The organism is Marinobacter sp. C1S70 (assembly GCF_000475355.1).
In the GTDB taxonomy this organism is placed as follows: domain Bacteria; phylum Pseudomonadota; class Gammaproteobacteria; order Pseudomonadales; family Oleiphilaceae; genus Marinobacter; species Marinobacter nauticus.
Genome location: NZ_AXBW01000084.1, coordinates 173,015 through 226,719 on the forward strand (window position 1 = coordinate 173,015; position 53,705 = coordinate 226,719).

Consider the following 53,705-nt stretch of genomic DNA (forward strand, 5'->3'; position numbering starts at 1 on the left):
CGGCAAACACCGCCGGCGGCATATCCGGGTGGCGGATCAGGTTATGGGGCTGGCCGATCAATTCATCCCGGTTGTAACCACTGATGGTGACAAAGTCATCATCGCAGTAGGTAATCACCCCTTTGAGAGTGGTCGAACTGATCAGCCGCATACCGTCAGGTATGTGGATCTCACGCTGGGTGACAGGCAGGTTCTTGCGCATGGGGGGAACTGTTTGTCCGTTGGTTCAAAAAAATTTCACGGCGACAGCTTAGTTATAGATATATATCAATGAAATAGCGAATAGGTTACGCCGTGTCCTATTCGTGTAACGGCAACAGGTCACGGCGCTTTAGAAAAAATGCAGATAACTCAGGATGATGCAACCAGCCTTGCCCTGGGATGATAGCGGGCATTCACCCACAAAGAGAACCCTATCACCACACCACCAACGGCCAGGCGCAGCAGATCGGCATCCCGGTTCCAGATCAACAGATTCACCAGCAGGCCGGCGGGCACAAGGGCATTGTTCATCACCGCCAGGGTGCCGGCATCTACCTTGCAGGCGCCGCGATTCCACAGGTACAGCCCCAGGCCCGATGCCGCCAGGCCCAGCCAGGCAAGAATGCCCCACTGCAAGGACGTTGAGGGCAACTTGTCCGGATTACCGAAAATCAGGAACGATGGCAGCGCGATAATCAAGGCCCCAAAGAAGAAATAACCGAAGGTGCGATACCCCGGCAACGCCAGAGGGTAGCGTTGCATTACGTGCTTGTAGCCCACCTGCCCGGCGGCGAAGGTGAAGTTGGCCACCTGCAACAACAGGAACCCGGTAATGAAATCCTCACTGAGGCCATCATATCGAATAATACCGGCCCCCAGTGTGGCAATGGCCGCGGCCAGCAAGGCCACCGGCGAAAACCGGCGGGCCAGTGCATCATCCACCAGGGTTACGTACAGGGGGGTAAAAATGGTGAACAGCAACACTTCCGGCACCGTCAGGTAACTGAACGAACGATACAGGCACAGATAGGTGATGCCGAACTGCAGCATACCGGTTACCAGTATGCCCAGCTTCATCCCGGAGGGAACGCCGCGCCAGCGGGTAAACGGCAGGAACACCAGGGCTGCCAGCAAGACCCGGCTCAATACCGCAAAGTCGCTGTCTACACGGCCAGCCAGGAATTCGCCGATCAGGCTGAACGAAAAGGCCCAGAGCACGGTAACCAGAACCAGTAAGACCATTGATTGCATCACCCCTGTTGTATGCCGGGCGCCTACTTTACTGCTTTACGGTGGTTTTTGCAGCGGTGGCAGGCGGGGAAACCCCTATCAGCGGGAGTCTGCCGGTTGAGGTACCATGGCCGGTCCTGCACGAGTGCCACGTTACTATCCCGGAAAGACCAGAGCGCCATGGACGAAACCCATCAGCCATTACCCGAAGCCCGCCAGCCGCTGATTCAGCGCACGCTCGCCGAGTGGAAAACCCTGGCCATTCTGGGCGGCCCGATTCTGATTGCCCAGGTGGCACAGATGGCCAATGGTGTGATCGATACCGTGATGGCTGGCCACGCCAGTGCCGAAGACCTCGCGGCCGTGGGTATCGGCAGCAGCCTGTGGATGCCGCTTTTCCTGTTTTTCATGGGCATGCTCGGCGCCTTGCAACCGATCATTTCCGGCTACAACGGCGCTCGGACAACCCATAAGATCATGCCCGCAACCTGGCAGGGCATCTACATTGCGGCGGGCGGCACCGTAGTGATGGCGCTGTTGCTGACCAATGTCCATCCCGTCCTGGCCCTGCTGAGACTCGACCCGCACACCGCCGGCATCACCCAGGGTTATCTCGACGCATTCGCCTGGGGCATTCCCGCGCTGCTGCTGATCAACGCCCTTCGGGGCCTGACCGATGGCCTGGGTCATACCCGGGTCATCATGGCGTTTTCCGTGCTCAGCACCCTGATTAATTTGCCCCTGAATTACATCTTCATTTACGGCAAACTCGGGCTTCCCGCCATGGGCGGCGTCGGCTGTGGCTGGGCCACATCCATCTCCAACGGTATCGCCGCCATCGCCATGCTGATCTACCTGAACCGCAGCGAGACCTTCCGCCAGTTTCATCTGATTGCCGATTGGGTGAAGCCCGACTGGGCCGGCATTCGCTACATCCTGCGCATTGGCGTGCCCATCGGCTTCACCATCTTCGTGGAAGCCAGCATGTTTGCAGTAATTGCACTGTTCCTGGCACCGCTGGGGCCAGTGGTGGTTGCCGGGCATCAGATTGCCCTGAATGTGGTATCGCTGCTGTTCATGCTGCCGCTGAGCGTCGGCATGGCGCTGACCCTGCGGGTGAGCTTTCTGGTAGGTGCGCGGGCCCCGGATTCCGCCCGGCTCATCTCCCGCAGCTCGCTGATTCTGGCCTCGGCCATCGCCCTGCTGTTTGCCACCCTGCTGTTCGTGTTCTCCGGCGCGATTGCCAGCCTGTATTCCGGCGATGCCGAGGTTCAGGCGGTCACCATTCGGCTGCTCACCTTCGCCGCCATGTTCCAGATTGCCGATGTTATCCAGGTAACCTGTATCAGCGCCCTGCGTGGCTACAAGGACACCCGCATTCCCATGTTCATCATGCTGTTTTCGTTCTGGGGGGTGGGCCTGCCGCTGGGGTATGTACTGACATTTACCGACTGGCTGTGGCCGGCGCTGGGCGCTGCAGGCTTCTGGGTAGGACTAACCGCCGGACTGACCTCCGCCAGCCTGTTACTCGGCTGGCGCCTGTTTCGTTTTCAGCCACCAACACCCGTTGATGAAGATACTCAGCCTGCAGCCGTGGGGACCGGCTCCGGCATGAGCTGACCGATCTCCTCAGCGTAGACAATCCGGTCGCGCCCGGTTTCCTTGGCGGTGTACAGGGCATTATCGGCCCGGGCCAGCCAGCTATCCACACTCTCGCCATGGCCCAGCAGGGCCACACCAAATGAGGCGGTTACCGGCCCACCGGGGTGTTTCATGTATTTGCGCAATACCTGCTGAAGATTGTTCATCACCGCACGCAGATTCACGCCATCAACACCTGGTAGCAGTAATACAAATTCCTCACCACCGTATCGGAACAGCTGATCGGAACGGCGGGTATTGCTCTCCAGCAGGGCCACCAGCTCGGTGAGCACATCGTCACCTACACCATGGCCATACTCATCGTTGATCTTCTTGAAGTGGTCGATATCCAGCAACACCAGAGCGTAGGGCAGGCCGGAACGCTCGGCATTCGCAGCGGCCACATCCAGCTCTTCATCCATGGAACGGCGGTTCTTTACGCCGGTCAGCGGGTCGATGGTGGCCAGTTGCTCCAGGCGCCGACGCTGGCTATGGTTGCGGTGGGCAAAAACATAGGCGCAGACACTGACCACCACTGCGGTAGAGGAGAATGACCACATCTGCTCCTGGCTGCTGAAGGCCAGCCCAACCACCATCATCGCCAGGATAGCGGACAGGTTAATACCCACCGCAATTCTCGGGCCGACCAAGAAGAAGGTGGTTACCAGGCAGGGATACAACCAGAACAACCCCGGGTCACCCACAATGCTGCCAACCACCACAGCACCGTAGGATGAAATAATCGCCATGACCAGGCCCGTCCTGCGGGTATCCCCCGTTAACCAGGCGTAAGCCATACTCGTCGCAATACCGCCCAGAATCGCGCTATCCACCACGCCCGCCAGCAGGTTGCCCTGCATAAACCGCAGCACCGCAAACGGCGTGATGCCCACCAGCCCGCTGATGCCCAGCAAGGTAATGATGGATAAACGAAAATCGTTTTTCGGACGGTGAAACATGCTGCCCTGGATCCGACAAAAGTATTATTTAGCATCCAAGAGTAGCCCAAGCTTTTCAAACGGTCGTTCCAGGGCAACGATTCTTAACAAATCTACCACCAAAGGCGACATAATGTGACCTGCATCACGCTTTGCTTTTCTCTAATATTCCAATGTAATCCACTTTATAATCGTCCAGGCAACGATCATTAGCTTCAAACCTATTGGCCAGTCATACTATCGCGCACCGGCTGCAGATTCAGGAACATTGTGTCTAACTCACTGATAAGAATAGCCCCCGGGGCACTCACCATAGGCAAGCCACTGCCCTGGGATGTTTTCGACTCAGAAGGCAATATTCTTCTGCGTCAGGGCTATGTGATTCAGACCAACAGCCAGCTCGAGCAGCTGTTTGAAAGAGGGCGCTTCAAGCCCCGAAAGATCGAGCGGCCGAAAGAGGAAGCGTTTGAAGACCTGCGCCAACGGAATCCGTTTGCGGAATACGGTGACCTGCTGACCACGCTGGAAACCACGCTCAAGGCCATTACCTCAGAAGACCCCACCGCCCAGAAGCGCCTGCTGGGCCTGTGCCGGATGCTGGATAAAACCTGCCAGGAAGCTCCCGACGCCAGCCTGGCGCTGGTGCACCTGTACTCCATCGGCCCCACCATCCATGAACAGATCCTGTTCTACGGCATCCTGTGCCATTTCATCGCCCGCCAGTTCGGGCTGGAGGAAAAGCGAGCCACCGTGTTGACCGCTGCCGCGCTCACCGCCAACCTTGCGCTGGTGCCAGTGGCCGACCAGCTCAACGCCTCCAACAAGGTGCTCACGGACGACCAGCGCGCGGTGATTCGCAAACACCCCCTGCGCAGTATCGACGCGCTGAAGTCTGCCGGCATCAGCAACAAGCTGCTACTCCGGATTATTGCCCAGCACCACGAGCAGGCGGATGGTTCAGGTTATCCGGAGGGCCTCAGTGGCGGGGAAATCCTGCCAGAAGCGGAAATTCTGGCGCTGTCTGAACGCTATGTGGCGATGATTACCAAACGGGCCTATCGCAACCGGATGAACATCACCGAGGCCCGCAAACTCATCGCCACCCTGGCAGATGGCAAGTTCCGGCCGGCCATTCCGCGTTCATTGCTGCTGGTACTGGGCGATCATCCCCCGGGCATGCTGGTCCGGCTGGTCAACAACGAGGTGGGGGTGGTTACACGCCGGGCGGATCGAACCCGGGGACCTTTCGTGAAGGCGATATTCGGCCCCCGAGGCAACCGCTACAGCGGCACCGTTGAGCGCGATACCAGCCTGCTGGAATACAACATTCGAGCGCCGGAAGAGCCCGAGATCATGCCATCCATGGATTTCAGCATGCTCTGGGGCTTCCGCTCCTGAATCAGATCAGCCCAAGTGCCCGGGCATGATGGTTCAGGTGATCGTCAATGAACGAGGCGATAAAGAAGTAGCTGTGGTCATAGCCCCGATGCATACGCAGGTTCAGGTGATGATGAAATTTCTCACACACATCGGCCAGGGCATCCGGATTCAGCTGGCTGTCCAGAAACTCATCGGCCGTACCCTGGTCCACCAGTAGCGGCAGCCGTTCCTTTGCCGTCGGAATCAACACAGTGGCATCCCAGGCTTCCCACGCCGACTGATCGTCACCCAGGTATCCGCTAAACGCCTTCTGGCCCCAGGGGCAGGCCATGGGGTTGGCAATTGGAGCAAAGGCCGATACCGACTTGTAATACCCCGGGTTCTTCAAAGCCGCAATCAGAGCCCCGTGCCCGCCCATCGAATGGCCACTGACCGAACGTTCGCCGTTCAGCGGCAACTCGTTTTCCACCAGCTGCGGCAGCTCCTTGACCACATAATCATACATCCGGTAATGCGGCGCCCAGGGCTGCTGGGTCGCGTTGACATAGAAACCGGCTCCGGAGCCAAAATCATAGCTGTCATCCTCGCCGGGCAGATTCACGCCTCGGGGGCTGGTATCCGGGCAGACAATGGCCAGGCCCAGCTTTGCAGCGAGTTTCTGGGCGCCGGCTTTCTGCATGAAATTCTGATCGGTGCAGGTGAGGCCCGACAACCAGTACAGCACCGGCACCTCTTTGGCCTGAGCACCCAGCGCCGCAGGAGGAAGAAACACCGCAAATTCCATGTCGCACTCCAGGGTAGCGGAGGTATGGCGATAGCGGCGGTGTTCTCCGTCGAAACAGACGTTGGTGGATAACAGGTCCATAGATCCCCCCCGGAGTTAAGGATGTGGTTAGCGATCAGTCTTCAGCCCCGGCATAGCTGGGTTTGTCGATACTGAAACCGGACTTGGCAAATTCCGCAAGAATGGCAGTACGCGTTACGATACCAACCAGCTTGCCATGATCAACCACCGGGTACACTTTTGGCTTACCGGCCCCAAGATTCTGGGCCAGATCCACCACCGACATGTCCGGCGATACCGTCATCGGCTGCCGGAACATCACGTCATCCACAATGGGATCACCTTCGTGGTGGTAGTTGCTGACCAGCAGCGAGTGTATACAGTCCTGTTCCGAGACAAAGCCCAGCACACGGCGATGATCATCCACCACCGGCAAACCGGTAACATGATTGGCCAGCAGGGCTTTCACCACCCTGGTGACCGGCGTACCACAGCGTATCGGTTCAATGTGGTTCCACATCACTTCAGATATTTTCAATGAGCGCATCGACAACTTCCTTTCAGACAGAATAACGGTGCCCGATTGAGCACTTCCATACCCTAAACATAGGCAAAGCACACAGAAATGAAAAACCGGCGTTATGAAAACGGTTTACATCGGATAATTGTCGACTAAACTCAATGGGTTATGCCCTTTCAGGGCTCAATAATCCTGATTCATCCGTGGTAAACAGTGGGAGAACCCATGGAAGCCATTTCCAATTTTGTAAGTGAAATCAACGGACTGGTATGGGGCCCTCCCATGCTGGTGATGATTCTGGGCGTCGGCCTGTTTCTGAGTATTGGCCTGAAATTGATGCCGATCATGAAACTGGGGGCCGGTTTCCGCCTGATGTGGAGCGGCCGGGCCCGCGGTGACGAGGACGACGGCGATATTCCCCCGTTCCAGGCCCTGATGACTGCACTGTCTGCCACCGTGGGTACCGGTAACATTGCCGGTGTTGCCACCGCAGTCTTCCTCGGCGGCCCCGGAGCGCTGTTCTGGATGTGGCTCACAGCCCTGGTAGGCATGGCCACCAAATATTCAGAAGCCGTTCTGGCGGTTCGCTTCCGGGAAGTGGACGAGCGCGGCAACCACGTGGGCGGCCCCATGTATTACATCCGTAACGGCCTTGGCAGCAAGTGGGCCTGGCTAGGCATCCTGTTTGCGGTGTTTGCCTCTGTGGCCGCCTTTGGCATCGGTAACACGGTTCAGGCCAACTCCGTCGCCGATGTGCTGGAAACCAATTTTGGCCTGCCCCACTGGGTAACCGGTGTGATCCTGATGGTACTGGTGGGCATGGTACTGATTGGCGGTATCAAGCGTATCGGCCAGGTAGCCAGTGCGCTGGTGCCGTTTATGGCTGTGTCCTATGTGCTGATTGGCCTGATCGTACTGGCCATCAACGCCAACCAGATTCCGGAAGCCATCAGCATGGTATTCAGCTATGCCTTCAGCCCGGCTGCAGCCGAGGGCGGGTTTGCCGGTGCTGCAGTCTGGGCAGCCATCCGCTTTGGTGTGGCCCGGGGCATCTTCTCTAACGAAGCAGGTCTGGGCTCTGCCCCCATCGCCCACGCGGCAGCACAAACCAAAAACCCGGTCAAGCAGGGCATGGTGGCCATGCTGGGCACCTTCATCGACACCATCATTGTCTGTTCCATCACTGGTCTGGTGATCATCACCTCCGGTGCCTGGACGTCCGGTGAAACCGGTGCCGCACTCACGTCCCTGGCCTTTGAAACCGGCCTGCCGGGCTTTGGTAACTACGTGGTGGCGATTGCCCTGGCGATCTTCGCGTTCACCACCATCATTGGCTGGTCTTTCTACGGCGAGCGCTGTATTGAATTCCTGTTCGGTGTGAAGGCCATTCTGCCTTACCGGGTACTGTGGATTGTGGCCATTCCGGTGGGCGCCACCATCAACCTGGGCTTTATCTGGCTGGTGGCCGACACCCTGAACGCCATGATGGCACTGCCCAACCTGATCGCCCTGCTGCTGTTGAGCCCGGTAGTGTTCCGACTGACCAGGGAGCACTTCGAGAAGCAGAAGGCTCTGGGCGTGGAGTAATACCCTGTCTATGCAAGACGCTCACAAGGATGTGAGCGATCCGTTGGATGCGCCAGATCAAGTCCCCCTTGTAACTGGCGCATCCATCACCACAGTTACTCGTATACACTGATCAGACAACAACGGCGGGCAACGCCGGCGCAATACACGAATTTGCCAACAACCGTGTCGAAGGAGATTAAGTATGAGTCTGCGTCTTGGAGATACTGCACCCGATTTTGAACAGGATTCCACCGAGGGCCGCATTCGCTTTCACGAGTGGCTAGGCAATAGCTGGGGCGTGCTGTTTTCCCACCCGGCCGACTTCACCCCGGTGTGCACCACCGAGCTGGGCCTGACTGCCAAGCTCAAAGACGAGTTTGCCAAGCGTAACGTCAAGGCCATTGCCTTGAGTGTCGACCCGGTCGATTCTCACCACGACTGGATCAAGGACATCAACGAAACTCAGGGCTGCACGGTCAACTTCCCGATCATTGCAGACCACGACCGCCAGGTGTCCGAGAAGTACGACATGATCCACCCGAACGCCAACGACAGCCTGACCGTGCGTTCGCTGTTTATCATCGACCCGAACAAGAAGGTTCGACTGATCATCACCTACCCGGCATCCACCGGTCGTAACTTCAATGAAGTGCTGCGGGTAATCGATTCCCTGCAACTGACCGACGAACACCGCGTGGCCACACCCGGCAACTGGGAGAGTGGCAGCGATGTGGTGATTGTGCCGTCCCTGCAGGATGAAGATGAGATCAAAAAACGCTTCCCGAAAGGCTACAAAGCCGTGAAGTCCTACCTGCGGATGACACCAGACCCACGTGCTAACTGGAGTGGTGACTGATCCACTCTGTTGCGTTGAAGTTATCGGAGGGCAGGTTCAAACCTGCCCTCTTCACCGGCACTTACCAATGTGCCGGTACCTGCCCTTCCCGGATCCTCTGAGGATGATCTCCGACATCGACCCGCGCCAATTCAGTCGCAGTATCGATATCAATCACTGACATCTGGTCGGTACCGCTCCAGGAGACGTAACAACGGTCGCCCGCTTCATTGGTCGTTACCCAATAAGGCTTCTCGCCGAGGCCAGTCAGTAACTGATAATCAAACGTTTCGCGGTCCACGATCGCCAGGTAATCACTCATCGTACCTGCCACACACAGAGCATCTCCGTCGCCATTCATGGCAATGCCGTGGTGAGCCGAATCATTGATGTAGAGTTCCCGGGGCAGGTCCGGCACAAGATTGGGTAACTCGGCCAATCGGGTGACCACGCCTTCTTCCATGTCGTACTCCACGAAGCCGTGCAGGAACGACAACTGAAAATAGAAGAAACGTTCATCCGGAGTATGAGCCATGGGCCGGATGGCCGGGCTCAGCTTGCCCAGGCCGGCCGCCTTCAACTTATCGGCAAAATCGAACTGTTCAATGATCTCCAGTGAGTTGGCATCCACCACCTGAAAGCGGCGCTCACCCTTGGTGAAATCCAGCAGATTCTTGTCCAGCGGTGTGAATACATGGCCAATGCTGGCGTGGTAGATCTTGCTGCCATCCCGGGAATAGACATTTTCATGGGGAGAATTCCCGGTAGGGAAGCGACCAATCTCGTTCCCGGTATTCACATCCAACACGTGAACCACATTGCCGGTAGAGGCCGAAACGGCGACCCGGGTGCCGTCTGGCGACAGAGCCATGTGATCGGAACGGTAACCCTCCACCTGAAAACGCCAGGCGATTTTCCCGGTCCCGGTTTCGATGGCAACCACATCGGCAAAACTCGGGCGGGAGACAATCAGCAGCCGGCCATCCGGAGAACTGTACATATCGTCCACATACTGATCGTTACCTTCGCCAATCAGGTAACGTACCGCTTTAAAGAACACGAGTCGTATCGGGTTGAAGAGAATTTCAGTCATACGTTGGCGCTTGTCGGGGATGCCATTGATGCGCCCCAGGCTGGTATAGGTCTCGGCATCAATCACATCGATCATGCCTTCCCAGTTGTTGCCAACAAAAATGACATCACGCGTGTTCTCCTGGGCCACTGCTGGTGTACCGGCCAGCGCAAGAGACGACGCAAGCAGCAATGCCTGAATACCGCGGCGGGCGCGAGGCTGCTTCATTCGTATCATGGTGAGCTCTCCGAACTATTGTTTTTGCTATTTATCAACTCGGCGAACACTTGTACCTTTTTTGATCAATCGCGCACATGACGCAAGCGACAGCAGCTGCGTCATTTCGGTCAATTCCAGGTATAAAAAAAGGACAGGTTTTACCCTGTCCTTTCGTGAGTGAGGCTTAACTGCCGGTATCAGAACGCCGGAACAACCGCACCTTCATACTTCTCCATAATGAAATCCTTCACCGCATCTGATTTCAACGCATTGGCCAGCTTCTGCATGGCTTCGCTGTCCTTGTTGTCCGGACGGGCGACCAGGATGTTCACGTACGGAGACTCGGAGCCTTCGATCACCAGAGCATCTTCAGACGGGTTCAGGCCCGCTTCCAGCGCGTAGTTGGTGTTGATCAGCGCCAGGTCCACCTGGTTCAGGATACGCGGCAGGGTCGCCGCTTCCAGTTCCTTGAAGTCCAGGTCTTTGGGGTTGTCGGCAATATCACGCGGGGTCGCAGTGATCTTGCTTTCGTCCTTCAGGGTAATCAGGCCCGCTTTCTGCAGCAGCAGCAGAGCACGTCCACCGTTGGTGGGGTCGTTGGGGATGGCTACAACCGCACCTTCTTTCAGCTCGTCCAGAGACTCGATCTTGCTGGAGTAGGCGCCGAACGGCTCCACGTGAACGCCGGTCACAGTCACCAGGTTGGTGCCACGGCCGTCGTTGAACTCATCCAGGTACGGCTGGTGCTGGAAGAAGTTGGCATCCATACGCTTCTGATCAACCTGGATGTTGGGCTGCACGTAGTCGGTGAACACCTTTACATCCAGCTCCACACCCTGTTCCGCCAAGGCCGGCTTCACGAATTCCAGCAGCTCGGCGTGGGGTACCGGAGTCGCGGCCACGGACAGTTGTTCTGCCGAAGCAGCGGTCGAGAAGGTTGCAACAGCGGCCAGGGCCACCAGAGTTTTCTTCAGGTTCATAACAAATCTCCTGCGTTAATTATTTACGGCTGAAATACAGAACCAGGCGATCGCCCGCCATCTGCAACACCTGCACAAAGATCACCAGCAGGGCCACAGTAATCACCATGACGTCGGTCTGGAACCGCTGGTAACCGAACCGGATTGCCAGGTCACCAAGGCCGCCGCCACCAATAACGCCAGACATGGCTGCGTAAGACACCAGAGTAATGGCCGTTACCGTAATGCCCGCGATAATGCCGGGAAGTGCCTCCGGCAGCAAGGCACCAAAGATGATCTGTCGGACATTCGCACCCATGGCCTGGGTTGCTTCAATAATGCCCCGGTCCACCTCCCGCAAGGAGGTTTCCACCAGGCGGGCAAAGAACGGAGCACCACCGGCCACCAACGGGGGAATCGCGCCGGCCACACCCAGGGAGGTGCCGATCAGCATTACCGTGAACGGGATCATCACAATCAGCAGGATGATGAAGGGCACAGAGCGCAGCACGTTCACAATAAACGACAGGATGGCGTAGGCCACCGGCTGTTCCAGCAACTGACGCTTGCCGGTCAGGAACAACAGCACACCTATGGGCAAGCCAATCAATACGCTGAACAACAGCGACATGCCCACCATCACCAGGGTATCCCAACTGGCCCAGCCAATTTCGGCCCAGTCCACGTTCCCCATAAGGCTTTCCATCAAGGCTTCCATCAGCGCACCACCTCCACATGAACTTCAGCGGCTTCCAGCGCTTTCATGGCGACCTCCAGATCGCCGCCCACCAACGACAGGGTCAACTGGCCGTAGGGCGTGTCCTTGATGTGATCAATCCTGCCCGAGAGAATACTGAAATCCACACCGGATTCCCGGGCAACACTACCAAGCAACGGTTTGTACGTGGATTCCCCCTTGAACGTCAGTCGCAGAATACGACCCTCGGCTTTCTGCAGATCTTCCTGCAACTCATCGCGATCGACGTTTTCGCTTTCGAACACAAAATCCCGGGTGGTCGGGTGCTGGGGGTGCAGAAAGACTTCACTGACCGGCCCCATTTCCACCACACGGCCGGCATCCATCACCGCCACCCGGTCACAGACACGGCGCACCACATCCATCTCGTGGGTAATCAGCACAATAGTCAGGCCCAGTTCCTTGTTGATGTCCGCCAGTAGCTTCAGTACCGACTGGGTGGTTTGTGGGTCCAGGGCGCTGGTGGCTTCATCGCACAGCAAAATAGTCGGTCTGCAGGCCAGAGCGCGGGCAATGCCTACCCGCTGTTTCTGCCCGCCAGACAACTGGGACGGATATTTGTTGGCATGATCGCTCAGGCTCACCCGTGCCAGCAGCTCATCCACCCGACTGCGAATTTCAGCCTTGGAATAAATGCCCGCCAGCTTCATCGGGAAGGCAATATTGTCAGCCACCGTCTTGGACGACAGCAGATTGAAATGCTGGAAAATCATGCCCACTTTGCGTCGGAAGGCCCGCAACTCTGCGGCGCTGTAGCGGGTGATGTCCTCGTCGTCGATCAGGATGCGACCGCCGGTGGAGGGTTCCAGTTTGTTGATCAGTCGGACAAGGGTCGATTTGCCCGCGCCGGAGTGGCCGACGATGCCGAACACCTCACCGGTCTCAATGGTCATACTGGTGGGATGCAGCGCGGGGATCGCCCGGCCAGCCACCTGGTACGACTTTTCTACCTGGTCAAATACAATCACGATCAGTGCCTGCAGATGCGTCGTTAAAAACCGGCGATTATAGCCTATTCAGCAGTCAAACCCGAATCCCGCCCGGTGGCCGGCAGGTGGGTAGTTGCCCTTACACCAAAAGGTACCTGACAGACCCGCACCCAGGTCAGCACGGTCAGCCGGGCCATCACGCTGATCGGCTTTGATGCCGTGAAGTCCATGGCGATTCATGCCGCGGTACAGGCCCGCTGTCTGATGCCCAAACGCACCGAGCACGCCCTTGAAGAAGTCTTTATCGGCGATTTGCTGATGAACATCGGCGAGACACCCGCCGCCATCCGTGACCAGCTCAAGGTGAATGCCCAGGAGGCCACCAAAGTGGCGGTTTCTCTCGGCATCCCGCAAGTGACGGCCCTGCTGCCGGGCAACCAGGAATCGGCCCCCGACGCCCAGGCCATGGACTCCGATCTGCAACTGCAGATTCTGCGGGAGCTGACCCAGACCCTGGCGGAAAAACCGGACATTAACGAGGTCTGCCAGCTGGTAATCGAGGGCATTCACCGGGCCATCGGCATGCAGCGCGTGGCCCTGCTGATGACTGACCGCTCCGGCGAATTGCTGGTACCGCGCAAGGTAGGTGGCCGCGGCACCGAAGAATGGCGCGAGCACTTCATCATCAAGAAAGACGGCACCGGCCCACTCGGGCCACTGCTACCCCATGGCCCCTGCGCCGTCTATGAGCCTCGAAAGCAGACCGAGGGCGTACCCTACGACCGCTGACTGGGGAAAGTTCCGGCGTTGACAGGCTCGCTGAAAGCCAAGGGCCGGCACCAAGAAAGGTTAGTGCAGTGAACGCATCTGCCTTGGGTATAACGCCGCACTGACTTCGGGCTCTTCCAGCAGATCCGCCAGTTCCCGATCCACGTCGGTTTCCTCGCCCTCATCCGGCAGTGGCTCGAACAATGTGCTCAGCCAGGAGGCCACGGACGGCGCGTTGTCCCGATCGTAGTCAGTAGACAGCGCCTTGATCCGGCGGAAGCCGATAATGCGTTGGTGGCGCGGGTCGCGGATCTGCTCGAAACCCCGCCAGTAGATGCGATCACGGGTATGAAGTTGGACGAACAGGGTGTCGATGGGGCCGTTATCGTCATCCTGGGCATCGTCATCAGCCGCCACCTGCTCCGGCTCGGGCTGGCCTTCGGCCGGTTTGCGGCGGATGGTGGTCCAGGCCGGGTAGAGTACCGCGACCGCGTCGGCCTCCACATGTTCCCTGGCTGCTCTCAGAATAAGCCCCCAGCGAGCCTTGTCGGCATCGGTCTCCAGTGAGTTGATGGGAAGGTCGTAGCTCTGATCACTGGACAGGACAATCGCCATCATCGGGGCGTCCAGTTCCCCCATGGCTTCAGCCTGCGCTACGGATACCAGATCGTCGATTGCCATCGATTGGTTCATAAGATGCTCGCCTCCTCGATGCCATCAGGGTGGTCAGGAACCGGTGTCCCTGACTTACAGCATAGCCTGTTCCACATGGAAAGATAAACGTGGAGTTGGCCACCGCGGATCACAACCCCCGGAGAAGGTTTTTTCTTCAACGTCAGAAAGCATCCTCAAGGCGCTCGTAGTTACTGAACCACGGATTGGCCTCTTCCAGCTGGGCTGCAACCTGCAGCAGGCGATCTTCACCACCATGGGCGGCCCCGAACTGCACACCCACCGGCAGCCCCTCACGGGTCCAGTGCATGGGTACTGACATCGCCGGCGTTCCCGTGAGGTTGGCCAGCTGGGTGAACGGTGTCCTGGCCAGGCTTTCCAGGGCCATCTGGTCTACCTGTCCACTTCTGTGCACCAACTTTCCGGCTTTCAGGCCCAGCATCAGCCGCGCCACCAGCTTCAGGTGAGCAGGTGTATCCATTTGTCCGATCCGGGCCGGTAACTGGCCAGTGGTGGGACACAGATAAAGATCAAAACGATCGAAATAGGCCCCGAGGGCCCGGGCGAAATCGTTCCACTGCTGGCGCAGGCGAACATAGTCCGGCAGCGGCATGGTGCGCCCGAGCATGCCCAGCAGCCGGGTTTCCAGCTCAAAATCCCGATCGGTGGCGCCGAATTCGGTTTTCGCGCGCTCCATGAGGGCAGACACCTCACCGAAATACAGCGCCAGGTAGCAACGGGCAAGGGCGAGTCCATCGAATTCCGGGCGCGCGTATTCTACGTCGTGGCCCAGGGATTCTAGCAGGCGAGCCGTTTCTTCGACTGCGGCGACGCATTCCGGCGCCACCTCAGTGTCATAGGGTGACGAGGTAAATACGCCGATTTTGAGGCGGCCCGGTGACTGCTGCATCAGGTCCGCCCATGGGGCCGATGGCTGTGGAATGGTAAACGGGTCGCCACTGGCCGGGCCGGAAAGCACATCCAGCATCGCGGCGCTGTCCCGGACCGTGCGGGAAACCACATGATCGGTAGAAGCGCCGGTCCAGGCCTCACCAGCGTATGGGCCAACCGAAATCCGGCCCCGGGACGGTTTGAGCCCGAACAAGCCATTGTAGGCGGCCGGAATACGAATGGAGCCGCCGCCATCGTTGGCACCCGCCATGGGCACAATGCCAGCCGCGACCGCAGCACCAGAACCGCCGCTGGAGCCACCCGGCGTGCGCTCGGTATCCCAGGGGTTACGGCTGGGGCCCCACAACGCCGATTCGGTCACGGCCTTGAGGCCGAATTCCGGGGTTGCCGTGCGGCCAAGAAAAACCAGCCCGGCCTCCCGGGCACGGCGCACAAACTGGGAATCCCGCGTGGCCACGTTCTTCAGCAGAGCCCGGCTGCCGTATGTACACGGATGCCCGGCCTGTTCCTGTGCCAGATCCTTGAGCAACAAGGGCACCCCGGCGAAGGGGCCCTGTGCAGGAAAATCCTGATCCATGGCCTCCGCAAACTGCGGGTGGCAGATGGCATTCAGGCGCGGGTTCACGGCGCTGGCACGGTCGATAGCGGCCTCGGTCACTTCCCGGGAGGTGACTTCACCCCGGCGAATCAGATCGGCCAGGGCCGTGGCATCGTAACGGAGATATTCGGACGGTTTCATTGGCAACCCTGCTTGTTGTTCTTCGGCGAAAGTCCCCTGGACATTCCCGTTATAAACCGGAAACTCAGGAGCTTACGCCAATACCAGAGTGAGTTCCATGAGCCTGATCGTGTTTCCGGAAGCCCTGAGCACCAGCGTGATGGTGTTCCTGCTGATGGCTTCAGCGGTTACCTCCATGATAACCGCCACCCTGGGCGCAGGCGGCGGTGTCCTGCTGCTGGTACTGATGGCATCCTGGCTGCCAACGGCGGCGATCATTCCTGTGCACGGCATGATCCAGCTCGGTTCCAACAGTGGCCGGGCCATACTGACCCGGCATCATATCGACTGGAAGGTGATCGCCGCCTTCGCCCCAGGCGTGCTGGCAGGGGCCGCACTGGGTGCCTGGTTACTGGTGGATCTACCGGCTCATCTGTGGCAACTGAGCATTGCCCTGTTCGTGCTTTACCTGTGCTGGGGCCCCGGGTTGCCCAAGGCCTCTTTTGGCCCGTTCGGCGTGTTTATCGCTTCTGCCATCACCAGTTTCGTGAGTCTGTTCGTGGGCGCTACCGGCCCCCTGGTGGCGGCGTTTATCAAGCAGATTCACACCGATCGCTTCCGCACTGTCGCCACCTTTGGCACCGCCATGACCCTGCAGCACGCCCCCAAGGCCCTGGTATTCGGCGTGGCCGGTTTTGTGTTTTCGGAGTGGCTGCTCTTTATTCTGGCCATGATCGCCTGCGGCTTTGCCGGCACCTGGCTTGGATTGCACCTGCTTAAATCCATCAATAACCGGTGGTTCCACACCGCCTTCAACCTGGTACTTACCCTGCTGGCGTTCCGCTTGCTCTGGCAGGCAGCGCGTTCTGCTGGCTGGCTTGGCTAAGGCCGGTCGCCTTCGTCCGGCAATGCAATCGATACTACGCAGTTCCGGCCCCGGGATTTGGCGATGTAGCAGCCTTCATCAGCCCGTGCCATCACCTCTTTCGGGCCGTTGTCGTGAGCTGAAACCGGCGTCAGGCCAATACAGACGGTGACGCCGAACTTGCGACCATCATGTGTGATTTTCAACGCCTGGACCTTTGTCCGGATACTTTCAGCCAGAGTTTCTGCCCGCGCCATACCACAGGCTGGCAACAAAACAGCGAACTCATCACCCCCGAGGCGGGCTACTGTATCCGACTGGCGCACGGCCTGTTTGAACACATCCGCCAGCCGTTTCAGCAGTTCATCGCCAACCAGGTGCCCCCCCTCATCATTGACGGGTTTGAAGTGGTCCAGGTCAATCATCATCAGCACCGCCGGAACCTCTCGCTGGGGTGCATCGGCCAAAGCTTTGAGCAATGAAGCGGTAAACGCCCGCCGGTTCAGCAACTGGGTCAGCGCATCGTGGGTGGCCTCCCAGGACAATCGCTCCTCTTCCCGCCGGCGTTCGCTGTCATCCCTGAGCACAAACACCAGCCGTTCCTGCCGCTCTCCTTTGCGCATATGCAGCATGGTCAGATCGATGTCGTAGATCCGGCCCTCCAGGTTTTCCAGGGTTACGTAGCGATTGTCGATTTCGTTTCCGGCCAGAAAGGTGTCGTAAACCAGTTCTTCATTATCGTGGCGGATGGTGACGGATTCGAAAAAGTTATGGCCAACACAGTCATCGTCCAGCGCCAGAAAACTGCAGCCAGCACCGTTGGCGTAGCGGATAGCGCCTTCGGTATCCACCATGAGCACCCCTTCCTGAAGCACATCAAGAATCGAATCCGCCCGCTGCTGTTCCTCGCGAATGGCCCGTTCAAAGCGCATTTCCTGAGTCACATCCCGGACGGCGGTAATGGTACCAATAGCCTGGTCCGGCAGGTCGATCACCGAGGTAATGACATCCACCCAGACATAACCGGGCAGACGATGGGTTAGCAACCGTAGCCGGCTCCTGAAAAAGCTGCGGCGTACCAGAACATTGCGCCACCCTTTCATGGCCTTGTCCCGATCCTCGCTGGCCACCGTTTCAATCAGATAGCGATGGCGGAGCCAGTCCTCGGGGCGCCCCACAATATCCAGAAACGCCGGGTTCACGAACTCTATACGGCCCAGGATATCCGTGTGTACGATGCCGATAGGTGCATTGCTGGTGAGGGACCGGAAGAAGGCCTCGCGTTCGGCCAGTGACCGGAAAATCTCATCCCGTTCCTGCCGCACCTGGTTGAAGACTTTGGCAACGTTGCGGATCTCCGACCCGCCCACCTCAGAAACAGGCTCCTCACGCTCACCAGTGTGCCGCTGATATATCTGAACCCCGAGATTGCGCAACGGCGCCAACAACCGGTAGAAGATCCAGAAAGCCAGGGGCGCCAGTATTGATACTACCGCCAGCAACGCCCAACTGAAGCCACCGGTCATCCTCAGTGCCGGAGCAAAGGCCTCACGCTCGGGCCAGACAGCGGCCACAAACCATGGCACCAGCGCCATTTGCGCATAGCCGGTTATGGTCCCGGTTTTCCGGCCTGGATGATCGTGGGATGTGCCCTCGAAACCGGACATCGCCTGCAGTAAAGAGGGGGATGATTTGCTTACGGGCACCATCACCTCTCCCGACAGACCATCAGCAAGTACGATGCCGTTTTGCGTTATCAGGCGCAAATAGCCGGTCTGGCCCACCCGGACACTGGCAAATTCACTCATGAAATTATCGCCCTGCAGCAGAATCAGCCCGCCAATCATGCCGATGAATCGCTGGTTTGCATCAAACAGGGGCGCAGCCACCATAACGCCGGGCTGCTCATCAATTACGGTGATGTAGGGAGCGCTGATAATGGGCGACATCCGGCTGACCAGATCGGTGAAGTAGGGGCGCTGCGAGGCATTAAAACCGGGTACGTAATACGACGCCGGGGAAGCTGCCAGTAACCGACCATCGGCATCGAGAATAAAGGTGGCATCGAAAAGCTGGAGCAGGGCATCCTGATTACGCAGCAAAACCCGGGCCCGATTTTCCAGCACGATCTCGGTAGAGCGGAAGCCTTCGGCCACCAATGTCAGTACATCCAGTCTTTCCGACAGCTTCAGATCCAGTTCCCTGGCGACCATTCCGGCAATGGTTTCTACTTGACCATACGCCATGTCCTCCAGCTCGGCCCGACTGAGCAGCCACCCGATGGCCGCAATGACAACCGCGGATGTCGCCACAAACACCACTACCAGGGCGACGGCTCGGTTGACCAGGCTGCCGAACCATTTTCTGACCAAATTAATCACTCCCGCTGCTCAGGCTCTCAGGCTCTGGGCGCCCATCACGAACACCAGATAGTTGCAAACGTCACCGAAAGTCTAACAAAGGCGGGCGGATACGTCAGATCGAGACTTGAAATTCTACTGATAATCGTTATTATTTAGGTCTATTTTCGTCTCGCCGGGAATATCTGTATGGATTCCATCACTGCCACTTCTGCATCGCTGTTCGACCAAGGGCCACTCGGCCAACTGGTCGAAATGGGCGGCCCAGTCATGATCGTACTGATCGCCATAGCTGCCATTGGCGTGATCACGTTCTTTTACCTGATGCTGTTCGGAGCCTTCTATGCCCCGCGATTTACCCGAAAGTTGCGCTACCTGGTTCAGCAATGGCAGGCATCCCCGGCCCAGACTTCCCCGGAAAAGATCAGAGCCGACGCCGGCTTGCTCGGGCGCACCAATCCGCTGATGCATCTGCTGGTCAACACCATGACCGCCAGCAAGAGCAATCCGAATATCAGTGCTGTAAGGGAAACCGCCGTAAGGGATGCGCAAGCGGCGCTGGAACCTTTCGAGGCACCGTTAAAAATCATCGAAGTGATTGCCGCCCTGGCCCCCTTGCTGGGCCTTCTGGGTACCGTAATGGGCATGATGGAAGCATTCAGCGCGATGGCGGCGACCGATGGTCGCGCCAACGCCAGCCAGCTGTCCGGTGGTATCTATGAAGCGTTGACCACGACGGCCGCAGGCCTGGTAGTGGCCATTCCTTTTGCGGCGCTGGCGGCCTGGATCGAGTTCCGTCTGCGCCGGATTCACAAAACCATCAACAGTGCCCTTGTCAGCGTCTTCAACGTGTTGCCTGGCGACGAAACGGCCACAGCGGCAGACGTGGCCACACCGGCAGCCGAGCCCCGCCCTGAGAGGGCAGCAGAGGCGGACCGGAGTTATTCGGTCGGCGATAATCAGCGGCTGGCACATGCAGCTGGTTGACCCCCGGCCAAACCGCCCGATCCCCATCCGGATAACACCACTGATCGATGTGGTGTTCATCCTGTTGGTGTTCTTTATGCTTACCACCCGGTTGTTACCGGTAGATTACCTGGAACTGGCGAACAATACCGGCCAGCAGAGCAGTGCCACAGGCGCCCCCCTGCCAGAGCTCAGGGTCAATGCCAATGGCACGGTACGCTGGAAGAAGAAAGACTTCGACCTGGCGCAGCTGCTGTCGACGCTGAACGCTGAAGGGGTAAGCGAAGCCAATCTCGCCACTACGCCCGATACCAGCCTGGCCCATTTCACCCGGACCCTCAGTGCGCTGGATAACGCCGGCATTGAACCTCACTGGAAGCGTACAAACACGCCTGACTCATGACAGACCTGGTTCCACCTCCATCAACCTCCGGCAAGGGCCTTCTGGAACGTGTTGAAGATGCGTTGCTGCCCTTGATCAATCTGGTGTTTCTGCTGCTGATGTTTTTCATTGTAGCGGGACAACTTACCAACGAACCGCTGCCAGAACTGCCTGGTACCGAGCAGAGTCCGGAACAGCAGGCACCCGAGGCCGACATGATGGTTCAGGCCGATGGCCAATGGCAGGTCGAAGGCAAGCACCAGACCCGCGAGAGTCTGCTTGCCGCGCTTCCGGCTCCGGATGAGAACGTACCCTTGAAGATTGCGGCGGATCAAAGCCTGACCATGACCGAGCTGGAGGACTTGCTCAGGATTCTGGAAGAGGGCGGTTATTCGGAAGTTCTGCTGCTCACGGAGCCTGCCACATGACAACAGCAGGTCGGCTACCCAAGGCCCTGTTCCTGATCATCGCCATGATCGCAACCGCCCTTGCAGCAATCCTGGCCACGCCCGAGGAAATCCTGGAGATGCCGGTTCTGGGCGACAGTGCCGTGAACACCGCCCCCGCAATCAAGATCAATCTCGCCGGCAGGAAATCGGTAGAGCCAAAGCCGGAGGTCGCGCCGGAGCCAGAACCGCAGCCCAAGCCAGAACCCAAACCAGAGCCCAAACCAGAGCCAAAGCCGGAACCGAAACCTGAACCCGTGCCAGAACCAGAACCTGAGCCAATACCAGAACCTGCCCCCACACCGCAGGAGCCAGAATCCAGTCCCACCGAGGCCGTGGCAGAAAGCCCAGAACAACCTCAGGGCGAAGAAGCGGACAGTAACACCAACCAAAGCGCGGTACCTTTACAGAATGCCGGTCAGTCATCACAGGTAGACAGCTACCTGAGCAAGCTCAGCCGGCACCTGGCGCGCTATTACGAGTATCCTCGCCGTGCCCGCCGGCTAGGCCAGGAGGGTACACCGGTGATTGTCTTCGAGTTCCGGCGCGATGGCTCGCTGGTGGAACACTCGCTGCGCGACAGTTCCGGGCACTCATTGCTGGACGATGCTGCTTTGGCCATGCTGGCGCAAGCTGCGCCACTGCCAGCCGTGCCGGACTCCATGCGCGGCAAGTCCTTCACTTACGCTCTGCCAGTCCGTTTTAATCTGCGCTGACTCACTCCCTGCCAGGCACCAAGGAAAGGCAGGGCGCACTCTGCCGGTGCGCCGACCAGCACGGCAGGCACGAAACCGCAACCGATACCCTCACTCAACCTGTTGATTCTTAAATCAAACCCTGAAAGCTCCCAACACTGGCACACTCTCTGCTCAGACATCCTCAGCAGATAGCCTGTTCATCTTCATTCAGGCTGCCCGCGCACATTCTGTTCAGACGACGGCGTCTACTCATTCCAGCCCCTACCGGGCAGGCAATGAGGGCGCCGTTTTTTGTTGGCTCCAGATAACCAGAAAGCGATCAGGGGAACACACTATGTCTTACATCATGCCTTCGGAGTTCGTCACCAAGATGGTGGACGCCGGTGAATCAAAAATATACATGGCCACCCGGGATGTCCTCATCCGGGCCTTTATGGCCGGGGCCATCCTGGCACTGGCGGCGGTATTCGCCATTACCGTCGGCGTACAGACCGGCAGTCCGCTGGTCGGCGCACTGCTGTTTCCGGTCGGGTTCTGCATGCTTTATCTGATGGGGTTCGACCTGCTCACCGGGGTGTTCATGCTGACCCCACTGGCCCTTCTCGACCGACGCCCCGGGGTGGATACCCGCGGCATCCTTCGAAACTGGGGCTGGGTGTTCCTGGGTAACTTCGGCGGCGCCCTGACGGTTGCCACCATCATGGCCTTTGTTTTCACCTACGGTTTCAACACCGAAGCCGGAGTGGTCGGGGACAAAATTGCCTCTATCGGCAAGGCCCGTACCCTGGGTTATGCCGAACATGGTGTGGCTGGCTGGTTCACCATCTTCCTGCGGGGTGTACTGTGTAACTGGATGGTATCCATGGGCGTGGTGGGCGCGATGATCTCCACCACGGTCCAGGGCAAGGTACTGGCCATGTGGATGCCGATCATGCTGTTCTTCTACATGGGCTTTGAGCACTCCATCGTCAACATGTTCCTGTTCCCGTTTGCACTGATGATGGGCGGCGAGTTCAGTATCATGGATTACTTCATCTGGAACGAGATCCCCACCGTTCTGGGCAACCTGGTAGGTGGCCTGTCCTTCACTGGGCTGACGCTTTACGCCACCCACGTCCGCACCGCACCCAAGCGCACCCTGGCAACAGACTACCGCGAACCCGTCAGCGCCCGCAGCGCCTGATTACCACCAAGGCCCTGCCGGTGCCGCACACACCGGCGGGCTTCAGTGGCTCATATTCATGTCCAACTGCGAACAGCTCACGATAGAAGCCGGACAATTCAGCAGCGCCGGCCGGAAACCCGCCAACCAGGATTTCCATGGCCTGCTGATACCCGACAATCACCAGCGCCACAGCAAGGGAATTGCGGCAGGGATTGCCGATGGCATCAGCTCCAGCAATGTCAGCCAGATCGCCAGTGAAGCGGCGGTGGCCGGTTTCCTGAGCGACTACTACTCAACCCCCGAGAGCTGGTCGGTGAAACAATCAGCCGAACGGGTGCTGAGGGCAAGCAATGCCTGGCTGCACGCCCAGACCCGACAAAGCCGATATCGCTATGACCAGGACCGGGGCTACGTCTGCACCTTCAGTGCCCTGGTTCTGAAATCCGCAACGGCGCACCTGTTTCATGTGGGAGACGCCCGTATCTACCGGCTTCAGGGCAACACGCTGGAACAACTCACAACCGACCACCGGGTCTGGCTTTCGGCCGAGGAAAGCTGCCTGAACCGGGCTCTTGGGCTGAGCCCGCAACTGGATATCGAGTATCGCTGTCTCGCCCTGCACCGGAACGACGTGTTTCTGATGATGACCGATGGCGTTTACGAACGGCTCTCGGCCGGTGATATCACCCTTTGCCTTGCCGACAACGGGGACAATCTGGATCACGCCGCCCGGTCGCTGGCCCAACTCGCCCTGGAAAGGGGAAGTGAGGATAACCTGACGGTCCAGGTATTGCGGGTAACCCGGTTACCCTCTCGGACACAGGACACCAGCGCCCAGGAGGCCTACCGGGAACTGCCCTTCGCACCCGAGCCCACACCCGGTGAGGTGCTGGATGGTTACCGAATCATCAGGGCCCTGCATATCAGCAGCCGAAGCCACGTTTACCTGGCCAGGGATGAGAGGTCCGGGAAGCAAGTCGCAATTAAGTTCCCGGCGATGGAGTTGCGGCAGTATCCGGATGAGCTGGAGCGATTTGTCACCGAACGCTGGATTGCCCAGCGCGTGCAGAGCCCCCATGTGGTTGCCATCTTTGCCCCGGAGCGCCCGCAAAGCTGCCTGTATCTGGCTACTGACTTTGTAGAAGGTTGTACCTTGCGGCAATGGATGCTTGATCATCCGCAGCCAGACCTGGAAACCGTGCGACAACTGGCCGAACAGATTGCCCGGGGACTCAGGGCCTTTCACCGGCTGGAAATGGTGCACCAGGATCTGAAACCGGAAAATGTCCTGATCACACCGGATGGCCGGGCCATGCTGGTCGATTTTGGAGCTACCCGGGTCGCCGGTCTGGAAGAAACGGGCAAGCCTGCCGCTTGCAATCCGGTTGGAGCCGCCCTCTACTCGGCGCCGGAGCTCTTTCTAGGCGAACCCGGCAGCTGGCAGTCGGACCAGTACGCCCTGGGCGTGATTATCTATCAACTATTAACCGGGCGCCTGCCCTACCATACCGATGTACCCCGCATCCGCACTCGCAAACAACTACAGGCTCTGACATACCGGCCCGCCAGGGCCTGGCGTGAAGACCTGCCGCCGTGGCTGGATGCCACCCTGGCCCGGGCCACCCATCCGGAGCCCCATCGCCGCTACCCGGCGCTGTCGGAACTGCTCTACGAACTCCGACACCCTGGACGGGACTGGCGTGCCCGACACCATCCACCTCTCATGGAGCGGCATCCGGTGCGTTTCTGGCAAGGCGTCTCGGCCCTGCTCCTGCTGGCGCTATTAACCTCCCTGGCCGGTGGCTCCTGGAACTGAGCCTTGGGCCATTTATTGCCCGGCCAGCAAAAGCTCGCCCGCCCGCCAAGCAACGCCTTGCCCGAAGACACTCAGATATCGCCCGCAGGCCACGTAACCACTTGTTATATCAATACATTCAATAACTGGCACGGCGATTGTTATCTGTTATGCCGTCCAGGGAACATCCTTGGGACACTCATTCACAACATTGTCATGGAGCAGACTATGCCAACTCCTTGTTATATCAGCATCGAAGGCCAAACCCAGGGTAACATCACCGCTGGCGCGTTCACTTCCGATTCCGTAGGCAACATCTACGTTGAAGGTCACGAAGACGAAGTGCTGGTCCAGGAATTCAGCCACGTTGTTACCGTTCCAACGGATCCCCAGTCCGGCCAGCCTTCCGGTCAGCGTGTTCACAAGCCGTTCAAGTTCACTGCGGCCCTGAACAAAGCCACTCCGCTGATGTACAACGCCCTGGCTTCCGGCGAAATGCTGCCGAAGGTAGAGCTGAAGTGGTACCGCACTTCCGTAGAAGGCAAACAGGAGCACTTCTTCTCCACCATCCTGGAAGATGCCACCATCATCAACATCGATTGCAACATGCCCCACTGCCAGGATCCGGCCAAGGCCGAGTTCACCCAGCTGGTAGAAGTATCCCTGGCCTACCGTAAGGTTACCTGGGAACACGCTGTTGCCGGCACTTCCGGTGCTGACGACTGGCGTTCCCCGGTCGAAGCCTGATCCCTCAGGTTCGATCGCAGGAAAACGGCTGGCCCTCGGGCCGGCCGTTTTTGTTTTCACCAGCAAATTACTGGAAAATAGCTGCCTGACATTCGAGATCAAGCGCCACCGGTACATTTTGTGACCCCCACTCAATCGCAAACAGCAAGGCAGATTGGCACCCTCATGTGCCAGACCACCCGGGACATTCTCTGGACGCCGGCTGAAGGCTGGGTTCAGCAGGCAAATCCGGGCGCCGGGCTGGCATTGCGGGTCGGCTCGGGCCAGGCCACCTACCACCGTTTTGATCCTCGAAAGAAACAGCACCTGATTACCTACGGAGCCCGGATGATCGCCGCCAAGCATCAACCTGCCACCGCCCAGGGCTGGCTATCAAGCCGGGAGATCCGTGGCCGGGGTTATTTTGGGGGCGAGGTAACTGTGCTGAACCTGCTGGCGCATACCTGCTGCCATGAGTTTGCCCATTTGCTGCAGCACAGTGCCGGGCAACGGCATTACGGCTCCGTTCACAACCAGCATTTCTATGAGGCCCTGGACGATCTGCATCATAGCGGTGCAGCCGACGCTACCCGACGGCACCTGTCCGGGCTGGCCAGCGACTGCGGGATAGAGCTAGCCAGTACACCCTTTGAATTTCCGAGTCCCGCTGCGGAGTACCGGCGCTGGCAGGTGGGGGATTCGGTGGTGTTCGGGGATGGCCGGCGCGAGAAGCGGGGCCATGTGGTGCGCGTTAACCGCAAGACCTGCACGGTGACCGTCAGCCAGCATGCCCGGATCCTTCGCTACCGGGTGCCGCTGTCGCTGCTTAGGCGGGCGGCCGCGGCCTGACTCAGGCGGGTTCCCGAGCCCCGGTACGGGCCAGCAGGTCCTGGATCTCCGGCAGGCAGGAGCCACAGTTGGTGCCACACTTCAGGTGCTTACCCAGTGCTTCGGGGCTGGCCATGCCCTGTTCAATGGCCTGGGCAATCTGGTGCTCACCCACGCCAAAACAACTGCAGATAATCGGCCCTGACGCTTCCCCTTCCACTGTGCCTGCCGCCAGTAACGAGCGGCGTTGTTCCGGCGCCAGCTCACCTTTGCCAAAGCAACTGTCCAGCCAGTCCAGATCCGGCATGGTCTGGACACAGGGCTCAACCAGCAACACGGCGTCCAGTCGATCGCCACTAAGCCAGGCGGCCCGGTAGCGCTGTCTCGCTCGGTCTTCCATAACCAGTTCCGGTTCCCGCGAAAAACACCGGTGCCCCCAGTCCCGCCAGTTCATCTCGTGGCCACCGGCGAACCACCAGCCGTGACTGTGCGGCAGGCGCTGGCAGCTCCAGTAGGCAAGAGCGGTGTGGTCCAACGAGGCAAGGCGGGGATCACGCAGCAATAGCCTCGCCTGCCAGCGGGTCACCAGAGGCCGGATGGTCGCCACACCATGCTTGCCTTCTGGCTGACCGGAAATGGGATCCACAACCGGACGGATCAGGCTGGACGCCAAAGCAGAGGAGGCAAACCGGCCATTCCAGTGGATGGGCACAAACACTTCACCTGTGCGCTGGCCGGTGCTGCCCCGGACCCGGCCAACGTAGCCTGCATTGCCCGGCCCACGCAGCACTGCCAGGGCACCTTCAATCAAACCAAAGCCGACAATGTCCGCCGGGTGCAACTCTATGAACGGCTCGCTGCGATGGGCAAACAGCCTGGGTGCCAGGGCCGTTCGGGTCATGGTATGCCATTGGTCACGGATTCGGCCGGTATTCACCACCAGCGGGTACCGGGGTCCAGGTAGCTGCCCGGGCGGCAAACTGGACACGGGCACCAATCGTGCCCGGCCATCCGGCGTGGGAAATTGCCCGTGCCCAAACAGCCGACGGGTTTGCAACCAAGCCCCGGGGTTACCCTCCGTGACCGGCCACTGCACCGGCGCCAGCTCGTCGTACTCCTGGTTGCTGAGTTGAGACAAGGCGGAGATATTGAACACACGCTCGCCTCCGTTACCATAGCCGGACAACACCGCATGTTCGCGAAAGATATCGGCAGGGCATGTGTAATCGAAAGCATGAGCATGACCCAGCGAACAGGCAACGTCCCGAATAATCTGCCAGTCCGGCCGTACCTGCTCCGGCAGGGGCAGAAACCGGCGTTGGCGTGAAATGCGCCGTTCGGAATTGGTCACCGTTCCATCTTTCTCGCCCCAACCGGCAGCCGGCAAGAGAATATCGGCAAACTGCGTGGTATCGGTCTGGGCCACACAATCCGAGACAATCAGAGTCTGGCAACGGGACAATGCCTGGTGAATACGTTCACTGCCCGGCAGGCTGACTGCGGGGTTGGTGCCCATCACCCAGAGGACCCGGATCTCTCCCCGATGGACTGCCTCGAACAGGTCCACCGCTTTATGGCCGGGACCACGGGCCATCTGCTCGCTGTGCCAGAAATCCGAAACCCGGAGCAAGGCGCCCGGGGTGTCATAATCCATATGGGCTGCCAGGGTATTGGCCAGCCCGCCGACCTCACGGCCACCCATGGCATTGGGTTGTCCCGTCAACGATAACGGGCTCGCTCCCGGTCGGCCCACCCGGCCGGTAGCCAGATGGCAGTTAATGATGGCGTTGGCCTTATCCGTACCAGCAACCGACTGATTAATACCCTGGGAAAACGCGGTCACTGTCCGTCCGGTGTCTGCAAACCATTGATAGAAACACTCCACCTCTTTTACTGCCAGATCGCAGCCCCTGGCCACCGCTTGCACAGAAGGCGCGCAGGATCGGGCGATCACCAGGGTTTCCTCGAAGCCGTTACAATGCTCGGCAAGGTAGTCCTCCGCCAGGGCTCCGTGATCGTGCAGCCAGACCAGCAGGCCATTGAACAACAGGGTGTCGGTTCCGGGGCGAAGCTGAAGGTGCAGATCAGCGAGATCCGCTGTCGTTGTCTTCCTGGGATCGATGACCACCACTCTCCGTCCCTGACGGCGCGCTGCACTCATTCGCTGGTACAGTACCGGGTGGGCCCAGGCGGCGTTGCTGCCCGCGAGCACCAGCAGGTCCGCCAGCTCAAGATCCTCGTAGCAACCGGGAACACAGTCCTCGCCAAAAGCACGCTTATGTGCAGCAACGGCCGAGGACATGCACAGTCTGGAATTGGTATCCACATGCGGTGTGCCGATAAACCCCTTTGCCAGCTTGTTGGCAATGTAATAATCCTCCGTGAGTAGCTGCCCGGAGAGATAGAAGGCCACGGATTCCGGGCCATACTCCCGCACAGAGTCGGAAATTGCCCCGGCGACCCGGTCAATGGCTTCCTCCCATGTCACCTCATAGCCTGCAACCTTTGGCACCAGCAACCGGTTGGCATCCTCCAGCGTCTCGTGTAAGGCAGAACCTTTGACGCAAAGCCGTCCGCCATTGGCCGGGTGCCGATGATCGCCTTCGACATGGCCAGGGGCTGCCAGAACACCGCAGCCAACACCACAGTAAGGGCAGGTGGTGGCAATAGAGTCCGCTGGCGTGTCGTGGTGTTTCATGGTGTTCCTCGCTCTTGAACCAAAAAAGCCCACCACCCGGTTTCCGTTTCCAGAGCCGGGGGGAGGGCTTCGTTGCCTGTGTTGTCTGCCATAAAAGAAAGCAATTAGGGGGCCAGCGCACGATTTGATGTCTCCAAGGGCCTTGAATGGCGCCTGGTGCGCGTTTTGAAGCGACGTGCACCGTTAAACGACCTCCTTGAAAAGCCTATCGATGGGCGTTCACCTTGGTGCAAAGGGCGATTTTCTGCACCAAAACCACCCCCGCAAAGCACGGGCTTCCCCTGCTGGAACGACCAGGGCTCCCGCAACTTACTGAAATACATGAAGAGTCCTGGATGGCACGGCTTGTGCTGAGTGATTAGTGAACCATCACGACATCACAGCTCTCATTTACAGGCATCGGCGCCTGCTCTCCGGCAACGGAGGCAGGCGCTTTTTTTTGCGCGTCTGAAATGAGAGAACCGAGAGGCATCACGATGAAGACAGTGAACCATTATGTTCGACCTTTACTGACCGCCACCCTGATCGGCCTGAGTTCCCTGGCCCAGGCCGATATTGGCCCGGCGGAGAAACCCGATCTCAAGCTTGGCTTTATTAAACTCACGGATATGGCGCCCCTGGCGGTTGCCTGGGAACAGGGCTACTTCATGGACGAAGGGTTATTCGTAGAACTCGAAGCCCAGGCGAACTGGAAGGTGCTGCTGGACCGGGTCATCACCGGTGAACTGGATGGTGCCCACATGCTGGCCGGCCAACCCCTGGGCGCATCCATAGGCTATGGCACCCAGGCCGATATCATCACCGCCTTCAGTATGGACCTCAACGGCAACGGTATTACCGTGTCCAACGACGTCTGGGAAGCGATGAAACCAAACCTGGAAATGGAAGGTGATCATCCGGAACACCCGATTTCAGCCAGCGCACTGAAGCCGGTGGTTGAGCAGACCCGCGCCAACGGCGAGCGCTTCCGCATGGGCATGGTGTTTCCGGTGTCCACCCACAATTACGAACTGCGTTACTGGCTGGCCGCCGGTGGCCTGAATCCCGGCTTCTACGCGCCCCAGCGCGGCGATACCAGCGGCACCCTCCAGGCCGATGTGCACCTCTCCGTGACACCGCCGCCCCAGATGCCCGCCACCATGGAAGCAGGCACCATCCAGGGCTACTGCGTGGGCGAGCCCTGGAATCAGCAGGCGGTTTTCAAGGGCATCGGTGTGCCGGTGATTACCGATTATGAAATCTGGCCCAACAACCCGGAAAAGGTGTTCGGAGTCACCGAAGCCTGGGCCGAGCAGAACCCCAATACCCACCTTCGGTTACTGCGGGCTCTGATCCGCGCAGCTTACTGGCTGGACGAAAACCAGAACGCCAACCGGGAGGCCGCCGTGGACATCCTTGCCCGCCCCAGCTATGTGGGAGCCGACAGGGAAGTGATTGCCAACTCCATGACCGGTACCTTCGAGTATGAAAAGGGCGATGTCCGGGAAGTACCGGATTTCAACGTCTTTTTCCGCTACCACGCTACCTATCCGTATCCGTCTGATGCGATCTGGTACCTGAGTCAGATGCGGCGCTGGGGCCAGATTCCCGAAGCAAAATCCGACGACTGGTATATGAAGACCGCAGCCCGGGTGTATCGGGGCGATCTTTACGCCGAAGCGGCCCAGTCACTGATCGAGGACGGCCTGATGACCGCCAGTGATTTCCCGGACTTTGCCCAGGAGAATTTTGAACGCCCCATGCAGGGTGAGCTGATTGACGGCGTCCCTTTCACTCCGCGCGAACCCAATGCCTACATCAACCGTTTCAGTATCGGCCTAAAAGGGTCGGAGACACCGTAAGGGAGGGCCTGACATGACGACGTTAAGCGCAAGAATCAGTCAGTCCATGGCCAGTGGCAGCCGCCAGCTACTTTCCGGTCTGCAACCGGGCGAATGGCTCAGCCAGGGCAAGCAGCTGCTGTTACCACTGGTTGGTATTCTGGTCTTCCTGGGCTTCTGGCATCTGGCCGCGCCACAGGTGGAAACCTCCCTGGGGGCCTTTCCCGGCCCGGTGCAGGTGTGGGAACAATCCGGACAACTGTGGCAGGAGCATATTAGCCAGCGGGAGCGGGCCGATAAGTTCATCGCCATGCAGGAGGAGCGTAATGCCCGCATTCTGGCTGACAACCCGGAGGCAGACGTCCGTATCCGGGCTTACCCCGGCGCACCTACCTTTCTCGACCAGGTGGTCACCAGCCTGCTGACGGTGCTGGCCGGTTTCGCCCTGGCGTCGCTGATTGCAGTACCTCTGGGCATTGTGTTTGGCCTCAACCGGTATTTCCAGGCTGCGGTGAACCCATTGATACAGATCTTCAAACCGGTCTCTCCGCTGGCCTGGCTGCCGCTGGTGACCATGGTGGTATCGGCCACCTATGTCAGTGACGATCCAATGTTCGAGAAGTCGTTCCTGACCTCGATGATTACGGTCACTCTGTGCAGTCTTTGGCCAACACTGATCAACACCAGCGTTGGAGTGGCAGCAGTAAACCCCGACCTGCTGAACGTCTCCCGGGTACTTCGGCTGTCGTTCTGGACCCACGTTCGCAAGGTGGTGTTGCCTTCGTCGGTGCCGATGATCTTTACCGGCTTGCGGGTGTCGCTGGGCATTGCCTGGATGGTGCTGATTGCCGCCGAGATGCTGGCGCAGAGTCCGGGGCTGGGCAAGTTTGTCTGGGATGAGTTCCAGAATGGCAGTAGCCAGTCTTTGAGTCGGATTATGGTGGCGGTGCTGGCCATCGGGTTTATCGGGTTTTTGCTGGATCGGGTCATGCTGTTGATTCAGCGGAAGGTGGCCTGGAATGAGTGACCGACTTTTACCTGTAGCCTCACTTAACCCTGAAATCTCTGACGGCGGAGCATGCCGCACCGGGTGGGTAGTGTCTCCCGGGACACGCGGTGAATACGTCCCTGTAAGCTCCGCAAAAACATCCATGTTTTTGAGGGTCCCGGGAGACACTACCCACCCGGCGCTCGTCTGACCTGTTTAGGGGATCCTGCTATGGCTAAATCACATCTTGAACTAACCGGTGTTGAAATGGCGTTTGATACGCCGAAAGGGCCTTTCATTGCCCTGGACAATGTGAACCTGAAGATCCAGAAAGGGGAGTTTGTTTCACTGATCGGCCATTCCGGCTGCGGAAAATCGACGGTGCTGAACATTGTTGCCGGGTTACTGCAGGCCTCCAGGGGTGGCTGTGTACTGGATGGGCATGAGGTAAATTCCCCCGGTCCCGAGCGGGCAGTGGTGTTTCAGAATCATGCCCTGATGCCTTGGTTAACGGTGTATGAAAACGTGGAGCTGGCGGTCCGGCAGGTGTTTCGCAAGTCGATGACCCGGCAGGAGCGCAAGGACTGGATTACCCACAACCTGGAACTGGTGAATATGGCCCACGCCGCCAACAAGCGGCCAGGCGAGATTTCCGGGGGGATGGCGCAGCGGGTGGGCATCGCCCGGGCATTGGCCATGAAACCCAGTGTGTTGCTGATGGATGAGCCGTTCGGGGCGCTGGATGCCCTGACACGGGCCCATTTGCAGGATTCGCTGATGGAAATTCAGCAGGAGCTGAACAATACCGTGATCATGATTACCCACGATGTGGACGAGGCGGTGCTGTTGTCCGACCGCATTATCATGATGACCAACGGCCCTGCCGCCACGGTGGGGGAGGATCTGCACATTGATCTGCCAAGGCCTCGCAATCGTGTGGCCCTGGCGGACGATGCCCAATATGTGCATTACCGGCAGGAGGTGTTGTCGTTCCTGTACGAGAAGCAGCGCAAGCTGGAGTCTCTGAACAGTCGCCGCGGCAGCAGTGCAAAACCCGAGGCGCCGGCAGCCAGGCATTCAGCTTCGGCCTGACTTTATGCCGGGGCGGGGCACCCCGTCCCGGCCTGGTTCAAGTATCAGCTTAAGACCCCTGCCATGGATACCAGTGCCCGGGCGACTTCGGGCAGTCGCTTGCCCTGGTCCATGGCCAGTTTTCGCAGCAGGCGGTGAGCTTCGTCATTGCTGATGTTGCGGTGTTCCATCAACAGCAAGATGGCCTTTTCCTGGGTACGACGATCTTCCAGAGCTTCTTTGGCACTCTGCAATTCTTCAGACATCTGGCGCAGGCGGCGGGTCTGTTCCTGGACCAGGTCAAAGATGGATCGGCCTGATTGCTGCCCGACACCTTCCCCGGCCCACGTATCGGCAGCTCCGGCCTCTACACCGTTATCGCAAACCACCAGCACGGGCGTTGTGGAGGCATGGCGTTGTTCCAGCGAGGCCAGCAGGGTCTCCTGATGTGCCAGGGAGTGGCGCGCTTCGGTATAGCGCTCCACGCAGCGATGGTGGAAAGCGCTCTCAACCGAATCCTCAATCTTCTTGAGGTCATCCATGCGCTCTGTCATCAGGTTGAACCAGCGGTCGGCCATGTCTTTATCCAGAGACTTATAGGGCCCGACCGAAACGGCCATCTGTCTCATCCGCTCAATTTCCAGCTCCCGCGGGTGAGCGCGCAGGGCTTGCCAGAGCGACAGGCTCTCTTCACTGGCGAAGCCGACAAAGACCTCAAAACACCGCTCCTGCGCTTCAACCAGGTGCATCATGCGCCGTGACAGTGCGTTATCGAAGTGTCCGCTGGAGAACCCCGCGGAACCTGCGGCCCGCTCCTGACCACAATATTCCTTTCCGTTCATGACATGCACCATGGCCACAAGCAGTCCCGCAATCGAAGGCTCTGCCACGGTTTCTGCCGCTTCGAAAACGACCGTAATCAGTTGATGAATACTGTCGCAGAACCACTCCGTGGCCTCCGAAACACTGGCCTCCTGGTCATTCACCCGCTGCCGCAACCCGGGCAGTTGGTCGAGGCTGTGCAGGGCGCTGGCGATGTGCCCGAGCAGTGGGCTGCTGACCGGATGGGTGGTGAGGTCCTCCTGAATGTCTGCCAATGCCTGCCGGAAGTTAGCGGCCAACTGGTCGTTTTCCTTGACCATGGCGGTACGTTCCCGGGCAAAGCGTTGGCAACCGGACCCCAGATAAAGATTGGTGGCGCCTCGCTCCCGTTGCAGGCCATGGACCAGATTGCCCACGCTCTGCACCAACCGCCCCATCTGCAGAAAGTACTCCAGGTTACGGATCTCACACTGGCGGGAGGCCATCAGAAATTCCGCAGCAGTCGCTGTCGCGGTCATACGGGGATGGCGTTTGGTGTTCATGGTGCAGCTCCTGGTGTCGGTACACAGTTGGTTCCTTTCTACCCGGACTGCAGCAATTTACAGGCCAGTCATTCCGGCCCAATCATCGTGCGTTTCGCCCCATCCCGGGGCACTCTTTTGATGCCCACCAGCCGGCCTCCTTCAGCGGACTCACCTAAGCCATTGAATAATAAAGCCTGAAAAAGTTGGCACGGAGATCGCTAACACTTAGACAAGGACGACTGTCCCGGCCATGGAATCAGGCCGGACCATCAGATCATTGTTGTTGGCATTGGTGCCGGACCATCTGTTCTCTTCGGAGAGCATGATGCTCCGGCTTTTTTCGTTGCTGGAGGCACTCAGTTCCATGGAACACACACAGGATAACCCACTGGTGATCTGCGGCCATGGCATGGTCGCGCAACGGCTGCTGGAGCAACTGGTAGCCCAGGGGCATCCGTTCAGCCGCATTGTGGTGTTTAACGGTGAGCCCTTCGCTGCCTACAACCGGATCCAGTTGTCGTCATTGCTGGCCGATCAGATTCAGGAAACCGATCTGGAACTGAAACCCTGGCAGTGGTTCCACAAGCACCGAATAGAGGTGCACCAGCATGAGCCTGTCACCCATATCAGTCCGGGCCAGCGCCAGGTAACAACCGCCTGTGGTCGCACCCAGTCCTATCACACGCTGGTGCTGGCCACCGGAGCACAGCCCTCCCGCCTTGGCCTCCCCGGTGAAGACCTTGACGGCGTGATGAACTTCCGGGACCTGGCCGACACCCGCACGCTGATCCGGCAGGCAAAGTCACACCGTCGGGCCGTGGTCATCGGCGGAGGCTTTCTCGGCCTGGAGGCGGCCGAAGGGCTCAGGACCCGGGGCATGGACGTTACGGTGCTGCACCGCAGCGGTCATCTGCTCAACCGACAGCTGAACCCGATCGCTGGCGATATTCTGAAGCAGAAGTTACAGCAGCGGGGGGTGAGTATCCGAACCGGCACCTCGCCGGTCTCCCTGCTCGGTCGGAATCAGGTCCGCGCCGTGGAACTGAGTGACGGCACGGTACTGGCCACGGACCTGGTGGTTATTGCTACCGGTATTGAACCCAACAAGGGATTGGCAGCTGACGCCGGCCTCAACTGTGACCGGGGTATTCGAGTCACTCCGAACCTGATGACGTCCAACCCGCATATCTACGCACTGGGTGAGTGCTGTCAGTTTCAGGAGCACACCTTTGGCCTGGTCGAACCCGGTTACGAGCAGGCCCGGATTCTGGCACAGCTTCTTTGCCAGGTGCCGGGAGCCAGAGCATTTGAGCCCGGAGAAGTCGCCACCCGACTGAAAATCAGCGATCTGCCCATTTTTTCCTGTGGCCGGGTAGTCCCCGGCGAGCATACCGAAATTGTTGAATGGCAGGACCGAACCCACGCGGTCTACGGCCAACTGCTGCTGGATGGCAACCGGCTGGCCGGCGCCATCCTGCTGGGCGATACCGCCAACGGCCCCTGGTACAGCGAACTGATTCGCTCCGGCGCCGATGTCTCCCGCTACAGGGACACCATCGCTTTCGGCAAAACCTATTGCGACGCAGCAGCCTGATAGGTTGCCAAGAGAGAGGACAGCAAGATGAGTAAACAGACCCTGATCGTGATCGGCAACGGTATGGTTGGCCATCACTTCCTGGAACAGTTCAGCCAGTCCCCGGCGGCCGAGACCTACCGGGTGATCGTGTTCGGTGAAGAGAAGCAGCTGGCCTACGACCGGGTGCATCTGTCGGAGTACTTCACCGGTTCCACTCACGCGGACCTCGCCATGGGTACAGCAGACTGGTACGCGGACCAGGGCATTGATCTTCGCCTGAATGAGCCGGTCACCGCCATCGACCGGAACAGCCGCGTGCTGACGACACCAAAAGGGGAGTACACCTACGATCAACTGGTGCTGGCCACCGGCTCCTACCCGTTCGTACCGCCCATTAAGGGCAACGATCAGGATGGCTGCTTTGTGTACCGAACCCTGGACGATCTGGATGCCATTCAGGCCAGTGCCCAGTCAGCGAAAACCGGTGTCGTGGTGGGCGGCGGTCTGCTGGGGCTGGAAGCGGCAAACGCCCTGAAAAGCCTGGGCCTGCAGGCCCATGTGGTGGAATTTGCCCCGCGCCTGATGCCTGTGCAACTGGACGAGCAGGGTGGCGCACTTTTGCGCCAGAAGATCGAGGATCTGGGCGTTCAGGTGCACACCGAGAAGGCCACCATGGCCATTGTTCCGGGCAGCGACGCGCGGCTGAGGATGAACTTCGCCGACGACAGCCATCTGGAAACCGATCTGATTGTGTTTTCCGCTGGCATCCGTCCCCAGGATACCCTGGCCCGGGCCTGCGGCCTGGAGGTGGGCGAACGCGGCGGGATTGTGGTCAACAATCAATGCACCACCTCAGACCCGAACATTCACGCTATCGGTGAATGCGCACTCTGGAACAATCGCATCTTCGGACTGGTGGCTCCGGGTTACACCATGGCGCGCACCCTGTCGGCCGCTTTGAACAAAGACACCGGTGCGGCCTTTACCGGTGCCGATATGAGCACCAAGCTCAAGCTGCTGGGGGTGGATGTGGGCTCCATCGGCGATGCCCACGGCCAGACCCCGGGTGCACGCAATATCCGTTTTCACGATGAGCAGGCCGGCCACTACCGGCGCATGGTGGTGAGCCAGGACGGTAAGACTCTGCTGGGCGCCATTCTGGTAGGCGACAACGGCCCTTACGATACCCTGCTGCAGTACGCCCTCAATGGCATTGAGCTGCCAGCCAACCCGGAGGCGCTGATTCTGCCGGAAAGCGAAGGTGGCGCGCCTGCCCTGGGGGCCGACGCCCTGCCGGACACAGCCTCCATCTGTTCCTGCCACAACGTCACCAAGGGCGATATCTGCGGTGCCATTGACGCCGGTTGCTCCGACCTGGGCGGCGTCAAGACTGAAACAAGGGCCAGTACCGGCTGCGGTGGCTGTGCGGCTTTACTGAAGAAGGTGGTGGACAGCGAGCTGGAAAAGCGCGGCGTGGAGGTGTGTACCGACCTTTGTGAACATTTCCCCTACACCCGACAGGAACTGTTTCATCTGGTGAAGGTGAACGGTATCCGCACCTTCCGGGGCCTGCTCAAACAATACGGCAAGGGCCAGGGCTGTGACATCTGCAAACCAACGGTGGGCTCCATTCTGGCCACTTGCTGGAACGAGCACATTCTGGCCACCGACCACGTACCCCTGCAGGACACCAACGACACCTTCATGGCCAACATGCAAAAGAACGGCACTTACTCGATTGTGCCGCGCATTCCCGGCGGTGAAATTACTCCGGACAAGCTGATTGTGCTGGGCGAGGTGGCCAGGGAGTACAACCTGTACACCAAGATCACCGGCGGCCAGCGTGTGGATCTGTTCGGCGCCACCCTGAGCGAGCTGCCGGAGATCTGGGAGAAGCTGATCGCCGCCGGTTTTGAGACCGGGCACGCCTATGGCAAGTCGCTGCGTACGGTGAAGTCCTGCGTCGGCAGCACCTGGTGCCGCTACGGCGTGCAGGACAGCGTGGGCATGGCGATTACCCTGGAGAACCGCTACAAGGGCCTGCGAGCGCCGCACAAGGTGAAGATGGCGGTGTCCGGCTGCACCCGTGAATGCGCGGAGGCCCAGAGCAAGGATTTCGGGGTAATTGCCACGGAGAAGGGCTGGAACCTGTATGTGTGTGGCAACGGCGGGATGCGGCCACGGCATGCGGATCTGTTTGCCACCGATCTGTCGGATGAGGAGCTGATCCGCACCATCGACCGGGTGGTGATGTTTTATGTGCGCACGGCGGACCGGCTGCAGCGGACGTCGGTCTGGATGGAAAATCTGGAAGGTGGCCTGGAGTATCTGAAGCAGGTGGTGCTGGAGGACAGCCTCGGCATTGGCGAGGAGCTGGAGCAGCATATGGCGGATCTGGTGGAGACCTATCAGTGCGAGTGGAAGTCCGCCGTTGAGGATCCGGAGAAGCGTAAGCGGTTCCGGGAGTTTGTGAATGCGCCGGAGCAGAAGGATCCGGTGCAGCAGTGGACTTCAGAGCGGGGGCAGCGTCGGCCTGTTTTGGAGGTGGCTTCTTCGTAGCCTTCTGGTTTGGGGGCGGAGCGCGGGAGCCGGATTCATTTTCTTCTGGAAAAAATAACTCGCTTTGCTCAGACATCTTTTTTCCTGCCAGAAAATGAATCCGGCTCCCACGCTCACAAACATCTGTGGGATAGGAAACTTAACGACCTTGGAATTTGGAGACTTTGCTATGAAAGCTCGGACTTGTTGGGAAGCAGTGTGCACCGTGGACGATCTGGTAGCTGATTCCGGTATTGCGGTTTGGACCGACGACGGGCCGGTGGCGGTGTTTTATCTGCCACACCGCCTGCCGGCATTGTTTGCCATCAGCCATACCGATCCGTTCAGTGGCTCGAACGTGCTGGCCCGAGGCATTACCGGGGATATCAACGGTGAGCCGGTGGTGGCGTCGCCGTTGTACAAGCAGCATTTCAGCCTGCGCAGCGGGCAATGTCTGGAAGACGAGAGCGTGCAGGTGAAGGTCTATCCGGTGTTGCTGGACGGCAACCGGATCCGGCTGGAAGTGCCGGTGGCTCAGGCGGCATCGATGGCCGCCTGAGGTTCGCCTGTCAGCTGATAAACTCGACGTTCTCCGACAGCGGTGCCCTTGGGCTGGTGAGCTGGTTCACCGGGCTGTCGGGGTTGGCGTAGCCGATGGCCATGCCGGCGAAGACTTTGCGGTGTTCAGGCAAGCCCAGGAATTCGCTGATGGTTTTCGGGTACACCGACCAGGATTCCTGGGCGCAGCTGTCGAGGCCCTGTTCTCGGAGTAAGAGCATGATGGTTTGCAGGATCATGCCCAGATCGGACCACTGGGGCGGGCCCATGTTGTCGTCGACGGTACAGAACAGGCCAACTGGTGCGCCGAAAAATTCGAAGTTGCGTTTGAACCATTCGAAGCGGGCAGCTTTGTCTTCCCTGGGGATGTCGAGCCGGCGGTACATGAGTTCGCCGATTTCGAAGCGGCGGTCGCGGTAGGGTGACTGAAGTTTCGGTGGGTAGATTTCGTATTCCGGCACTTCGTTGAAGCCTTTGCTGACCTTCTCCTGCATCAGGGCTTTGAGTCGGGCCAGAGCATCGCCGGTGACGACGTGCAGATGCCAGGGTTGCAGGTTGCCTCCGGATGGCGACCGGGTCGCCGTTTCGATTACCGTTCGAAGCGTGGCTTCAGGCACCGGGGTATCCAGAAAGTCCCGCACCGAGCGGCGTGACACAACAGCCTGCTGAACATCCATAGGCAAGACTCCACATCATCCAGAACATTGGGTTGGGAACACAATCCTGCATCCAGTATGCGCACAACAGCCGCGCTTGACCACCTCCCGGGCGCCGTATAGTCTGCGGCGAACCCCATAGGGAGAGCCTCAGGTTATGGAAGATCACAGTCAGTTTCGCCTGCTATCCGAGCGACGGTTCCTGCCATTCTTTGTCACCCAGTTTGCCGGTGCCTTCAACGACAACCTGTTCAAGAATGCCTTGTTGCTGCTGGTGACCTACAGCGCCGGGGGCCTGTTTGGCCTGTCGTCGGATGTGGTGGTCAATCTCGCCGCGATGCTGTTTATCCTGCCGTTTTTCCTGTTCTCCGCCATCGCCGGCCAGGTGGCGGACCGGTACGAGAAATCCACGGTTATCCGCTGGATCAAATTCGCCGAGGTGGTGATCATGGGCATTGCCGCGGTCGGTCTCTGGTTTGGCTGGTACGAGGTGTTGTTCCTTCTGCTGTTTCTCACCGGCGTACAATCCGCGTTTTTCGGGCCGGTGAAGTACGCGATCCTGCCCCAGGCCCTGAAAGAATCCGAGCTGGTGGGTGGTAACGCGCTGGTAGAGATGGGCACGTTTGTGGCTATCCTGGTGGGTACCCTGATGGCCGGCGTGATGATGAAAGCTGCGGCTTCCGGCCCCGTGATTGCCATCGCCGTTGCGGTGCTGGCGGTGATTGGACTGGTGGCCGCCTGGCGGATTCCCAGGGCCGAGGCGGCAGCGCCGGATCTGCGTATTCGTTTCCGGCCGCTGCAGGAAACCTGGAAACTGATGGCCATTGCCCGGGACAATCACAATGTATTCCTGAGCATCATGGCGATATCCTGGTTCTGGTTTCTGGGTGCCGCCTATCTGACCCAGTTTCCGAACTTCGCCAAGACTCACCTGATGGGTGACGAAACGGTCGTCACCTTACTGCTGGCGATTTTCACCATCGGCATCGCCGCCGGCTCCATTGCCTGCGAGCGGCTGTCCGGCCACAAGATTGAACTGGGGATCGTACCCATCGGCTCCATTGGCCTGAGTTTCTTCGGCATCGATCTTTTCTTCAATATGCCAGAGCAGCCGATTCCCTCAGACTGGTGGCTGATCATAACCGATCCCCATTATCGCCAGGTGGCCATTGACCTGTTGGCCATTGGTATCTTTGGCGGCCTGTTTATCGTGCCGCTGTATGCTTATGTCCAGCAGGAAACACCACCGGCCACCCGGGCCCGCGTGATCGCCGCCCTGAATATTTTCAACGCCCTGTTTATGGTGGTCAGCGCGCTGCTGGGCATGCTCATGCTCGGCCTGTTCGGACTCACCATTCCCGAGTTCTTCCTGGTGCTGTCGATCATGAACCTGATGGTGGCGGCCTACGTGTACCAGCAGGTACCGGACTTTGCCCTGCGCTTTGTCATCTGGGTCCTGTCCCACACGATTTATCGGGTCACGCACCACAACCTGGACCGGATACCCGAGCAGGGCCCCGTGCTGCTGGTGTGCAACCACGTCTCCTACATGGATGCCCTGGTGATCGCCGGCGCGGTGCGGCGACCCGTCCGATTCGTGATGGATCACAACATTTTCGCGACACCGGTCATGGGCGGTTTCTTCCGCCTGGCCAAGGCTATCCCCATTGGTCCGAAATCAAAGGTGCCGGAGATTTACGAAGCCGCTTTCGACCGCATTGATGAAGAACTCGCAGCCGGCCATGTGGTCTGTATTTTCCCGGAAGGCAAACTCACCAAAGACGGCGAGGTCGATACCTTCAAGCCCGGTGTCGACATGATTCTGGCCCGGCGACCGGTACCGGTGGTGCCAATGGCACTGCGCGGCCTCTGGGGCAGCTTTTTCAGCCATTGTGGCGGGCCGGCCTTCAGCCATTGGCCACGGCGGTTCTGGTCCCGGATTCATCTGCTGGCTGGTCTCCCGGTCTCGCCCCACGAGGCCAGTGCCGAGCGTCTGGAACAAAAGGTCAAAGCGCTGCGTGGAGATGCACAATAGTCTTTTCGCCGGGCTTTTTGGTGGTGCTGTTACCAAAGCCAATTTTTACCCGCTCGGAGTGGGGTAGTATCGGGGCATAAACCAAGAACAAGGATTGCCCCGTGACGCCCCTGAATCCCACTGACCAGCTCTTTCTCTGGCTGGAAAAACGCCAGCAGCCCATGCATGTGGGCGGCCTCCAGCTGTTTTCCTTCCCCGAAGGCGCGCCGGACGACTATGTCGCGCAGCTGGCAGATCAGCTTCGGCAGAAGACGGAGGTGACCGCCCCCTTTAACCAGCGCCTGAGCTATCGCCTGGGCCAGCCGGTATGGGTGGAGGATGAGCACCTGGACCTTGAGCATCATTTCCGCTTCGAGGCGCTGCCCACACCCGGGCGTATTCGGGAGCTGCTGTCGTTCGTATCGGCGGAGCATTCGCACCTGATGGACCGGGAGCGCCCCATGTGGGAGGTGCACCTGATCGAGGGCCTGAAAGACCGGCAGTTTGCGCTCTACACCAAGGTTCACCATTCCCTGGTGGACGGTGTCTCGGCCATGCGCATGGCCACCCGGATGCTGAGTGAAAACCCGGACGAACACGGCATGCCGCCAATCTGGGATCTGCCTTGCCTGTCACGGGATAGGGGTGAGTCGGACGGACACTCCCTCTGGCGCAGTGTCACCCATTTGCTGGGGCTTTCGGGCCGCCAGCTCGGCACCATTCCCACTGTGGCAAAGGAGCTACTGAAAACCATCAATCAGGCCCGGAAGGATCCGGCCTACGACTCCATTTTCCATGCCCCGCGCTGCATGCTGAACCAGAAAATCACCGGTTCCCGTCGTTTCGCCGCCCAGTCCTGGTGCCTGAAACGGATTCGCGCCGTGTGCGAGGCCTATGGCACCACGGTCAACGATGTCGTAACTGCCATGTGCGCAGCGGCTCTGCGTACCTATCTGATGAATCAGGATGCCTTGCCGGAGAAACCACTGGTGGCCTTTGTGCCGGTGTCACTACGCCGGGACGACAGCTCCGGGGGCAACCAGGTAGGCGTCATCCTGGCGAGCCTTCACACCGATGTGCAAGAGGCCGGCGAACGACTGTTAAAAATCCACCATGGCATGGAAGAGGCCAAGCAGCGCTACCGGCATATGAGCCCGGAGGAAATCGTCAACTACACGGCCCTGACCCTGGCGCCGGCCGCCTTCCACCTGCTGACCGGGCTGGCGCCCAAGTGGCAGACCTTCAATGTGGTGATTTCCAATGTCCCCGGGCCATCCAGGCCCCTGTACTGGAACGGGGCGAAACTGGAAGGCATGTATCCGGTGTCTATCGATATGGACAGACTGGCCCTGAACATGACACTGACCAGCTATAACGACCAGGTGGAGTTCGGCCTGATTGGCTGTCGCCGGACCCTGCCCAGCCTGCAACGGATGCTGGACTACCTGGAACAGGGTCTGGCAGAGCTGGAGCGCAACGCCGGTCTGTAATCAGGCCAGCTGATCGGCCCGGTTACGCTCGGAAATCTGGCTGTTCAGGGTCCAGAAATCGTACAGCACACCGATGAAAAACAGGCCGCCGGTGAGCAGGTACAGGATGCCGGTGAGCCATTTGCCCATGTACATCCGGTGCACCCCGAAAACCCCCAGGAAGGTCAGCAGTATCCAGCCGATGTTGTAGCTGATCTGGCCATCCTGGAACCGGTAATCAGCTTCCTTGTCCATAGCCGGAATCAGGAACAAATCAATAATCCAGCCGATAAACAGCAGCCCCAGAGTAAAGAACCAGATGGTGCCGGTCACCGGCTTGCCGTAATAGAAACGGTGCGAACCCAGGAATCCGAATATCCAGAGCAGGTAGCCGATCAGCTTGCTGTGGGTGTCGGGTCTTTCGATCATTGCGGCGTTCTTCCTGTTCACAGTTGGATTTGGTGTGTCACCACAGACGCAAAACGGACGCCTGATCAGATCAATATGGGGGCGAACGCTAGAATCACAAACGGCACTCAGGGCCCCAGATCCGGTGCCGGGTCCGGCCCGTCCTCGCGAAACTCACTGGCGGATTTACCCGTCCACTTGCGGAAAGCACGGCTGAAATTGGACAGATCGGCATAGCCCAGTTCATAGGCAATCTCGCTGACTGACTGATTGGTGTAGCGCAGCAACTGGATGGCCCGATCTTTCAGCACGGCCTCGACAATCTCCCGATAACTGGTGTCCCGGTCCGCCAACCGCCGCTTCAGGGTGCGGGAAGACACGCAGAAGCGCTCGGCCATGGCCTCCAGGGAGGGCAAGGGGCCTGGGGTCATCCGCAGCATATTGCGAATCGCCAGCACGATGTCGCCCTGCTCCTTGAGCGCCTTCTGCAACTCGAATTCACACTGGTCCCGAGCCATCCGGGAGGCTTCAGCATCCGCCAGACGCATGCGCACGTCCAGCAGCTTGCGGGGGAAAATCAGCATTTCCTCGGGCTGGCCAAACTCGAAACGGACCGGCAACTGGGCGGCAAACCGCCGGTAATAGGCTGGCTCAGGGCCCCGCAGGTGTACCGACACGCCCGGTAATTTACCCTCTTCCAGGGCAAAACCCCGGGCCTCGGCATCGCTCCGGTCGAGTAGTTGTTCAGTGAGCAGAATCAACGTGGCGCTGACCGTCTCGGCCAGAAACTCGGAGATAGGCGGCAACGCAAACTCCGCGCACAGCTGAACCAGCACCTTGTCACCGGCTATGGACTGTTTCATGCTCAGAAAGGGCGCCCGCAGCTGAAGATAACGACGGACAGAGTCCAACGCACCCTCAAAGGTCGGGCTGGTGAGCGCGGCGAAGCCCAGGGTGCCATGGATGGTCAGCCGCAACTCTCTCGCCAGTATAAAGCTCAGGCCATCTTTGCCCGCCACCTCGAGCGCGCGCTGCGCCATCAGAGTGGCGTCAGTGACGAAAACCCGACTGTCGTTGGCTTTCAGGTCCTCATGTGTGAAATCCAGGCCCTGATAAAGCTGGCGGTCGTTGTAACCCAGTTGACGAACGGTTTCAGCCAGTACCCGCAGGTACACCCCGGGCACCAGGAACAACCCCAACATTTGCCGCTCGTTGTCTGCACCGGTACCTGCCATAGTGTGTCCCTGATTGATATTTATCGTGTTTCTGACTCTATCAGAACCGGATTGCCGCCACAGTGGGGCCCGCTGCCCCGACTCCGCTGTCGCCCGGGCCAATCCCCTGTCCCATTGTGGACGATGCCCGTCCCCTTCGCGCATTCAGTATCCGGATTGACTCCGCCACACTGGCTTCATGACATCAGCCAAAGCGTTCCGTCGCAAAGGAGTAGAACCATGCTGACCACCACACAAACGAACAAGCCGGGCAAGGCCTCCCATACCCCGGACAATGTCTCCATCAAACCCCAGCGCATGGGTTTCGAGTTTGGCGAACAGGTCCCCAGATACTGGGTGGATAACAACTATCTGATCAGTCATACCATGAACGCCCTGTCTGTATTGTTTCCCGAGGGTGAGCAGTTTTTTGTGGACTCGGTCCGGGCGTTTCGAGACCAGATCCAGGACAAGAAGCTGAAAGAGGAAGTGCGCGGTTTCATCGGCCAGGAAGCCATGCACTCGCTCGAGCACATCGCCATGAACCAGCATGTCCGCGACCAGGGCATGCCGGTAGAAGAGATGGAGCGGGATCTGAAAGTGATTCTGGACGTAGCACGGAAGCTGCCCAAACGCCACCAGCTGGCCATTACCTGCGCCCTGGAGCACATCACAGCCATGATGGCCGACATGCTGCTGGAGCGTGACGATATACGCGAAGACATGCACGAATCCATGCGCCCGCTGTGGGTGTGGCACGCCATTGAGGAAACCGAGCATAAGGCCGTTGCTTATGACGTTTTCCTCCAGGCTGGCGGTACCTACACCGAGCGGGCGTTTTACCAGGTCTTCAGTACCGTAGCCCTGGGTATTGTCGGCACCTGGTATACCGGCCGCATGGCCCTGAAGGACCGCAGCCATTTCTCCGTTAAGGACGCCGCCAAAGGTATGTGGCGCATGTGGGGCAAAAACGGCGCCTTCTCCAGTCTGATCCCGACCTGGCTGGAGTACTTCAAGCCCGGCTTCCATCCCTGGGACAAGGACAACAGTGAGCTGATCGGTCGTTTCAAGGAACAGATCCAGGACTACATCGCGCCCCAGTACAAGAACGGCAATCGGCGCACGCTGCAGTAATCGTGCACCCGCTCTATGACATCAGGCCGAGTTCCCGGGCGCGAGCAACCGCTTGCATCCGGTTCTCGGCCTGAAGCTTGCCGTAAATATTGCTCAAATGTGACTTTACCGTCGCCACTGAGATGCCGAGCTGTTTGCTGATGGCCTTGTTACTGAGTCCCTCTGCCAGCAGATCCAACACCCCCTGTTCCCGATCACTTAACGGTTCATCAGGACCAGCGACTTCCGGGGTGCGGGCGCAGGTTTCGGCTTCCGGCTCCATCCGGGCCTGCCGGAGAGCCAGTATCCGGCTGGCTTCCACTTCCGACCAGCCGCGGGTAATACAGGCGTCGAGCAGGCTGTCCAGCCGGGGATCCGCATCCACAAAGGGGCGCACCAGACCACGGGGCACCCAGAGCGCCAACAGTGCATCGAGCTTTTTCACCGCTCCCTCAGGATCCTGATCCCCGAAGGCCTGAACCATCAGACTGACCAGATCAAGACGACACACCAGCTGAAGCAACCCCGCCTCTTCCGCCTCAGTTCGCAGGGCTGCCAGTTCCCGGGCCACCGGCGACGCCGCCAGCAACTGACCGATCAGTTTCAACAAGGTTTCGTTCAGGGTACAAAAGCGATTACCTACAACCGGTTCCGGATCGCTCTGGGCCCATAGAATCAAAGGGAAGGCGTTACCCTCCGTCAATCGCGCCAACGCCTCCAGTGCCTCCGGGCGCGGAATGTTATGGTGCCAGCGCAACTGGCCCATAACCTGGTGCAACTGCTCAATCCGGCTGAGTTCCTGCTGCCAGAGTTCGGAGTCTCGCAAAACCATGCCCAGGCGAAACCGCTCAAACGCCAGGTAAAGCTGATCCAGCGGCGTCAGATGCTGGTCGGCAATCAGACCGGCCTCGCCCAGCCGTTTTGCGGCGTATGCAAGATCATGATGCTCCAGCGCCAACAAGCCCTCCAGATAGGCCAGAAGGCAAACCTGCTCCTTACTCACGGGCCCGTTGACAAGCTTCAACCGGGTCTGTTCATAGCAGCGGCGGGCATCGCCAATGCGACCGCCCTGCACCAGAACCGGAACCAGCATGACCAGACAGCGCAGGGCACAAGGGTTATCGCCACTCTTCAGGGCCCCTGCCAGCGCATCGGTCAACAAGGTGCGCGCCGGCCCCAATCGTGCCTCCATAAAGGCTTCAGTACCGAGGGTATACAGCCCCCAGTGTTGCAGGCCGGCTGGAGCGCTGGCCAACCGGGCCTGTATCTGAGTCAGGGACTGCTCGGCCTCTGCACGGTGGCCGGCAAACCGTGCCGAGGGCCAGCCCAACAACATGGAGACAAACTGCAGAGCCTCGGTGTCCGGTGATGGGTCTGTCGACTGCAGAAGCCGGTCGGCCGCGGCCAGATGCTCAAGCACTGCTCCGTACTGACCATCCATGAAGGCAAACAGCGCCTGCAGCAGAAGCAGCGCGGGAGAACACATCCGAACACTGTCCGGGAAGCGCGAAGGCAGTGACCGGTAGCCGCTCAGGTCCTCCGCCTGCAACAGCAACGGTACCAGGGCTTCCGCCTGGTCATAGCAGCCTTCGGCCAGAAAAAGCTCAAGGGCCTCCACAATCAGGCCCCGCTGGCGGAATGCCTCGGCCGCCCTGATTCGTATGGAGCTTTCCCCTTCAGGCTCCCGATCCTGCGCCTGAAGCCAGTCGATCAGCAGATCATGCAGGCGATACCAGTAGTGACCCTCTCCGTAACTCTGGAACAGCAGATTGCGTTCGCGCATGACTGCGATCCAGTCCGCTGCATCGCTACCATTCCGGGCTTCATCAGCAACCTCATGTGAGAAAAGAGGGAGCAGGCTCATATCCTGGAGAAATTGCTGTAGCCCGGGCTCAAGGCCAGCGAACACTTCCTCCAGCAGATAGTCACTCAGGGCTCTCTGACCAGGCCCGGGTACATGGCTTAACGGGTTTTCCGACAACGCCGAGAGCTGCAACGCCGCTGGCCAGCCGCCGGTGCGCTGATGCAACTGCAACATCTGTTCTTCGGAGAGATCAGCCCGGCGGGCCTGGACGAATTTTCGCGTCAACGCCAGATCAAAACGGAGCACCTCCGGCCCCAGCCGAACCATCTGTTGCCGAGCCAGTAACTGCGCGGTGCGAATAGGGGGATCCAGCCTCGAGATACAGACAATGCGCAAAAAACTCGGAGCAAAGTCGATAAAGCGCCGGATCTGCTCCAGTAGTACTTGCTGGTCAAGCAGGTGAAAATCATCCAGCACCAGAACCAGGCGGCTGGGTGCCTGCCAGGTTCGGGAATAATCCGCCAGGCGGTTGATCAGCATGGTCACCGGGTCAACAGCGGCACCCGGTTCCAGCGCGGCTAACAAGGTGCTCTCGCGAATGGCAAATCGTGGGTTCACCCGCGCCAGGGCGCTGGCCACGGCATTCCAGAACAGGGCCGGCGCGTTATCCCTATGGTCCAGCGTCAACCAGGCATGCACCGGTTTTTCCTGTTCCAGCCACTGACTGACCAATGTGGTTTTGCCGAAACCGGCCGGTGCCGACACCAGTACAAACGGCACCTGTTCAATACAATCAAGGGCCTGCAACCGTGAGGGCTCAAGCAACAAGCCGGAAGGCAGCCCGGGACGGGTTAATTTGGTTTCGGCAACCATGGAGCTCACTACCGTTGGCAAATGAGCTTCAGCATAGTCAGTGCCGGTGTTATCAACCAGCCCCGGCACTCCAAACTGGGAGGCCTGTTCAGAAATCCGGGTCATGGCAGTGCGAGCAGACCCGTGCCCTTCATCAGCGTGGCAACCAGTCGGGTACTGCCCAGTTCCCGGGCACAGACAAACCAGGGAGTTTCCCGGCCACGGTAGCGTGATTTGTGGTACGCCAGAGGTTGGAAGGCGTAAAGGCGATTCCCATAGCGATACAGGATATTCTGAAGGCGGCGCAGGCCCGGCCGGTCACCCGGGCAGTGGCGGACGCCGTGCAGGGGCGCAATGCCCAGCGACAGCTCAGGCACGCCTTCCTCACGAAACTGACTGGCCGCCTGCAGAATAATGTGGTCGAGTACGCCGAGCCGGTTCATTTCCGGCGACGCCCGCAGAATATTGGCGCAATAGCCCGCCAGTTCATGGTGACGGTACCAAGGATCAAAGAACACGTATCCGGCCAGCTCGCCCTCCACATAGGCGTAGAACTTGCGCACTCCCCATTCATCTGCAAACACCGGTGGCCGCGTGAGCAAACCCAATTCCCGTTCCTTGACCGCCTTGCCCAGGCGCCAGCGCTCCGAGATACCCGCCACCTTGTGCCAGTTCACCTCATCTCCACATTGCTCCCGCACCTCGATTCGACACCGCCTGTCCAGATTGCGGGCATGGCGCAGCTGCTTCATCGCCTTGCCACGAAGCGAGAACCTCGTCAGATCAACCGAGAACTCCGTACCCATCACCGTGGCATCGTAACCAAGCTCGCCCAACGGCCCCAGGAGCGACTGATCGACGCCGACATACAGTGAGGGGCCGGGCACACTCTGCTCGAACGCCTGCAGTAGCCGGCCCATACTCTGAGCTCCCGCCAGGGGTCTTGTGGGCACCACGTTTACCCGCTGCCCCAACACCTTTACCGGAACATACGGTACCAGCCCGAGACCGGGGCTGAGAAAGTGCCGGCAATCCGGCTGCAAGGCAAAATAGCTGCTGGACTGGCTCCCGTGCAGACGGATCAGGTGCTCGGCGGTGCGTTCATGGCAACGCCCGGGATCCGGCACACTCGAGTTGATATTCCGGTCATCGGCAGCCGGGGCCACCGCCGCAGACAGATGAGAGGCAGGCATGGGTCATTCCCTTTGTTGTTCTGATACCGCTTTCCTGTGTTCAGAACAAAATGCTAAAGGCCGTGCCTCGGCCGGCCATCGGTCAAAGGGTTGAGTGCCTGGCGCCCCACCGGAACTGGGTCACAATTCCGAGCCCTGCATCACCACAACGCCCCGTCGCCACAAACGCCATTCACCCGGCTTGTAAATATCCCAGGTTTCGTCGCTGGTGAGGGGTTCGGTCACGATGACGCTGACAATGTCGTTGGGTGTGGTTTCCGATTCAAAATCCACGGTAACGTCGGCATCCTTGAGGCGGGCGGGGCCGAACGGCGCCCGCCGGGTAATACTGGCCATCTTGGTGGTGCAAAATGTAAACAGCCAGTCGCCGTTGCTTAGCAGCAGGTTGAATACCCCCTGGCGGGCGTAGTTCCGGGACAGCTGAACCAGCCGTTCCACCACCTGCTCGGTGGCAGTGTCTCGATCGCAATGACTGCGCAGGTGGTTCAGGATATCGCAGAACAGGGCTTCGCTGTCGGTGCTGCCAACGGCCTCGTAGAAGCCGGGCGCCGCGGAAAACTCCGAAAGCTGACCATTATGGGCGAAGACCCAGTAGCGGCCCCAGAGCTCGCGGATAAACGGGTGGGTGTTGGCTAGGCAGATATCACCCACATTGGCCTGACGAATGTGGCAGATGGCCACTTCACTCTTGATGGGGTGGGTTTGCACCACTTCGGCAATGCGCGAGGAGGCACTGGCGTCGGCATCGTGAAAACAGCGTACCCCTTTACCTTCGTAGAAAGCGACGCCCCAGCCATCCTTGTGTGGGCCAGTGTCACCGCCACGACGGGTCAGACCGGTAAAGCTGAAACAGAGATCGGTCGGGGTGTTGGCGCTCATGGCCAGCAGTTCACACATGGTTGGCGGTATCCTCGGCCTTGCTTCCGGGTGTATTCGCTAGGATACCCGAATCAACCGAGACCTCCAGCCATCGAACCGACGGATTTCGGAGGCTGTCCGGCACCGGCGGGCGCCACACGGTTCCGGCCTGCCCGCTTGCCGCTGTAGAGACAGCGATCTGCCACACAGAACAGCGTTTCCGCCTCCCTGCCATGCTCCGGCCACTGGGCAATACCAAAGGAGGCGGTCACGCGGATACCCGCTTCGCCGTATTTCAGCTCCCGCCGGGCAATGCGCTCCCGCAACTCGTCCATCAGTTCAAAGGCATCCCCAGGCTTTGCATCCCTCAGAATCAGGCCAAATTCCTCGCCGCCCAGCCGGCCAACAAAGTCGGTCGTGCGCAGACGCTCGGTCAGGCACTGCCCGATGCTCCTCAATACGTAGTCACCGGCATCGTGGCCGAGGGTATCGTTGACCAGTTTGAAGTGGTCGATGTCCATAATCACCAGAGCAAAATCGGTTCCGCTGCGTTCACACTCGGCAATGGTACGGGCCAGTGTTGACTGGAAGTTGGAGCGATTGGCCAGCCCGGTCAGGGCATCGGTCTGGGCCATGTCGACCAGCCGTTGCTCGGCCTCTTCCCGGCGCACCTCGTACATGTGCATGAATACCTGCATCAGGGCACCACACAAAACCATGTTGAGCAGATCGATCATCCGGTGCGCGGAACCCACGTCACCGAGGAAAAAGTAGTAAACCACCCCGCCCACCAACATAAAGGGCACGCTCAAAATCATGCCCTCGTGTTTGCCGAGCAGCAGGTAGGCCAGAACCGGCATCATCAACACCCAGACAAAAGCCGCAATGGAGGCCTCCGGCAACAGCATGATGACGATGAAAAACGAAAACAGGGACACCAGATAGGCGTAGATCCACTGTTGTAGGTGAGCCGTGGTTTTCAGGCAAAACACACCGTAGAACAGCAGCCCACTGGCAAAGAGCTCGACCAGCGCCACCCATGGGTAACCGTTGAACAATTGCAGACAGGAGAAAACCACCAGCGCAGAGCCGGTCACCAGGAACAACAGCCTGGTAAGCGAGCGGCGGTGGTTATCCCGGAGTCCTGAGCGGCTTTGTTCCAATGCCGTACCCAGATCCGGATGTTTTGACGTATTCATGCTGACTCTTCCCTGGATCAACCAGAGAGTATAGTCGGTCTCCGCTGGCTGTAAAACAACCAGCCAACGGAGTTCCGGTTCCCGAGAGCCCTCAGATATACAGGTTCTTGCGGGAAAACCGTTCCACCAACGGTTGATAGGCCGAGCCCAGCAGCCGGTTGATGGCGTCAATGCCCCAGGCATCCGGCCCCACCAGAATACGGGATTCGTTTTTGAGGATGCCTTTGATGATGATTTCGGCGGCCTTGTCCGGCGTGGTCATGGCCAGCTTGTCGAAGCCCTTGCGCTGGGCCTCGGCGTTTTCGGATTTGCCCATGCGCGCGGCATTGGCAATGTTGGTGCGTATGCCACCGGGGTGCACACAGCTAACCTGAACCGGCTGATTCTCCAGTTTCATCTCCTGGCGCAGGGATTCGGTAAACCCGCGCACCGCAAACTTGGCAGCATTATAGGCGCTTTGCTTGGGCACGCCGATCAGGCCAAACACGCTGGAAACGTTCACCACGTGGCCATCACCGGACTCGATCAGGTGCGGCAGAAACGCCCGGGTGCCGTGGGCGACGCCCCAGAAATCAATGTCCATCACCCATTTGAAATCGTCGTCCGTCATTTCCCGCACAGTGGCAGACAGTGCTACTCCGGCGTTGTTGATAATCAGGTTAACCTGGCCAAAATCCTTGCGGACCTCCTCAGCGTGGGCGTAGATGGCGTCCCGGTCGGAGACATCCAGGCGGTAGGTTTTCACCTCGGCACCGTCCAGGCCGGCAGCGGTTTCCGCCAGCCCCGCTTCGTTAACATCGGAAAGAGCCAGCCGACAGCCCCGGGCCGCAAGGGATTTGGCCAGGGATCGGCCGATACCAGAGCCAGCACCGGTGACGACAGCCACCTTGTTGTTCAGATCTTTCATGGCGGGAACCTCTTGTTGTGGTCTTTCAGTAAAGCAGCGCTTTCGTTATTCGCCACTTTAGTGAGCCACCAGAGGCAAACCTATGGCACTGGACTCCAGACGAGCCCGGCACCAGAGCCAGTCCACAGATCAACCCAGCAGGTTGTCCAGAGGCTGGTCATACCCGGGTGCAAACACCTCGAGAAAGTACTGCACTTCCGGCAGGCCGTCCGCTTCCAGGCGCTCCCTGATTTGCTGCTCCGCGGGGCCGAACTCCGGGTTTCCGGCACGCAGTTCTGCGCGGCATTTCAGCCAGGCCGAGAGCCGGTCCGCCGCCTTGATCAGTTCCTTTTCTTCCGGCCCCAGGCGGGATTCCCGCACATAGGGCGAAAAATCCTCCCGCAGGTCTTCAGGCAACAGCGCCAGCAATTCAGCTTCGGCCTTGTGCTCGATATCGCCGAATGCCTCCCGCATCACCCGGGAATGGTATTTCACCGGGGTGGGCATATCCCCCGTGATCACTTCGGTGGCATCGTGATAGAGGGCCGCTGCAGCAACACGGTCTGCATTCACCGTTCCGGCAAAATGCCGGTTGCGAATAAGCGCCAGGGCGTGGGCAACGGTAGCCACCTCCCAGGAATGGGTGGCCACGTTTTCATCAATGGCGTTACGCATCAGGCCCCAGCGTTTGATCCAGCGCAGGCGCGATACATAGGCAAAGAAATGGCTGGGTTTTCGGCCCGGGGTGTCGGTCATAGCTGCAGAACTCCGTGCATTCCGGGTTAACGAACGTCCAGGGTAAACCGGACCATCACGTTTCCCTGTTCATCTACCTGTGCATCACGGGCCGGATCCAGCAGGAATAGCTGGCTGTCCGACACCTCGTGCGTCGCTGTCAGCACCTGACGAACCGTTACCCCTCGCTCCGAGGCCAGGCGCCCGAGCGCTTCCGGCGGCAGGCTGCGTTCGCCCTCGCGCCAGGCCTGCTGGGCCTGTTCCCAGGCTTCGCCGGTTACGGTCTCGCCACGGGCCTGCATCTGCGCCTTCAGCAACGCCAGGGCATCGGCCTCGGGTGCGACAGCACCACGGATGTTGAGCAGAAGCCCCGGCCGCTCCCTTAACGCCTGGGCCAGTGCGGTCAGTTTCTCGGCCTCGTTGTCTGCCAGTTGCACACTACCGGGGACAAAACTGACCTGGCCCAGCTCCTCGCTACTGAAGCCCGCCATCTCCGCCAGCGAGCCCAGCATACTGAATGGTGAGGCGGCCGCTTTCACCAACAGATTCACGAACGCCCGCATGACAATCTGCCTGAATCCGTGACTTCAACG

At 59.3% G+C, this 53,705-nt stretch carries 48 protein-coding genes (1 of these 48 cut by a window edge); 23 read left to right on the top strand and 25 right to left on the bottom strand.

Annotation, left to right across the window (positions count from 1 at the left end):
- Positions 1-202 carry the start of a PAS domain-containing methyl-accepting chemotaxis protein gene (locus Q669_RS18440; RefSeq protein WP_022993412.1) on the bottom strand. 1,373 nt of this gene lie to the left of the window's left edge, so 202 of the gene's 1,575 nt are visible here — the first part of the coding sequence; it begins with the start codon at positions 200-202; its stop codon lies beyond the left edge, outside the window.
- Positions 203-351: 149 nt separating this feature from the next.
- On the bottom strand, positions 352-1,224 hold the full coding sequence (locus Q669_RS18445; protein WP_022993413.1) for a carboxylate/amino acid/amine transporter: 873 nt from the start codon (positions 1,222-1,224) through the stop codon (positions 352-354).
- A 168-nt stretch (positions 1,225-1,392) separates the two neighbouring features.
- On the opposite strand from Q669_RS18445, the gene Q669_RS18450 reads away from it, so the two are divergent.
- Positions 1,393-2,832, top strand: a complete 1,440-nt coding sequence (locus Q669_RS18450; RefSeq protein WP_022993414.1) for an MATE family efflux transporter — start codon at positions 1,393-1,395, stop codon at positions 2,830-2,832.
- Here Q669_RS18450 and Q669_RS18455 read toward each other — a convergent pair.
- Positions 2,793-3,812: a GGDEF domain-containing protein gene (locus tag Q669_RS18455; protein ID WP_022993415.1), complete on the bottom strand. Its 1,020-nt coding sequence runs from the start codon at positions 3,810-3,812 to the stop codon at positions 2,793-2,795. The two genes, Q669_RS18450 and Q669_RS18455, sit on opposite strands and share 40 nt — an antisense overlap.
- A 249-nt stretch (positions 3,813-4,061) precedes the next feature.
- Here Q669_RS18455 and Q669_RS18460 point away from each other — a divergent pair, with 249 nt between their 5' ends.
- Positions 4,062-5,189 (top strand): HD-GYP domain-containing protein, encoded by a 1,128-nt coding sequence (locus Q669_RS18460; protein WP_022993416.1) that lies wholly within the window; start codon positions 4,062-4,064, stop codon positions 5,187-5,189.
- 1 nt (position 5,190) lies between these two features.
- Here the strand turns inward: Q669_RS18460 and fghA are convergent, their stop codons facing one another.
- The gene (fghA, locus tag Q669_RS18465; protein WP_014420174.1) at positions 5,191-6,036 is read right to left on the bottom strand and encodes an S-formylglutathione hydrolase; all 846 of its coding nucleotides are present in this window, start codon (positions 6,034-6,036) and stop codon (positions 5,191-5,193) included.
- 34 nt (positions 6,037-6,070) lie between these two features.
- Positions 6,071-6,502, bottom strand: coding sequence for a CBS domain-containing protein (locus Q669_RS18470; protein WP_022993417.1), 432 nt, complete (start codon positions 6,500-6,502; stop codon positions 6,071-6,073).
- Positions 6,503-6,700: 198 nt separating this feature from the next.
- Here Q669_RS18470 and Q669_RS18475 point away from each other — a divergent pair, with 198 nt between their 5' ends.
- Positions 6,701-8,062 (top strand): alanine/glycine:cation symporter family protein, encoded by a 1,362-nt coding sequence (locus Q669_RS18475; protein ID WP_022993418.1) that lies wholly within the window; start codon positions 6,701-6,703, stop codon positions 8,060-8,062.
- Positions 8,063-8,246: 184 nt separating this feature from the next.
- Entirely contained in the window at positions 8,247-8,900 is a 654-nt protein-coding gene (locus Q669_RS18480; protein WP_022993419.1) for a peroxiredoxin, read from the top strand.
- 61 nt (positions 8,901-8,961) lie between these two features.
- On the opposite strand, the gene Q669_RS18485 is transcribed toward Q669_RS18480, so the two are convergent.
- From Q669_RS18485 to Q669_RS19665, 5 genes are all read right to left on the bottom strand, one after another.
- Positions 8,962-10,188 carry a YncE family protein gene (locus Q669_RS18485; protein ID WP_200861815.1) on the bottom strand — a complete coding sequence of 409 codons (1,227 nt, stop codon included), beginning with the start codon at positions 10,186-10,188 and terminating at the stop codon, positions 8,962-8,964.
- A gap of 179 nt (positions 10,189-10,367) precedes the next feature.
- The gene (locus Q669_RS18490) at positions 10,368-11,150 is read right to left on the bottom strand and encodes a MetQ/NlpA family ABC transporter substrate-binding protein (protein WP_022993421.1); all 783 of its coding nucleotides are present in this window, start codon (positions 11,148-11,150) and stop codon (positions 10,368-10,370) included.
- Positions 11,151-11,169: 19 nt separating this feature from the next.
- The gene (locus Q669_RS18495) at positions 11,170-11,847 is read right to left on the bottom strand and encodes a methionine ABC transporter permease (protein WP_014420171.1); all 678 of its coding nucleotides are present in this window, start codon (positions 11,845-11,847) and stop codon (positions 11,170-11,172) included.
- Positions 11,847-12,854 (bottom strand): methionine ABC transporter ATP-binding protein, encoded by a 1,008-nt coding sequence (locus Q669_RS18500; protein ID WP_014420170.1) that lies wholly within the window; start codon positions 12,852-12,854, stop codon positions 11,847-11,849. Before Q669_RS18500 ends, Q669_RS18495 begins: the two co-directional genes overlap by 1 nt.
- A gap of 44 nt (positions 12,855-12,898) precedes the next feature.
- Positions 12,899-13,045: a hypothetical protein gene (locus Q669_RS19665; protein WP_022993422.1), complete on the bottom strand. Its 147-nt coding sequence runs from the start codon at positions 13,043-13,045 to the stop codon at positions 12,899-12,901.
- Between Q669_RS19665 and Q669_RS18505 the strand changes: the two genes are divergently transcribed.
- Positions 13,044-13,604 carry a hypothetical protein gene (locus Q669_RS18505; protein WP_022993423.1) on the top strand — a complete coding sequence of 187 codons (561 nt, stop codon included), beginning with the start codon at positions 13,044-13,046 and terminating at the stop codon, positions 13,602-13,604. The genes Q669_RS19665 and Q669_RS18505 overlap by 2 nt on opposite strands.
- A gap of 60 nt (positions 13,605-13,664) precedes the next feature.
- On the opposite strand, the gene Q669_RS18510 is transcribed toward Q669_RS18505, so the two are convergent.
- Together Q669_RS18510 and Q669_RS18515 are read right to left on the bottom strand one after the other, a co-directional pair.
- Entirely contained in the window at positions 13,665-14,276 is a 612-nt protein-coding gene (locus tag Q669_RS18510; RefSeq protein ID WP_022993424.1) for a hypothetical protein, read from the bottom strand.
- Positions 14,277-14,418: 142 nt separating this feature from the next.
- Entirely contained in the window at positions 14,419-15,906 is a 1,488-nt protein-coding gene (locus Q669_RS18515; protein ID WP_022993425.1) for an amidase, read from the bottom strand.
- A gap of 97 nt (positions 15,907-16,003) precedes the next feature.
- Here Q669_RS18515 and Q669_RS18520 point away from each other — a divergent pair, with 97 nt between their 5' ends.
- Positions 16,004-16,771: a sulfite exporter TauE/SafE family protein gene (locus Q669_RS18520; RefSeq protein WP_022993426.1), complete on the top strand. Its 768-nt coding sequence runs from the start codon at positions 16,004-16,006 to the stop codon at positions 16,769-16,771.
- Here Q669_RS18520 and Q669_RS18525 read toward each other — a convergent pair.
- Positions 16,768-19,131, bottom strand: a complete 2,364-nt coding sequence (locus Q669_RS18525) for a diguanylate cyclase domain-containing protein (RefSeq protein WP_022993427.1) — start codon at positions 19,129-19,131, stop codon at positions 16,768-16,770. The genes Q669_RS18520 and Q669_RS18525 overlap by 4 nt on opposite strands.
- Positions 19,132-19,299: 168 nt before the next feature.
- Between Q669_RS18525 and Q669_RS18530 the strand changes: the two genes are divergently transcribed.
- The 8 genes from Q669_RS18530 (at position 19,300) to Q669_RS18565 (ending at position 26,137) form a co-directional block, all read left to right on the top strand.
- On the top strand, positions 19,300-20,097 hold the full coding sequence (locus Q669_RS18530) for a MotA/TolQ/ExbB proton channel family protein (protein ID WP_022993428.1): 798 nt from the start codon (positions 19,300-19,302) through the stop codon (positions 20,095-20,097).
- Positions 20,084-20,479 (top strand): ExbD/TolR family protein, encoded by a 396-nt coding sequence (locus tag Q669_RS18535; RefSeq protein ID WP_014420161.1) that lies wholly within the window; start codon positions 20,084-20,086, stop codon positions 20,477-20,479. Before Q669_RS18530 ends, Q669_RS18535 begins: the two co-directional genes overlap by 14 nt.
- On the top strand, positions 20,476-20,886 hold the full coding sequence (locus Q669_RS18540; protein ID WP_022993429.1) for an ExbD/TolR family protein: 411 nt from the start codon (positions 20,476-20,478) through the stop codon (positions 20,884-20,886). Before Q669_RS18535 ends, Q669_RS18540 begins: the two co-directional genes overlap by 4 nt.
- The gene (locus Q669_RS18545) at positions 20,883-21,620 is read left to right on the top strand and encodes a TonB family protein (RefSeq protein WP_022993430.1); all 738 of its coding nucleotides are present in this window, start codon (positions 20,883-20,885) and stop codon (positions 21,618-21,620) included. Before Q669_RS18540 ends, Q669_RS18545 begins: the two co-directional genes overlap by 4 nt.
- A gap of 316 nt (positions 21,621-21,936) precedes the next feature.
- On the top strand, positions 21,937-22,785 hold the full coding sequence (locus tag Q669_RS18550; RefSeq protein ID WP_011783761.1) for a formate/nitrite transporter family protein: 849 nt from the start codon (positions 21,937-21,939) through the stop codon (positions 22,783-22,785).
- Between the two features lie 58 nt (positions 22,786-22,843).
- On the top strand, positions 22,844-24,583 hold the full coding sequence (locus Q669_RS18555) for a bifunctional protein-serine/threonine kinase/phosphatase (protein ID WP_022993431.1): 1,740 nt from the start codon (positions 22,844-22,846) through the stop codon (positions 24,581-24,583).
- A gap of 207 nt (positions 24,584-24,790) precedes the next feature.
- Positions 24,791-25,309, top strand: a complete 519-nt coding sequence (locus Q669_RS18560; protein ID WP_011783759.1) for an Hcp family type VI secretion system effector — start codon at positions 24,791-24,793, stop codon at positions 25,307-25,309.
- Between the two features lie 120 nt (positions 25,310-25,429).
- Entirely contained in the window at positions 25,430-26,137 is a 708-nt protein-coding gene (locus Q669_RS18565) for a hypothetical protein (RefSeq protein WP_036149973.1), read from the top strand.
- A gap of 1 nt (position 26,138) precedes the next feature.
- On the opposite strand, the gene Q669_RS18570 is transcribed toward Q669_RS18565, so the two are convergent.
- The gene (locus tag Q669_RS18570; protein ID WP_022993433.1) at positions 26,139-28,814 is read right to left on the bottom strand and encodes a nitrate reductase; all 2,676 of its coding nucleotides are present in this window, start codon (positions 28,812-28,814) and stop codon (positions 26,139-26,141) included.
- A 476-nt stretch (positions 28,815-29,290) separates the two neighbouring features.
- On the opposite strand from Q669_RS18570, the gene Q669_RS18575 reads away from it, so the two are divergent.
- From Q669_RS18575 to Q669_RS18585, 3 genes are all read left to right on the top strand, one after another.
- Positions 29,291-30,655: a CmpA/NrtA family ABC transporter substrate-binding protein gene (locus Q669_RS18575; RefSeq protein WP_022993434.1), complete on the top strand. Its 1,365-nt coding sequence runs from the start codon at positions 29,291-29,293 to the stop codon at positions 30,653-30,655.
- A gap of 13 nt (positions 30,656-30,668) precedes the next feature.
- Positions 30,669-31,661, top strand: a complete 993-nt coding sequence (locus Q669_RS18580) for an ABC transporter permease (RefSeq protein WP_036149976.1) — start codon at positions 30,669-30,671, stop codon at positions 31,659-31,661.
- Between the two features lie 192 nt (positions 31,662-31,853).
- Positions 31,854-32,714, top strand: a complete 861-nt coding sequence (locus tag Q669_RS18585; RefSeq protein ID WP_031211742.1) for an ABC transporter ATP-binding protein — start codon at positions 31,854-31,856, stop codon at positions 32,712-32,714.
- Positions 32,715-32,758: 44 nt separating this feature from the next.
- Here the strand turns inward: Q669_RS18585 and Q669_RS18590 are convergent, their stop codons facing one another.
- Positions 32,759-34,057, bottom strand: a complete 1,299-nt coding sequence (locus Q669_RS18590) for a nitrate regulatory protein (RefSeq protein ID WP_022993437.1) — start codon at positions 34,055-34,057, stop codon at positions 32,759-32,761.
- Between the two features lie 232 nt (positions 34,058-34,289).
- Here Q669_RS18590 and Q669_RS18595 point away from each other — a divergent pair, with 232 nt between their 5' ends.
- The 3 genes from Q669_RS18595 (at position 34,290) to nirD (ending at position 38,712) form a co-directional block, all read left to right on the top strand.
- Entirely contained in the window at positions 34,290-35,633 is a 1,344-nt protein-coding gene (locus Q669_RS18595; protein ID WP_223268744.1) for an NAD(P)/FAD-dependent oxidoreductase, read from the top strand.
- 27 nt (positions 35,634-35,660) lie between these two features.
- Positions 35,661-38,174, top strand: coding sequence for a nitrite reductase large subunit NirB (gene nirB / locus Q669_RS18600; protein WP_011783751.1), 2,514 nt, complete (start codon positions 35,661-35,663; stop codon positions 38,172-38,174).
- Between the two features lie 169 nt (positions 38,175-38,343).
- Positions 38,344-38,712, top strand: a complete 369-nt coding sequence (nirD, locus tag Q669_RS18605; RefSeq protein WP_022993440.1) for a nitrite reductase small subunit NirD — start codon at positions 38,344-38,346, stop codon at positions 38,710-38,712.
- 10 nt (positions 38,713-38,722) lie between these two features.
- On the opposite strand, the gene Q669_RS18610 is transcribed toward nirD, so the two are convergent.
- Positions 38,723-39,388, bottom strand: coding sequence for a nitroreductase (locus tag Q669_RS18610; protein ID WP_022993441.1), 666 nt, complete (start codon positions 39,386-39,388; stop codon positions 38,723-38,725).
- A 136-nt stretch (positions 39,389-39,524) separates the two neighbouring features.
- On the opposite strand from Q669_RS18610, the gene Q669_RS18615 reads away from it, so the two are divergent.
- Positions 39,525-41,402, top strand: coding sequence for an MFS transporter (locus Q669_RS18615; protein WP_011783748.1), 1,878 nt, complete (start codon positions 39,525-39,527; stop codon positions 41,400-41,402).
- A gap of 101 nt (positions 41,403-41,503) precedes the next feature.
- On the top strand, positions 41,504-42,871 hold the full coding sequence (locus Q669_RS18620) for a WS/DGAT/MGAT family O-acyltransferase (protein WP_022993442.1): 1,368 nt from the start codon (positions 41,504-41,506) through the stop codon (positions 42,869-42,871).
- Here the strand turns inward: Q669_RS18620 and Q669_RS18625 are convergent, their stop codons facing one another.
- Positions 42,872-43,279, bottom strand: coding sequence for an NINE protein (locus Q669_RS18625; RefSeq protein ID WP_022993443.1), 408 nt, complete (start codon positions 43,277-43,279; stop codon positions 42,872-42,874).
- Between the two features lie 107 nt (positions 43,280-43,386).
- Entirely contained in the window at positions 43,387-44,493 is a 1,107-nt protein-coding gene (locus Q669_RS18630; protein ID WP_011783745.1) for a helix-turn-helix transcriptional regulator, read from the bottom strand.
- 219 nt (positions 44,494-44,712) lie between these two features.
- Between Q669_RS18630 and Q669_RS18635 the strand changes: the two genes are divergently transcribed.
- Positions 44,713-45,606 (top strand): metal-dependent hydrolase, encoded by an 894-nt coding sequence (locus tag Q669_RS18635; RefSeq protein ID WP_022993444.1) that lies wholly within the window; start codon positions 44,713-44,715, stop codon positions 45,604-45,606.
- A gap of 13 nt (positions 45,607-45,619) precedes the next feature.
- Here the strand turns inward: Q669_RS18635 and Q669_RS18640 are convergent, their stop codons facing one another.
- The 7 genes from Q669_RS18640 to Q669_RS18670 all read right to left on the bottom strand — a co-directional run bounded on the left by Q669_RS18640 (position 45,620) and on the right by Q669_RS18670 (position 53,675).
- Complete coding sequence (locus Q669_RS18640; RefSeq protein WP_022993445.1) at positions 45,620-48,367, bottom strand: LuxR C-terminal-related transcriptional regulator; 2,748 nt, start codon at positions 48,365-48,367, stop codon at positions 45,620-45,622.
- Positions 48,364-49,434, bottom strand: coding sequence for a DUF2156 domain-containing protein (locus tag Q669_RS18645; protein WP_022993446.1), 1,071 nt, complete (start codon positions 49,432-49,434; stop codon positions 48,364-48,366). The genes Q669_RS18640 and Q669_RS18645 overlap by 4 nt, the downstream gene beginning before the upstream one ends.
- 120 nt (positions 49,435-49,554) lie before the next feature.
- A complete protein-coding gene (locus tag Q669_RS18650) occupies positions 49,555-50,331 on the bottom strand; it encodes a class II glutamine amidotransferase (RefSeq protein WP_011783740.1) in 777 nt (258 codons plus the stop codon).
- A gap of 53 nt (positions 50,332-50,384) precedes the next feature.
- Entirely contained in the window at positions 50,385-51,491 is a 1,107-nt protein-coding gene (locus tag Q669_RS18655) for a GGDEF domain-containing protein (protein ID WP_022993447.1), read from the bottom strand.
- 91 nt (positions 51,492-51,582) lie between these two features.
- The gene (locus Q669_RS18660; protein ID WP_022993448.1) at positions 51,583-52,398 is read right to left on the bottom strand and encodes an SDR family NAD(P)-dependent oxidoreductase; all 816 of its coding nucleotides are present in this window, start codon (positions 52,396-52,398) and stop codon (positions 51,583-51,585) included.
- A 129-nt stretch (positions 52,399-52,527) separates the two neighbouring features.
- The gene (gene yfbR / locus Q669_RS18665; protein WP_022993449.1) at positions 52,528-53,133 is read right to left on the bottom strand and encodes a 5'-deoxynucleotidase; all 606 of its coding nucleotides are present in this window, start codon (positions 53,131-53,133) and stop codon (positions 52,528-52,530) included.
- Positions 53,134-53,159: 26 nt separating this feature from the next.
- A complete protein-coding gene (locus Q669_RS18670) occupies positions 53,160-53,675 on the bottom strand; it encodes a hypothetical protein (RefSeq protein ID WP_022993450.1) in 516 nt (171 codons plus the stop codon).
- Positions 53,676-53,705 lie beyond the last annotated feature (30 nt).

What these genes read in the sequence shown, in the direction of transcription:
- Q669_RS18450 (WP_022993414.1), top strand. Translation starts at nt 1,393, where the DNA reads ATGGACGAAACCCATCAGCCATTACCCGAAGCCCGCCAGCCGCTGATT.
- Q669_RS18580 (WP_036149976.1), top strand. Translation starts at nt 30,669, where the DNA reads ATGACGACGTTAAGCGCAAGAATCAGTCAGTCCATGGCCAGTGGCAGC.
- Q669_RS18575 (WP_022993434.1), top strand. Translation starts at nt 29,291, where the DNA reads ATGAAGACAGTGAACCATTATGTTCGACCTTTACTGACCGCCACCCTG.
- Q669_RS18630 (WP_011783745.1), bottom strand. Translation starts at nt 44,493, where the DNA reads ATGGCAGGTACCGGTGCAGACAACGAGCGGCAAATGTTGGGGTTGTTC.
- Q669_RS18570 (WP_022993433.1), bottom strand. Translation starts at nt 28,814, where the DNA reads ATGAAACACCACGACACGCCAGCGGACTCTATTGCCACCACCTGCCCT.
- Q669_RS18505 (WP_022993423.1), top strand. Translation starts at nt 13,044, where the DNA reads ATGGCGATTCATGCCGCGGTACAGGCCCGCTGTCTGATGCCCAAACGC.
- nirB (WP_011783751.1), top strand. Translation starts at nt 35,661, where the DNA reads ATGAGTAAACAGACCCTGATCGTGATCGGCAACGGTATGGTTGGCCAT.
- Q669_RS18455 (WP_022993415.1), bottom strand. Translation starts at nt 3,812, where the DNA reads ATGTTTCACCGTCCGAAAAACGATTTTCGTTTATCCATCATTACCTTG.
- Q669_RS18495 (WP_014420171.1), bottom strand. Translation starts at nt 11,847, where the DNA reads ATGGAAGCCTTGATGGAAAGCCTTATGGGGAACGTGGACTGGGCCGAA.
- Q669_RS18660 (WP_022993448.1), bottom strand. Translation starts at nt 52,398, where the DNA reads ATGAAAGATCTGAACAACAAGGTGGCTGTCGTCACCGGTGCTGGCTCT.
- Q669_RS18530 (WP_022993428.1), top strand. Translation starts at nt 19,300, where the DNA reads ATGGATTCCATCACTGCCACTTCTGCATCGCTGTTCGACCAAGGGCCA.
- yfbR (WP_022993449.1), bottom strand. Translation starts at nt 53,133, where the DNA reads ATGACCGACACCCCGGGCCGAAAACCCAGCCATTTCTTTGCCTATGTA.
- Q669_RS18645 (WP_022993446.1), bottom strand. Translation starts at nt 49,434, where the DNA reads ATGCCTGCCTCTCATCTGTCTGCGGCGGTGGCCCCGGCTGCCGATGAC.
- Q669_RS18635 (WP_022993444.1), top strand. Translation starts at nt 44,713, where the DNA reads ATGCTGACCACCACACAAACGAACAAGCCGGGCAAGGCCTCCCATACC.
- Q669_RS18560 (WP_011783759.1), top strand. Translation starts at nt 24,791, where the DNA reads ATGCCAACTCCTTGTTATATCAGCATCGAAGGCCAAACCCAGGGTAAC.
- Q669_RS18625 (WP_022993443.1), bottom strand. Translation starts at nt 43,279, where the DNA reads ATGATCGAAAGACCCGACACCCACAGCAAGCTGATCGGCTACCTGCTC.
- Q669_RS19665 (WP_022993422.1), bottom strand. Translation starts at nt 13,045, where the DNA reads ATGGACTTCACGGCATCAAAGCCGATCAGCGTGATGGCCCGGCTGACC.
- Q669_RS18585 (WP_031211742.1), top strand. Translation starts at nt 31,854, where the DNA reads ATGGCTAAATCACATCTTGAACTAACCGGTGTTGAAATGGCGTTTGAT.
- Q669_RS18550 (WP_011783761.1), top strand. Translation starts at nt 21,937, where the DNA reads ATGTCTTACATCATGCCTTCGGAGTTCGTCACCAAGATGGTGGACGCC.
- Q669_RS18650 (WP_011783740.1), bottom strand. Translation starts at nt 50,331, where the DNA reads ATGTGTGAACTGCTGGCCATGAGCGCCAACACCCCGACCGATCTCTGT.
- fghA (WP_014420174.1), bottom strand. Translation starts at nt 6,036, where the DNA reads ATGGACCTGTTATCCACCAACGTCTGTTTCGACGGAGAACACCGCCGC.
- Q669_RS18445 (WP_022993413.1), bottom strand. Translation starts at nt 1,224, where the DNA reads ATGGTCTTACTGGTTCTGGTTACCGTGCTCTGGGCCTTTTCGTTCAGC.
- Q669_RS18485 (WP_200861815.1), bottom strand. Translation starts at nt 10,188, where the DNA reads ATGATACGAATGAAGCAGCCTCGCGCCCGCCGCGGTATTCAGGCATTG.
- Q669_RS18670 (WP_022993450.1), bottom strand. Translation starts at nt 53,675, where the DNA reads ATGCGGGCGTTCGTGAATCTGTTGGTGAAAGCGGCCGCCTCACCATTC.
- Q669_RS18475 (WP_022993418.1), top strand. Translation starts at nt 6,701, where the DNA reads ATGGAAGCCATTTCCAATTTTGTAAGTGAAATCAACGGACTGGTATGG.
- Q669_RS18480 (WP_022993419.1), top strand. Translation starts at nt 8,247, where the DNA reads ATGAGTCTGCGTCTTGGAGATACTGCACCCGATTTTGAACAGGATTCC.
- Q669_RS18610 (WP_022993441.1), bottom strand. Translation starts at nt 39,388, where the DNA reads ATGGATGTTCAGCAGGCTGTTGTGTCACGCCGCTCGGTGCGGGACTTT.
- Q669_RS18490 (WP_022993421.1), bottom strand. Translation starts at nt 11,150, where the DNA reads ATGAACCTGAAGAAAACTCTGGTGGCCCTGGCCGCTGTTGCAACCTTC.
- Q669_RS18545 (WP_022993430.1), top strand. Translation starts at nt 20,883, where the DNA reads ATGACAACAGCAGGTCGGCTACCCAAGGCCCTGTTCCTGATCATCGCC.
- Q669_RS18535 (WP_014420161.1), top strand. Translation starts at nt 20,084, where the DNA reads ATGCAGCTGGTTGACCCCCGGCCAAACCGCCCGATCCCCATCCGGATA.
- Q669_RS18470 (WP_022993417.1), bottom strand. Translation starts at nt 6,502, where the DNA reads ATGCGCTCATTGAAAATATCTGAAGTGATGTGGAACCACATTGAACCG.
- Q669_RS18510 (WP_022993424.1), bottom strand. Translation starts at nt 14,276, where the DNA reads ATGAACCAATCGATGGCAATCGACGATCTGGTATCCGTAGCGCAGGCT.
- Q669_RS18555 (WP_022993431.1), top strand. Translation starts at nt 22,844, where the DNA reads ATGTCCAACTGCGAACAGCTCACGATAGAAGCCGGACAATTCAGCAGC.
- Q669_RS18515 (WP_022993425.1), bottom strand. Translation starts at nt 15,906, where the DNA reads ATGAAACCGTCCGAATATCTCCGTTACGATGCCACGGCCCTGGCCGAT.
- Q669_RS18640 (WP_022993445.1), bottom strand. Translation starts at nt 48,367, where the DNA reads ATGACCCGGATTTCTGAACAGGCCTCCCAGTTTGGAGTGCCGGGGCTG.
- Q669_RS18590 (WP_022993437.1), bottom strand. Translation starts at nt 34,057, where the DNA reads ATGAACACCAAACGCCATCCCCGTATGACCGCGACAGCGACTGCTGCG.
- Q669_RS18520 (WP_022993426.1), top strand. Translation starts at nt 16,004, where the DNA reads ATGAGCCTGATCGTGTTTCCGGAAGCCCTGAGCACCAGCGTGATGGTG.
- Q669_RS18655 (WP_022993447.1), bottom strand. Translation starts at nt 51,491, where the DNA reads ATGAATACGTCAAAACATCCGGATCTGGGTACGGCATTGGAACAAAGC.
- nirD (WP_022993440.1), top strand. Translation starts at nt 38,344, where the DNA reads ATGAAAGCTCGGACTTGTTGGGAAGCAGTGTGCACCGTGGACGATCTG.
- Q669_RS18595 (WP_223268744.1), top strand. Translation starts at nt 34,290, where the DNA reads ATGGAATCAGGCCGGACCATCAGATCATTGTTGTTGGCATTGGTGCCG.
- Q669_RS18615 (WP_011783748.1), top strand. Translation starts at nt 39,525, where the DNA reads ATGGAAGATCACAGTCAGTTTCGCCTGCTATCCGAGCGACGGTTCCTG.
- Q669_RS18540 (WP_022993429.1), top strand. Translation starts at nt 20,476, where the DNA reads ATGACAGACCTGGTTCCACCTCCATCAACCTCCGGCAAGGGCCTTCTG.